47 protein-coding genes are annotated in these 51,278 nt (G+C 72.1%); 22 read left to right on the top strand and 25 right to left on the bottom strand.

All coding sequences use genetic code 11. The features are described from left to right. Window positions 1-484 precede the first annotated feature (484 nt). The 7 genes from ASF20_RS19370 to ASF20_RS19340 form a co-directional block, all read right to left on the bottom strand. Window positions 485-2,038: an FAD-dependent oxidoreductase gene (locus tag ASF20_RS19370; protein WP_056277070.1), complete on the bottom strand. Its 1,554-nt coding sequence runs from the start codon at window positions 2,036-2,038 to the stop codon at window positions 485-487. Between the two features lie 286 nt (window positions 2,039-2,324). Then, window positions 2,325-3,008, bottom strand: a complete 684-nt coding sequence (locus ASF20_RS19365) for a class I SAM-dependent methyltransferase (RefSeq protein WP_056277067.1) — start codon at window positions 3,006-3,008, stop codon at window positions 2,325-2,327. Between the two features lie 57 nt (window positions 3,009-3,065). Next, on the bottom strand, window positions 3,066-4,130 hold the full coding sequence (locus tag ASF20_RS19360) for a glycosyltransferase (protein ID WP_056277065.1): 1,065 nt from the start codon (window positions 4,128-4,130) through the stop codon (window positions 3,066-3,068). Further along, window positions 4,127-5,047, bottom strand: coding sequence for a galactosyltransferase-related protein (locus ASF20_RS19355; RefSeq protein ID WP_056277062.1), 921 nt, complete (start codon window positions 5,045-5,047; stop codon window positions 4,127-4,129). The genes ASF20_RS19360 and ASF20_RS19355 overlap by 4 nt, the downstream gene beginning before the upstream one ends. Window positions 5,048-5,093: 46 nt before the next feature. Then, entirely contained in the window at window positions 5,094-6,245 is a 1,152-nt protein-coding gene (locus ASF20_RS19350; RefSeq protein WP_056277059.1) for a glycosyltransferase, read from the bottom strand. 21 nt (window positions 6,246-6,266) lie between these two features. Continuing rightward, on the bottom strand, window positions 6,267-7,178 hold the full coding sequence (locus ASF20_RS19345; protein ID WP_056277056.1) for a galactosyltransferase-related protein: 912 nt from the start codon (window positions 7,176-7,178) through the stop codon (window positions 6,267-6,269). Beyond that, a complete protein-coding gene (locus tag ASF20_RS19340) occupies window positions 7,168-9,222 on the bottom strand; it encodes an HAD-IIB family hydrolase (RefSeq protein ID WP_056277053.1) in 2,055 nt (684 codons plus the stop codon). The genes ASF20_RS19345 and ASF20_RS19340 overlap by 11 nt, the downstream gene beginning before the upstream one ends. Before the next feature lie 75 nt (window positions 9,223-9,297). On the opposite strand from ASF20_RS19340, the gene ASF20_RS19335 reads away from it, so the two are divergent. Both ASF20_RS19335 and ASF20_RS19330 read left to right on the top strand, forming a co-directional pair. Next, a complete protein-coding gene (locus tag ASF20_RS19335; protein ID WP_056277051.1) occupies window positions 9,298-10,338 on the top strand; it encodes a glycosyltransferase family 4 protein in 1,041 nt (346 codons plus the stop codon). Then, window positions 10,338-11,555, top strand: coding sequence for a glycosyltransferase family 4 protein (locus tag ASF20_RS19330; protein ID WP_056277048.1), 1,218 nt, complete (start codon window positions 10,338-10,340; stop codon window positions 11,553-11,555). The genes ASF20_RS19335 and ASF20_RS19330 overlap by 1 nt, the downstream gene beginning before the upstream one ends. Here the strand turns inward: ASF20_RS19330 and ASF20_RS19325 are convergent. Continuing rightward, window positions 11,543-12,550: a hypothetical protein gene (locus ASF20_RS19325; RefSeq protein WP_056277085.1), complete on the bottom strand. Its 1,008-nt coding sequence runs from the start codon at window positions 12,548-12,550 to the stop codon at window positions 11,543-11,545. The two genes, ASF20_RS19330 and ASF20_RS19325, sit on opposite strands and share 13 nt — an antisense overlap. A 150-nt stretch (window positions 12,551-12,700) precedes the next feature. Between ASF20_RS19325 and ASF20_RS19320 the strand changes: the two genes are divergently transcribed. Continuing rightward, the gene (locus ASF20_RS19320) at window positions 12,701-13,351 is read left to right on the top strand and encodes a hypothetical protein (protein ID WP_156648137.1); all 651 of its coding nucleotides are present in this window, start codon (window positions 12,701-12,703) and stop codon (window positions 13,349-13,351) included. A gap of 28 nt (window positions 13,352-13,379) precedes the next feature. Further along, a complete protein-coding gene (locus ASF20_RS19315; RefSeq protein ID WP_056277046.1) occupies window positions 13,380-14,057 on the top strand; it encodes a hypothetical protein in 678 nt (225 codons plus the stop codon). A 102-nt stretch (window positions 14,058-14,159) separates the two neighbouring features. Here ASF20_RS19315 and ASF20_RS19310 read toward each other — a convergent pair whose 3' ends face one another. Genes ASF20_RS19310 through ASF20_RS19300 form a run of 3 tightly spaced genes read right to left on the bottom strand, consistent with a single transcriptional unit; the run spans window position 14,160 to window position 16,850 of the window. After that, on the bottom strand, window positions 14,160-15,053 hold the full coding sequence (locus ASF20_RS19310; RefSeq protein WP_056277043.1) for an NAD(+)/NADH kinase: 894 nt from the start codon (window positions 15,051-15,053) through the stop codon (window positions 14,160-14,162). Window positions 15,054-15,062: 9 nt separating this feature from the next. Further along, window positions 15,063-16,058, bottom strand: coding sequence for an SPFH domain-containing protein (locus tag ASF20_RS19305; RefSeq protein WP_056277039.1), 996 nt, complete (start codon window positions 16,056-16,058; stop codon window positions 15,063-15,065). Window positions 16,059-16,088: 30 nt separating this feature from the next. Then, complete coding sequence (locus tag ASF20_RS19300; RefSeq protein WP_056277036.1) at window positions 16,089-16,850, bottom strand: NUDIX domain-containing protein; 762 nt, start codon at window positions 16,848-16,850, stop codon at window positions 16,089-16,091. A gap of 441 nt (window positions 16,851-17,291) precedes the next feature. Between ASF20_RS19300 and ASF20_RS19295 the strand changes: the two genes are divergently transcribed. Both ASF20_RS19295 and ASF20_RS24690 read left to right on the top strand, forming a co-directional pair. After that, window positions 17,292-18,308, top strand: coding sequence for an NAD(P)H-binding protein (locus tag ASF20_RS19295; protein ID WP_056277034.1), 1,017 nt, complete (start codon window positions 17,292-17,294; stop codon window positions 18,306-18,308). A gap of 367 nt (window positions 18,309-18,675) precedes the next feature. After that, a complete protein-coding gene (locus ASF20_RS24690) occupies window positions 18,676-18,843 on the top strand; it encodes a hypothetical protein (protein ID WP_200917676.1) in 168 nt (55 codons plus the stop codon). A gap of 100 nt (window positions 18,844-18,943) precedes the next feature. On the opposite strand, the gene ASF20_RS19290 is transcribed toward ASF20_RS24690, so the two are convergent. The 4 genes from ASF20_RS19290 to ASF20_RS19275 form a co-directional block, all read right to left on the bottom strand. Beyond that, on the bottom strand, window positions 18,944-19,696 hold the full coding sequence (locus tag ASF20_RS19290) for a TerC family protein (protein ID WP_056216287.1): 753 nt from the start codon (window positions 19,694-19,696) through the stop codon (window positions 18,944-18,946). 114 nt (window positions 19,697-19,810) lie between these two features. Then, complete coding sequence (locus ASF20_RS19285; protein ID WP_082501458.1) at window positions 19,811-20,782, bottom strand: tripartite tricarboxylate transporter substrate-binding protein; 972 nt, start codon at window positions 20,780-20,782, stop codon at window positions 19,811-19,813. 66 nt (window positions 20,783-20,848) lie between these two features. After that, window positions 20,849-22,354 carry a tripartite tricarboxylate transporter permease gene (locus ASF20_RS19280; protein WP_056277031.1) on the bottom strand — a complete coding sequence of 502 codons (1,506 nt, stop codon included), beginning with the start codon at window positions 22,352-22,354 and terminating at the stop codon, window positions 20,849-20,851. A 14-nt stretch (window positions 22,355-22,368) separates the two neighbouring features. Beyond that, a complete protein-coding gene (locus ASF20_RS19275; protein WP_056277028.1) occupies window positions 22,369-23,034 on the bottom strand; it encodes a tripartite tricarboxylate transporter TctB family protein in 666 nt (221 codons plus the stop codon). Window positions 23,035-23,689: 655 nt separating this feature from the next. Between ASF20_RS19275 and ASF20_RS19270 the strand changes: the two genes are divergently transcribed. After that, on the top strand, window positions 23,690-24,484 hold the full coding sequence (locus tag ASF20_RS19270) for an ABC transporter ATP-binding protein (protein WP_056216294.1): 795 nt from the start codon (window positions 23,690-23,692) through the stop codon (window positions 24,482-24,484). Then, window positions 24,477-25,376: an ABC transporter permease gene (locus tag ASF20_RS19265; protein WP_056216296.1), complete on the top strand. Its 900-nt coding sequence runs from the start codon at window positions 24,477-24,479 to the stop codon at window positions 25,374-25,376. Before ASF20_RS19270 ends, ASF20_RS19265 begins: the two co-directional genes overlap by 8 nt. Window positions 25,377-25,406: 30 nt before the next feature. Here the strand turns inward: ASF20_RS19265 and ASF20_RS19260 are convergent, their stop codons facing one another. Beyond that, on the bottom strand, window positions 25,407-26,126 hold the full coding sequence (locus ASF20_RS19260; protein WP_210166849.1) for a GntR family transcriptional regulator: 720 nt from the start codon (window positions 26,124-26,126) through the stop codon (window positions 25,407-25,409). Window positions 26,127-26,361: 235 nt separating this feature from the next. Here ASF20_RS19260 and ASF20_RS19255 point away from each other — a divergent pair, with 235 nt between their 5' ends. The 9 genes from ASF20_RS19255 to ASF20_RS19215 are packed head-to-tail and all read left to right on the top strand — an operon-like array spanning window position 26,362 to window position 34,910. Next, window positions 26,362-27,393 carry an ABC transporter substrate-binding protein gene (locus tag ASF20_RS19255; RefSeq protein ID WP_056277022.1) on the top strand — a complete coding sequence of 344 codons (1,032 nt, stop codon included), beginning with the start codon at window positions 26,362-26,364 and terminating at the stop codon, window positions 27,391-27,393. A 3-nt stretch (window positions 27,394-27,396) separates the two neighbouring features. Further along, window positions 27,397-28,182 (top strand): succinate dehydrogenase/fumarate reductase iron-sulfur subunit, encoded by a 786-nt coding sequence (locus ASF20_RS19250; RefSeq protein WP_082501456.1) that lies wholly within the window; start codon window positions 27,397-27,399, stop codon window positions 28,180-28,182. Further along, a complete protein-coding gene (locus tag ASF20_RS19245) occupies window positions 28,179-28,508 on the top strand; it encodes a succinate dehydrogenase (RefSeq protein WP_056216303.1) in 330 nt (109 codons plus the stop codon). Before ASF20_RS19250 ends, ASF20_RS19245 begins: the two co-directional genes overlap by 4 nt. Next, a complete protein-coding gene (gene sdhC, locus ASF20_RS19240; protein ID WP_056277019.1) occupies window positions 28,505-28,885 on the top strand; it encodes a succinate dehydrogenase, cytochrome b556 subunit in 381 nt (126 codons plus the stop codon). The genes ASF20_RS19245 and sdhC overlap by 4 nt, the downstream gene beginning before the upstream one ends. A 24-nt stretch (window positions 28,886-28,909) precedes the next feature. Next, window positions 28,910-29,782, top strand: a complete 873-nt coding sequence (locus ASF20_RS19235) for a fumarate hydratase (protein ID WP_056277015.1) — start codon at window positions 28,910-28,912, stop codon at window positions 29,780-29,782. Window positions 29,783-29,810: 28 nt separating this feature from the next. Then, window positions 29,811-30,416, top strand: a complete 606-nt coding sequence (locus ASF20_RS19230; RefSeq protein ID WP_056216309.1) for a fumarate hydratase C-terminal domain-containing protein — start codon at window positions 29,811-29,813, stop codon at window positions 30,414-30,416. Next, on the top strand, window positions 30,416-32,146 hold the full coding sequence (locus ASF20_RS19225) for an FAD-binding protein (protein WP_056216312.1): 1,731 nt from the start codon (window positions 30,416-30,418) through the stop codon (window positions 32,144-32,146). The genes ASF20_RS19230 and ASF20_RS19225 overlap by 1 nt, the downstream gene beginning before the upstream one ends. A gap of 39 nt (window positions 32,147-32,185) precedes the next feature. After that, window positions 32,186-33,844 carry a thiamine pyrophosphate-binding protein gene (locus tag ASF20_RS19220; protein ID WP_056277014.1) on the top strand — a complete coding sequence of 553 codons (1,659 nt, stop codon included), beginning with the start codon at window positions 32,186-32,188 and terminating at the stop codon, window positions 33,842-33,844. A 49-nt stretch (window positions 33,845-33,893) separates the two neighbouring features. Beyond that, the gene (locus tag ASF20_RS19215) at window positions 33,894-34,910 is read left to right on the top strand and encodes an ABC transporter substrate-binding protein (RefSeq protein WP_056277011.1); all 1,017 of its coding nucleotides are present in this window, start codon (window positions 33,894-33,896) and stop codon (window positions 34,908-34,910) included. Window positions 34,911-34,946: 36 nt separating this feature from the next. Here ASF20_RS19215 and ASF20_RS19210 read toward each other — a convergent pair whose 3' ends face one another. Together ASF20_RS19210 and soxC are read right to left on the bottom strand one after the other, a co-directional pair. After that, window positions 34,947-35,540 carry a cytochrome c gene (locus ASF20_RS19210; protein ID WP_244476501.1) on the bottom strand — a complete coding sequence of 198 codons (594 nt, stop codon included), beginning with the start codon at window positions 35,538-35,540 and terminating at the stop codon, window positions 34,947-34,949. Continuing rightward, window positions 35,521-36,825: a sulfite dehydrogenase gene (soxC, locus tag ASF20_RS19205; protein ID WP_056277008.1), complete on the bottom strand. Its 1,305-nt coding sequence runs from the start codon at window positions 36,823-36,825 to the stop codon at window positions 35,521-35,523. The genes ASF20_RS19210 and soxC overlap by 20 nt, the downstream gene beginning before the upstream one ends. A 320-nt stretch (window positions 36,826-37,145) precedes the next feature. Here soxC and ASF20_RS19200 point away from each other — a divergent pair, with 320 nt between their 5' ends. Then, the gene (locus tag ASF20_RS19200) at window positions 37,146-37,328 is read left to right on the top strand and encodes a hypothetical protein (protein WP_056216322.1); all 183 of its coding nucleotides are present in this window, start codon (window positions 37,146-37,148) and stop codon (window positions 37,326-37,328) included. Window positions 37,329-37,370: 42 nt separating this feature from the next. On the opposite strand, the gene ASF20_RS19195 is transcribed toward ASF20_RS19200, so the two are convergent. Further along, a complete protein-coding gene (locus ASF20_RS19195; RefSeq protein WP_056277005.1) occupies window positions 37,371-38,456 on the bottom strand; it encodes a PAS domain-containing protein in 1,086 nt (361 codons plus the stop codon). A gap of 505 nt (window positions 38,457-38,961) precedes the next feature. Here ASF20_RS19195 and ASF20_RS19190 point away from each other — a divergent pair. The 4 genes from ASF20_RS19190 to ASF20_RS19175 all read left to right on the top strand — a co-directional run bounded on the left by ASF20_RS19190 (window position 38,962) and on the right by ASF20_RS19175 (window position 44,762). Beyond that, window positions 38,962-39,486, top strand: coding sequence for a methyl-accepting chemotaxis protein (locus ASF20_RS19190; RefSeq protein ID WP_056277003.1), 525 nt, complete (start codon window positions 38,962-38,964; stop codon window positions 39,484-39,486). Between the two features lie 80 nt (window positions 39,487-39,566). Beyond that, window positions 39,567-41,993, top strand: a complete 2,427-nt coding sequence (locus ASF20_RS19185; protein ID WP_244476500.1) for an EAL domain-containing protein — start codon at window positions 39,567-39,569, stop codon at window positions 41,991-41,993. A gap of 581 nt (window positions 41,994-42,574) precedes the next feature. After that, window positions 42,575-44,449 carry a PAS domain-containing methyl-accepting chemotaxis protein gene (locus tag ASF20_RS19180; RefSeq protein WP_244476499.1) on the top strand — a complete coding sequence of 625 codons (1,875 nt, stop codon included), beginning with the start codon at window positions 42,575-42,577 and terminating at the stop codon, window positions 44,447-44,449. A gap of 7 nt (window positions 44,450-44,456) precedes the next feature. After that, a complete protein-coding gene (locus ASF20_RS19175) occupies window positions 44,457-44,762 on the top strand; it encodes a hypothetical protein (protein WP_056277000.1) in 306 nt (101 codons plus the stop codon). Window positions 44,763-44,959: 197 nt separating this feature from the next. Here the strand turns inward: ASF20_RS19175 and mnhG are convergent, their stop codons facing one another. The 6 genes from mnhG to ASF20_RS19145 all read right to left on the bottom strand — a co-directional run bounded on the left by mnhG (window position 44,960) and on the right by ASF20_RS19145 (window position 51,055). Beyond that, complete coding sequence (gene mnhG / locus ASF20_RS19170) at window positions 44,960-45,301, bottom strand: monovalent cation/H(+) antiporter subunit G (RefSeq protein WP_056216333.1); 342 nt, start codon at window positions 45,299-45,301, stop codon at window positions 44,960-44,962. After that, window positions 45,298-45,582, bottom strand: coding sequence for a K+/H+ antiporter subunit F (locus ASF20_RS19165; protein WP_056216335.1), 285 nt, complete (start codon window positions 45,580-45,582; stop codon window positions 45,298-45,300). Before ASF20_RS19165 ends, mnhG begins: the two co-directional genes overlap by 4 nt. After that, entirely contained in the window at window positions 45,579-46,067 is a 489-nt protein-coding gene (locus tag ASF20_RS19160) for a Na+/H+ antiporter subunit E (protein WP_056216337.1), read from the bottom strand. The genes ASF20_RS19165 and ASF20_RS19160 overlap by 4 nt, the downstream gene beginning before the upstream one ends. Beyond that, window positions 46,064-47,671, bottom strand: coding sequence for a monovalent cation/H+ antiporter subunit D (locus ASF20_RS19155; RefSeq protein ID WP_056276997.1), 1,608 nt, complete (start codon window positions 47,669-47,671; stop codon window positions 46,064-46,066). The genes ASF20_RS19160 and ASF20_RS19155 overlap by 4 nt, the downstream gene beginning before the upstream one ends. An 82-nt stretch (window positions 47,672-47,753) precedes the next feature. Next, the gene (locus ASF20_RS19150) at window positions 47,754-48,122 is read right to left on the bottom strand and encodes a Na+/H+ antiporter subunit C (RefSeq protein WP_056276994.1); all 369 of its coding nucleotides are present in this window, start codon (window positions 48,120-48,122) and stop codon (window positions 47,754-47,756) included. Continuing rightward, a complete protein-coding gene (locus tag ASF20_RS19145; protein ID WP_056276991.1) occupies window positions 48,122-51,055 on the bottom strand; it encodes a monovalent cation/H+ antiporter subunit A in 2,934 nt (977 codons plus the stop codon). Before ASF20_RS19145 ends, ASF20_RS19150 begins: the two co-directional genes overlap by 1 nt. Between the last annotated feature and the right edge of the window lie 223 nt (window positions 51,056-51,278).

Below are 51,278 nucleotides of genomic sequence, written 5' to 3'. Positions count from 1 at the left end.
GGCGTTGAAACCGGCGTAGAAGCCGGTCCAGGTGAACACCGGCACCGGCACGAACACCGGGGGGGCCGCGCGGCGCGGAAGGTCGGCGGCAGAGGCGGCACCGGCGAGAAGGGCCGTGGCGGCGCTGGCGAGGATGAGGGTCTTGATCATGTCTGGTCTACCGGGGGAAAGCTGCCGCGCACTCTCGGTGCGGTGTGAAGAGACCTTACCGACAGGGCAGGTCTGGCCACTAGTGCAGACGCGCAACACCTAGATCAGAATGATGAAGCTCGGATTGGTCAAAGAATGCGTTAGGGTTTTACTTACCATAATATTGGCGGCGGCTTTAACGCCCGGCCCGGCTCTTGGTTCCCGGAAAAACGGCCCGCGGGCCGTTAAGCCGCGGGCCGTGCGTGGGCGTCGTGCGATCCGAGGATCCCTCGGGGCGGATCTGCCGTTCGGGGAACGGCGCAGACCCGCCGTCCTCGCGGACGGAGTCCCGCGCCTAGGGGCTCGATGTCGCGAGGGCGGGCAGGTCCGCCCCGGCCTCGATCTCGGCCGCCGAGGGCAGGCGCCCGAGGCCGAGCAGATGCAGGAAGGCGGTGAAGGCCTTGTTGCGGCCGATGCTGCAGGCGGCGGTCACCCGATCGCCCTTGACGTAGTAGGCAATGAAATCGAGGGCGGCGGGGTCGCCCTGCAGGACGATCCGGTCGAAACCCTTGGCATAGCCGCCGTAATCGAGCCGCTTGTCGCCCTGGTTGCTCCAGAAGAACGGCACGCCCGTGAACGCGCCACCCCGGCCGAGGATGGCATGGGCCACATGCGTGCCGTGTTGCTGCGCGAGGCGCCAATGCTCGATCCGCGCGGTCTCGCCGCTCGCCGTCTCCGGGAACGCGGCGATGTCGCCCGCGATCCAGACGCCCTCCGCGAGCTTGAGGTCGCCGCCGACCGTGAGGCCGCCATCCTCGTCGGGGGTGACGCCCCCGATCAGGCCGGTCTCCGGCCTGGCGCCCGCGCCGACGAGGACGATGTCGGCCGGAAGGCGTCGTCCGTCCTCCGTCTCGACCGCTTCGACGCGGTCGGTGCCGGTGATCCTGGCGACGGAGCCGGTCTCGAAGGTGACGCCGTTGCCGGCATGGTACCGCTTCAGCGCCGCGCCCACCGCCTCGCCGAAGCGCTTGGCGAAGGGGATGTCCTCGCGCGCCAGCACGGTGACGGACAGCCCGCGCTTGGTGAGAAACGCGGCGGCCTCCAGGCCGATGAACCCGGCGCCCACGACGACGACGGATTTGGCCTCGCCCGCCGCCTCGCTCACCCGGACCGCGTCGTCGAGGCTGCGCAGGGTGAAGACCCCGCCGAGGTCCTTGCCGGGGAAGTCCGGCATCACCGCCCGGCTCCCGGTAGCGACCAGGATCGCGTCGGCCTCAAAGGTCCGGCCATCCGCCAGGGTGACGGCGCGCCGGGCGGGATCGACCCCGGTGACGTCCCCGGTGACACGCTCGACCCTGTTGGCCTGCGCGAAGTCGGGCTCGATCAGCACCTTCTCCGGCGGGGTCGGCTTGGCCAGGAACTGCTTCGAGAGCTTGGTCCGGTCGTAGGGCGGGTGGGCCTCGCGGCCGACCAGGGTGATGTGGCCGTCATAGCCTTCGCGGCGCAGGGTCTTCACGCAGGCGACGGCCGCCGCGCCCGCGCCCACGATGAGCACGCGCGCCACGGGCGTGTGCGCCGTCTGCATCGGCGCCGGCTCCGGCGTCAGGGTCGCGACAGCGTCGGACCCCTCGATGCGGACGGGGTAGCGCGTCAGGGACTCGAGGGCCGGCGGCTCCTCCAGGCTCCCGTCGGCCAGCGCGAAGGCGGCCTTGTGCCAGGGGCAGTAGAGGTGTCCGCCGCAGATCTCGCCCTTGGCGAGCGGCGCCCCGAGATGCGGGCACTTGGCCTGGAACGCCCGCACGCCGGAGGCGTCGCGCACGAACAGCACCTTCTCGTCCCCGGCCGCGCCCTCCGTCATGCCTCCCATCGGGATCGCGTCGAGGGCGAGGCGGATCTCGGTTCCGGGCATGGCTGGCGTCTCTCCTGGCAGGCGTCGTCGCGCCCGGCCGGACAAGTCGCCGAACCCGTTCCGGTTGCAGCGTGCGACATCGCGGGCTTGGGCTGCGTCGGCCGGCGCGTCGCCCGTCACGCCGCGCGGGGCCGGACCGGGCGTGGACCCCGCGAAGAGATCGCGGCCAGGGGATCGCGGCCAGGGGATCGCGGCCATCGGGGCGAACGCGATCCGGCCGATCTGTCCGGGTCTCCGACCGGCGCGTCCCGCCGAGCGGCGCTTCCGGACGCCGCTCGGCGGGGCCTCAGATCGGCTTGAGAAACTTGCACTTCCCCCCTTGGGCCCAGGGACCCTGCACCCGTGCCTCGGCGCAGAACGCGTCGACCGCGCGGGTCACACCGGGGAAGCGGCCTCCCAGGCTGTCGTAATCGTCGGCGATGAGGAGGCCGCCCGGGCGCAGGACCGGCCACCAGGCCCGGAGATCCGCCGCCACGGAGGCCTCCTCGTGACCCGCGTCGAGATGGATGACATCCGCGGTCACGCCGCGCAGGCGCAACAGTTCGGCGGCGTTCACCGAGTCCAGCGGAAGGGGCAGGACCCGGTCCGCGAGCCCCTCGCGCAGCACGTTGGCCAGGAAGGTGCGGTACAGGCTCGGGTAGCCGTGCTCGGTGGCGAGTTCGGCGAACAGGTCCGCGTCGGCCCAGTGGTCGACGGCACCGAGCCAGGTATCGACCGCGATGACGGTCCCGTCGACGCCGTGCGCCGCCAGGGATCGGGCCAGGTGCAGGGTGCTGGCGCCCTTCCAGGCGCCGATCTCCACGACCACCTCGGGGCGGAACGCCCTGACGGCGTCGTCGAGATAGGGGTGGACGCTGCGCCAGCCCTGGAGATCCAGGGGACGCAGGGTGGCCGGCGGGTTCGCGAAGGGATCGCGGCCGTGCCAGAGGGCCTCGAGGAGGGCGCGGCGGGTCGTCGGGGGACGGCTCATGGTGTCGGCTCGCGCTGCGGGTCGCGCCCGCCCGGGGATCGGGTGCGTCTGGGGACGTCAGTCATGGGCGGCGCGGTGCGCATGCGCGTAGAGCTCCTCGCAGCGCGTCAGCCAGCGATCGCGGGTGAACAGGCGCAGGACCCGCGCGTGCGGGACCGTGCGCGGAATCGCGAGGGCCTCGCCGATCGCCCGGGCGAGGGCCGGCCCGTCGTCCGGCGGCGCGAGATGTCCGGCCTCGCCGACCACCTCCGCGGCCGCCCCCCTGGCAAGGCCCGCCACCGGCACGCCGCAGGCCATCGCCTCGATGGCCACGAGGCCGAAGGGCTCGTCCCAGCAGGGCGTGAACAGGAAGACGGAGGCGCGGCCGATCTCGTCCGCCAGGGCCTCGCCGGAGAGATGGCCGCCGTAGCGGATCGCCCCGCCGAGCTGCGGGGCGATCTGCGCCTCCCAGTAGGCCCGGTCCTCGATCGGGCCGAAGAGGGTGAGGGGAAGACCGGCCTGCCGGGCTGCCGCGACGGCGCAATGCGTGCCCTTGATGGGTGCGATGCGCCCGGACCAGACGGCGCCGCCGTCGCCCCGGTCCCGAAAGGGCCAGGCCGCGGGATCGACGCCGTTGTGGAGCACGGACACCTCCGGCGGCGCGCCCTCGGGCCACCAGGTTCCGCGCTGGGCCTCCGAGGTCACGGTGATCCGGTGCCCGGGCACGAGGCTGTCCGCCACGAACCAGCGCAGGGCGTCGTAGGGCGGCACGTGCAGCGACGTGACGGTGGGCACCTCCGCGAGACGCCGGCGCTCCAGGGGCAGGCGGCTCAGGGAATTGTTGTGCAGCACGTCGAAGCCCCCGGCCGCGATCCGGTCGCAGGCGGCGGCGTATCCGCCATCCACGTGGGCCTTGAGCCCGGCATCGCCCCGATGTTCCAGGCCCGGGAAGCTGCGCTCGTGGTGGACCGGGATCACCGGATCGACGGGGAAGCGCGGGTCGCTGTCCCCGGCGGCGAAGAGGACGACCTCGTGTCCCCGCGCCGTCAACCCGTCGGCCAGCGCCCAGCACTGGGCCTCCATGCCGCCCGCGAAGGGCCGCGCCACCGGATGGCGCAGATGGGCGAGGAGCGCGATCCTCACGCCGTCGCCGCCGCGGCGGCCGCCTGGGCCTCGAGGTGGCGGATGACGGAGGCCGAATTGCTGTAGGGCTGGTGGCTCTGCTGGCCGGTGAGCGCGAAGTCGCCGGCCTCCGGGCGACGCAGGATGCGGATCGGCCGGTCGGGGGTGTCGTCGATCAGCCCCATCACCTTGAAGGCGTAGAGCCAGTGGCCCATCGTGCGGTAGCCCCACTTGGCCTCGAACAGCTCGGCGTTGCGCACCACGCTGTCGAGGTGGTGGACCGGCGGCATGTGATGGGGATGGTACTGGTGATAGGCCAGCCCGCCCTTCATCCAGGCGATGGGGATGCCGGCCTGGTCGAGGACCTTGCCGAAATCGGTGTCCTCGCCGCCATAGCCGGTGTAGCGCTCGTCGAAGCCGCCCGTGGCCAGGAAGGTGGCGCGCCGGATGGCGAAGTTCAGGGACCAGAAGCAGCGGTAATCCGGGCAGATCTCGAGACCGGAGGCCGGGGGACCGCGGCGGTCGGAATGGCGCTCGGCGACCTTCGCGAAGTCCTCGCAGGTCCAGTCCCCCGCGGTGGCGCGCTCGGGCAGGTGGAGGACCTCGCCCATCAGCAGGCCGTCGAGTGCGTCGAGGCCGCGCGCGTAGTCGGCCACGAGGTCGGGGGCCGGGATGCAGTCGACGTCGAGGAAGACGACGGCGTCGCCGCCGGCCGCCGCCACCCCGCGGTTCCGCGCCGCCGCCAGCGGCAAGTCGGTGCCCGGCACCCGGATCTGGCGGACCGGGAAGGCGACCTCGGGCAGGTCGTAGGGCGCGTCCTGCATCACCGCCACGATGAACTCGGCGGGGACCTGCGTCTGGCGCTCCAGGCCGAGGAGCACGTTGCGCAGGTGCGCCGGCCGTCCCTTGGCCAGGGTCACGACGGAAACGGTGGACATGGGGCGGTCTGGCTCCGGGGGGTTCGAGCGCGGGGGAAGCGGGTGGTCAGCCGGCGGCGGCGACCGTGCGGGCGGCGGGCGTGAGGGGGACGGGCTCCGCCGCGCCGTGCCAGAGTTCGTCGGTCAGGCCCTCGAGCCAGCCCGCGGCGCGGGCGGCGGCGTCCGGCGCGTAGAGGCTGCGCAGGGGGGCGGTGTCGAGGGCGCGGGCCCGGGCGAGGAGGTCGCGCCAGCCCTGGAGATCGCCGGGCCAGACGGGGGCCTGGACGGCGGCGCCGAGGCGGACCAGGGCCTCGGCCTTGCGGGTCTGCTCGCCGAAATAGCGCCATTCGGGCATCACGATCAGGCGTCCGCCCACGCGGGCGACCTCGTGGACGGTGTTGTCGCCGGCGGAGGCCACCACGATGTCGGCGGCGGCGAGGTAGTCGGTCACCGAGGGCACCCAGCCGAGTTCGCGCAGGTTGGAAAAATCGGTCTCGTGGCCCTCGCGATGGGTCGGCCCCAGGGTCAGCCACAGGGCCTCGGGGGCGGCCCGGGCGGCCACCGTCAGGGGCGCGTAGGGCGTGCCGCTGCCCCCGCCCCCGGTCACCGCGACGACGATCTCGCGGTCCGGGTCGAGGCCGAGCCGCTCACGGGCCTCGGCCCGATCCGGCACCCGGTCGACGCTGGTGCAGAGGCCGCCGCTGTAGAAGGTCTTGGCCCGCAGGGCGGCCGGGTAGTCGTCCTGCTCCAGGCGGGCGTCGAAGGGGGCCAGCATGCCGACGCAGGCCTCGTAGGCGCCCACATGGCCGATGTCGGCGCGGTCGCCATGCATCCGGATCTGCACCGCCGGCACGCTGGCGATGCGCGCCAGCAGCGCGATCTCCGCCGAGACGTCGACCACGAACAGGCCGACGTCGCGCTCGTCGAGATGGTCGAGGATGCGCCGCATGGTCCGGCGCATCGGGGTGAGGCCCAGCGGCACGCAGTGCATGACCTGGGGCGTCGGCTCCGCGTAGAGGCGCGGCGTCGGCACCTCGGCGCCGATCATGTCGGGCAGCGGCACGATCTCGATGTCGCGGGAGAACCCGTCGAAGAGCTGCGGGCCCGCGGTGAGCACGGAGACGGGCCGGTCCCGGGCGAACGCGGCGGCCACCGCCATCGTGCGGTTGGCGTGGCCCCGTCCCTGGTGATGGACGAAGAACGCAATGGGTTTCGTCATGGCTGTCGGGTTCGCGATCCGTCAGGAGAACAGGGCGTCGGGCTTCAGGGCGGCGGCGATCTCGGGAACCCCCGGCCGGCGCAGGACCCGGATCGCGGGGGCGTCGTCGGCCCAGTCGATCAGCCCGGCGTCCCGGAACTGGCCGAGCCAGTAGGTCATGCACCAGCGCCCGTGCGTGTTCCGGAAGCGGGCGGCGTTGGCCAGGATGGCGTCGAAGTGCTGCAGCGGCGGCACGTGGACGGGATGATGCTGGTGGTAGGCCCGGGCGCCCCCGACCCAGTAGGTCGGCAGCCCGGAGGCGGCCAGGCGCGCGGCGAGGTCCGTCTCCTCGCCGCCATAGCCGCGATAGGCCTCGTCCATGCCGCCGACGGCGCGCCAGGACCGGGCCGGGAGCGCGAAGGACAGCCCCCAGAGCTGGCCGGGATCGGCCTCCCGGCGCAAGGCGTCCGGCGGGATCGCGGGGCGGGCCGGATGGGCCCGGCCGAGCCGGGCGAGGGCCGCTTCGTCGGCGGCCGCCTCCGGGCTCAGCCCCGTGGGCAGGTACAGGACCTCGCCGAGGAACAGGCCGTCGGTTTCCCGGGCCGCATGCCGGTAGGCCTCCACGACGGTGGGGGAGGGGATGCAGTCCACGTCGAGGAAGATCAGGAGATTGCCCGTGGCGGCCTCGGCCGCGCGGTTGCGGGCGGCGGCGAGGGGCATCGGTTCCCCCGCCACGTGGCGGTGGCGCACGGGACAGCCCGGATCCGGCAGGTCAGGCGCGCGGTCCGGCTGCATCCAGGCGATCACCAGTTCGCGCGGGCGCACGGACTGACGCGCCAGCCCGGCCATGAGGTTGCGCAGGCGGTCGGCCCGGCCGCGCACCAGGGTGAGGACGCTGGCGCCAGGATCGGCGGAGGGTCCGGCGGAGGACCCGGCGGACGGATCAGCCGGCATCGGCCAGCATCCGGCGGAAATGGCCGACGCCCTCGATGATGCCGCGGGCGTGCGAGGCCCGGGCCACGTAGGAGTGCTGCAGGGCGGCGTTGCTGGCGAGATCGTCGGAGTAGTTGGCCACGATGATCGCCTGCGCCTGGGCGCGCAGCATCTCGACGTCGTTGCCCGAATCGCCGGCCACGAACACGGCCCGCTCCGGCAGGCCGTAGAGGGCCCGGACATGGCCCACCGCCGTGCCCTTCGAGGCCGCCTCCGGCAGGACGTCGAGGTAGAGGCCGTGGCTGTGGATCACGTTCGCGGCGAGTCCCGCCCGCGCGAGGGCCGCGCGGACCCTCTGGGCGGTCGCCGCATCCCCGAAATAGCTGAGCTTGTGCCCGCGCTGCTCCAGGGGCCCCTGGGGCACCAGGCCGTCGAGATCGGAGAGCGCTGCGTGCACGCCCGCCCGGTCCCAGCCCGCCGACACGGTGGCGCGCCAGGCGGCATCGGCCGTGTAGGTCACGCCGTTGGGGTCGAGGTGGTAGATTTCCGATCCCACCGAGGTGATCATCACCTGCGGGCGCGGGCTGGCCTGCTGCTCCAGGATCGCCATGGCGCTGTGGAACGAGCGGCCGGTGGCGACTCCGAAGGCGAGGCCCGCCTGCCGGCTGCGCCAGCGCCGGAAGATGCCGAGGGCCGCCTCGCAGCCCACCAGCGTGTTGTCGATGTCGCAGACGAGGAGTTGCCGCGCATCCGCCAGCGGCGGGGTCGGGACGCACAGCGCCCGCAACAGGTCGTGGTAGCGCGCGGCGTGCCGGTCCCAGTCATAGGCGGCGGCCGCGCGGGCGCCCCCCGCCACGCAGCGGGCATAGAGGGTGGGATCGTCCAGGATGCGCAGGCACGCCGCCGCGATGGCGTCGGGGGTGCGCGGATCGACGAGGAGCCCGTTGCCGCAGGTCTCGACGATGTCGTTGGGGCCGCCGCTGTCGGTGGCCACCAGCGGCAGGCCCGCGGCCGAGGCCTCCAGGAGGGTCAGGCCGAAGGGCTCGTTGAGGGCGGGATTGACGAAGAGGCCGCCCCGCGTGCGGGCATAGGCGTAGAGGGCCGGAACGTCCTCCGGCCCGTGGGTCTTGGGGTAGGCCACCCGCCCGTAGAGGTCGTAGCGGTCGATCAGCACCAGGATCTCCCGCATGGTGCCGGCCATGTCGCCGTCGAGGGCGTCGATGTCCTCGCGGGTCCCGGCCATCAGGACGAGGTTGGCCCGCGCCTGCAGGGCGGGGCTCTCGCCGTAGGCCCGCACCAGGGCGCCGAGGTTCTTGCGCGCCACCGGGCGGGCGAGGGCCAGCAGCGCCGGCTTGCCCGGCTCGTGCAGGAAGCGGTCGATGGTGGCGTCCACGCGCGGCAGGGGTTCGGCCGCCGCGAACCGGGCCAGGTCGCTGCCCGGCGGCAGGACGCGGATGCGTCCCGGATCGTAGGCCGCATACCCGGCATACTGCACCTCCGCCTCGTCGCGGGAGGAGGCGACGACGAGACGCGCGCGCGCGAGTGCGCCCTCCTCGGCGGCGATGCGGCGGGCGAGATCAGGGCAGGCTTCGGCGCCGTGGCCGAGCATCGCGGCCTTGACCCGCCCGAGGGAATGGGCCGTGAACACGAAGGGAATGCCGAGGGCATCCTCAATGAGCGTCGCCACCGAAGCGGCATCGGCGTAGTGGGCGTGGATGAGGTCGGGCGGCTGAGGCTGCGCCGCGATCCAGCCCATGAGGTTGCGCGCGAAGCTGTCGACCTCCGCGTGCATCGCCTCCTTCACGCGGTAATCCGGTGACGCGCTCGGGAGCCGCACGAGCGTGACCTTGTCGGAGATGCGCTCTTCGGGCACGGCGTAATCCGGGCCGAGCGCGCCGTGAAACAGGCGCGTCGCGATCACGATCCGCGCGATCCCGGCATCCTGGGACGAGGCAGCCACCAGATCGAGCAGGTAGCGGATGTGGCCACCCGTATCGGCGGTGAGCCCGAACACGACCCCGCCGCCGCGCAGGCAGCCTTGCAGGGCGACATGCAAGACGAACATCAGGCCGCTTGCAGCTCAAGCGTCTTCCGACAAACAGAATTCAGGCAAAGAAACGTTACCAGGGAGGTACATACCGTGATTCGTGTCGCCCAAATCGCCCCCAACATATTCCCCGTTCCCCCTGAGCACCACGGCGGTACGGAGAGGGTCATACATGACCTCAGCACGGCACTGGTTAACCTAGGTGTGGAGGTAACGCTCTTCGCGCCTTCGGACAGTGCGACAGACTTGCCGCGCATCGGCGACCAGCCGAGTCTCGCGGCCCTGGAGCGGCGCCACGGGCGGGTCGCGCCGGGGGTCCCGGCAGCCCTGGACGCCCTGCAGCTGGAAGCGCTGCGCTGCCGGCTGGACCAGTTCGACATCGTGCATGGCCACGGGGAGTTCGCCCATGCGGCGCTCCTCGGCGCGCGCCGGCGCCACAGCCTCACGACGGTGCACTGGCGGGTGGACGAACTCGACCGGGCGCTCTTCTTCGCGGGCTTCCCCGACCTGCCGGTGGCGGCGATCTCGGCGGCGCAGGCGGCCGGCATCCCGCCGGCGAACCGGGCCGGGATCGTGCATCACGGCCTCGCGCGGGACCGCTACGCCCTGAGCCCGCAGCCCGGCCCGCACGTCGCCTTCGTGGGCCGGATGACCGACCAGAAGCGGCCGGACACCGCGATCCGGGTCGCGCGCGCCGCCGGCCTGCCGATCCGCCTCGGCGGCACGATCGATGTCGGCAATCCCGATTATTTCGAGCACCGGGTGCGCCCGCTCCTGGGGGCGGACGCCGTCTATCTCGGCCCCGTGGACGATGCCCGCAAGGCCGAGCTCCTGGGGAGCGCGCGGGCGCTCCTCTTCCCCATCGACTGGCCGGAGCCCTTCGGCCTGGTGATGATCGAGGCGATGGCCTGCGGCACGCCCGTGGTGGCCTGGAACCGCGGCTCCGTGCCGGAGATCGTCGAGGAGGGCGTGACCGGCTTCATCGTCGCCTCCGAGGCCGACGCGGTGGCGGCCCTGGCACGGATCGATCAGCTCGACCGGGCCCTGATCCGCCGGCGCTTCGAGGCGCGCTTCACCGCCGCGCGCATGGCGGCCGACTACCTCGCCCTCTACCAGCGCCTGCTGGCCGCCTGATGCGCGTCGCCCTCCTCGCCTGGGACTACCCGCCGGCCCCGAGCGGCCTCTCGACGGCGGCCCGCGAGATCGCCGAGAGCCTCGCCGAGGGCGGCGCCGACGTCACGGTCTTCAGCCTCGACCGGACGGGGCGCGAGCGCCGCGGCGGCGTCACGGTGGCGGGCTTCGCCCTGCCGCCCGGCGGTGGGCTGGCGCGCCTGCGCCGCTGGGGGGCGGCGGGGCACCTCGCCGCGCCGCTCGCCTTCCGGCGCGCCGTCCTGGCGGCCCATGCCCGCCAGCCCTTCGACGTCGCGGAAGCCACGAACTGGTACGCCCCCGGCGCCCTGCTGGCCGGGCGCCGGGATCTCCCGCTGGTCACGCGCAGCTCGACGCCCGCGGCCTTCACCCGGGACGCCCCCGAAACCCTGCGCGACCGCCTCGACGGGTGGGCCGCCGACGCCCTGGAGCGCGCCCAGGCCCGGGGCAGCGCCGGGCTCATCGCCAACACCGCCGCGCACGGGGCGGTGATCGCCCGGGCCTACGGCCTGTCCGGCCGGCAGCCGGAGGCGGTGATCGGCCTCAGCCTTCCGCCGGAGATCACGGCGGCGGCCCGCGGCGCCGCCTACCCGGACGCGACCGGGCCGGTGCGCCTGCTCTTCGTGGGCCGGGCGGAGGCGCGCAAGGGCTTCGACGCGCTCCTCGGCGCGGTCGCGATCCTGGCCGACGCGGCGGAGCGGGGCGCCGGTCCCGCCTTCCGCCTGGACCTGATCGGCGTGCCCCCGGAGGACCTGCCGGGGGACCTGCCCGAGGCGGCCCGCGCCCGCATCCACGCCCGCGGCCGGGTGCCGGCCGAGGCCCTGGCGCAGGCCTACGGGTCGTCCCACGCGGTGCTCGCCCCCTCGCGCTACGAGAGCTTCGGGCTCGTCTACCAGGAGGCCCTCGCCTATGGCCGGCCGGTGGTGGCCTGCGCCGAGGACGCCAGCGCCCGCGCCTTCGTGGGGGCGCCGGATGCGGGGCCCCTGGCGCGGGAGGCCACCGGCGCGGCCCTGGCAGAGGCCCTGCGCCCGCTGCTGGCCGATCCGGCGCTGCGCGGAGCCTACCGGAGCCGGGCGCTGGCGGCGTCCGGCCGCTTCACCCGGGCGGTCCTGGGGCGCGAGACGCTCGCCCTCTACGCCCGGGCCATCGCGGCGGCCCGGACCCGTCCGAAGCGGCGCGCGTCCGCGCCTCAGTCCCGGTAGGGGCGCAGCAAAGCGGCCTCTTCCTCGGGTCGCCCGTGCCCGGGCGCGAGGCGCTCGTAGTGCCGGGAGCGCGCCAGGACGTGGGCGCGGTCGAGATGGTGCTCGATCGCCCCGTGCAGGGCGATGAGGCTGCGCGGCCAGCCGCCGTCGAGCACCGGCCGCTCGTGCACGCGGCCGGCATAGCGCACGGACCGGCGGTTCAGGCGGTACTGGACGTCCGGGTAGACGTCCGAGCGGATGCCGTCGACGTGGTTCCGGCGCGCCAATCCGATCGAGACGACGTCCCCCGCTTCCGCCAGGGCCGCCAGGGCCGGCAGCCGCCGGCCGGCGTCCACGGCCAGGGTCTCGTCGGCGTCGAGCTGCAGCATCCAGGGATGGCGGGCGAGGTCCTGGAGGGCGTTGCGCTGGGCGGCGAAGTCCTGTCCCAGATCCCGCTCGCGATCCTGCCCCAGGGGCCGGGCCCCCACCCGCAGGGTCCCGCGCGGAAAGCCGGCGGCCGGCACCGCAGCGGCCGGTCGTGTCTCGGCATCGAGGAGGATCACGACGTCGTCGGTCCAGTCCGCATGGACCGCGAGCCCCGCCAGGACCGCCTCCAGCGCGGCGGGGCGGCAGAGCAGGCCGAGGGAGACGGGCCGCCCCGCCGCCCCGTCGAGCGCGTAGAGCGTTCCGCGCGCGGCGTGCCGGTCGTGGGGTCGGCGCAGGGCCGTATGCCCCGCCGCGTCGCAGGGCCGGACGCCGAGGGCGTGGCCGGTGGCGGCGCTACGCAGGGTGTAGAGGTCGAGGCCGTAGGGCGCGTCCGGGTCGGGGTCGAAGACCGGGCCGGCGAGCTGTTCGGCCAGGTGCGCCCGGCAGGCCGCCGGATCGGCCCCCGCCTCCAGCAGGAGGCCGCAGGCGCCGCAGGCGATCGGGAACGCCCTGACCCGCCCGTTCGGATAGGCGAGGTGACGGCGGCTCGGCCCAAGCATGTCGGCCGCGCAGACGAAGCATCGGCGCATCATCGGTCCCGGCCCTCGTTTCCCCTCGCCGCAGAAATCCCCCCGGCACCGCAAGGATCCGAACGGACCTTGCCGCGCCGGGCCGGCGCCATACCTCCGCTGCTTCGCGAACCCCTGCCGCAGTTGGACATCGAGGTCGACTCCCCGCGTATGCTCGACCTGTTCCCCTCCGCATCGGGACCCCTCGCCCTCGTCGGCAACGCCCCGGGGCTCGATGCCGCCGCCGCGATCGACGCGGCGCCCTGCGTCGTGCGCTTCAACAACGCGCCGGGCTTCGGCGGCCGCGCCGGCGCGCGGGTCACCCATCTCGCCCTGGTCAATCGGGGCGGGCAGATGCGCGAATGGCTCGCCGACCCCCGCTTCCTCGACCGCCCGGTGGTCCGGTGCGCGCAGGCCTTCATCCTGCCGTTCCCGATGCTGCCGGCGGAGCAGAACCGGCCCGAACCGGTGTGCTGGACCCGCGAGGCGATGGATTTGCTGGCCCCCCTGGGCAAGCCCGTCCACATCCTGCCCGAGGACCTCCACCGGGCGGCGCGGCTCCGTCTCGCCGCCGTCATGGCCGACGCCGGCACGGACGAACCCGGCACGGATGAATCCGGCCCGAGCGGGCGGCCGAACCCGAGCACCGGCTTCCTCGTGACGCTGGCCTTCCTCCTCGGCCGTCCCCTCCGGTGCGGCCCGGTCGAGGCGCACGGCTTCGGCTTCGACGGCTGGCCCGGGCATCCCTGGGCGGCGGAGCGGGCCTGGTTCCGGCAGGCCGAGGCGGCCGGGCAGCTCCGCCTCCATCCGTGCCGCCCGTGACCCTTTCGACCGGAATCAGGCCCCGCCAATGACGACTCTCATCACCGTCCTGAAGAGCGGCGGGCGCTACGATGCGGCCTGGGTCGAGCGCCTCGCCCGGGGCGTGCGCCGCCACGCTCCGGCCTTCGACCGGATCCTCTGCCTCACGGACCTTCCCCTCGCGGTGGCGGGCGTCGAGCGCGTGCCGCTCCGGCACGACTGGCCGGCCTGGTGGTCGAAGATGGAGGCCTTCCGCCCCGGGCTCACCGAGGGACCGACGCTGCTCTGCGACCTCGACACCGTCCTGACCGGGCCGGCGGACGCCCTGGCCGAGCCGGGCCTCGCCGCCATGGAGGATTACTTCCACAAGGGCCGCCTCTCCAGCGCCCTGCTGCGCTGGCAGGGCGGCGAACTGGATGCCCTCTACGCCGCCTTCGCGGCCGAGCCGGAGCGCTGGATGGCGCCCGGCTCCTGCGGGCCCGTGCCGAACGCCGTGCACGGGGACCAGGTCGTCATCGACCACCTGCTGCGCCGGGAGGGCCTGGCTCCGGATGTCCTCCAGCACCGCTATCCCGCCCTGCTCGATTTCTACGACCCCCGGCGGGCCGAGCATGGCCCGGTGGTCGTCTTCATCGGCGCGTCGAAGCCCGACACCGCCACCGGTCCGGTCCGGACGGCGTGGGCGCAGAGGGACGACGATGGCGCGCAGGGACGCGACCGCCGCTGACGGGGGGGCACCGCGCGTCCGCGCGACGGTGCCGGAACCGGGCCGCCGGCCGCGGCCGCGGCGTAGGTCCCGGCCGGCCTCGCCCCCGCCCGGGCCGCAGCCCTAGCCGACCACCAGGGTCAGGGTCCGGTCCGCGGGCCCGAGGTCCACCCGGCGGCCCCAGTCGAAGGCGATGAAGTCCTGCTCGATCCCGTCGGCGAAGACCACGCCGCCCTCGTTCATCCGTGACGTGACCGCCAGGGCGGCCCCGGCGAGCCGGCCCGCCCGAAGGGTCGTGCCGGTGGCCACGCTCGGAAACGGCTCGCGCACCCAGTAGCCCACCGCCGCTTCTTCCGCGCCGATCCCGACGGTGAGATGCGTCGCCTCGCCGATCGAGCGGGCCCAGCCGGTCAGGCCGGTGCCCGAGGCGACGATGAGGCCGCTCGACGACTGGTCCTCAGCGGTGCCGTCGACCGCGATGCGGTAGCGTGCGGATTGATGGCTGCGGTGGCCGACGAAGATCTCGTTCAGGGCCACGAGCCGCTGGCCGCCGTCGAGGGCGGCCTGCACCATGGTGCGCCGCTCCACCGGAGCCGCTCCCGCGGCGCTGGCCGGGAGCAGGGCGCGCAGGCCCGCCACCGCGACCCGCGCGAGGGCGCCGTCGTAGAGGTCGGGGGCCGGATTGACGCCGATCACCGGCTGCGCGCGCAGGTACTTCGCCACGTTGGCGACGAGGCCGTCCGGGCCCACCGTGACGACGACGTCCTCGGGGGCGAACAGGAAGCGGTCGAGGTCGACGCGCCGGGCCAGCGCCTGCCGCCAGTCCCCCGGCACCGCGGCCCGCGCCTGGCCGAGCACGGCGTGGAAGCGGGCGTGCCGGTCCTCGACCTCCGCGAGGCTCTGGCCGCGGCTCTCCAGGAAGAACCGGGCCTGGCCGCGGGTGGCGTGCCGGGCGAGCAGGGCCTCGTAATCGGTCTCTCGGACGACGAACACGGCGCGCGGGGTGATGACCGCCATGGCCCGTCCTCAGCGCAGCGGGCCGGGGGGAGCGACCGGCGGGGCCGCCCCGCGGAACGCGCCGAGGGCACTCGCCAGCAGGTCCGGCGTGACGTTGACGTGCTCGATGGTCTCGAGCTTGCCCGCGAGCTCGCGGGCGGCGAGACCCAGGAGCACGGCCGGCGGAAGGTCGCGGTAGATGGCGGCGCGGCGCTGCTCGGCCTCGGCCTGGGCGCCCTCCACGAGGCGGATGCGCTCGGCCTCCGCCGCCGCCTCCAGCCCGCTCGCCGCGGCGAGGCCCACCGCGCGGTCGCGGGCGTTCTCCGCCTCCCGCGCGATGAGCAGCGCCTCCTGGCGGGCCAGCTCCGTCCGCGTCTCCAGCTCGTTCTCCGCGATGGCCCGCTCCTTCTCCACCGCCAGGGCGCGCCGGGCGAAGGTCGCCGCATCCGCCTTCTGCTGCAGGGCCTCGAAGGTGGGCGTCTGCAGGGCGCGCTCCAGCTCGCTCGACGGCGCGAGGTTGGTGAGTCGCACCGAGACCACCGCGAGGCCGATCTCCGCCAGGGCCGGGGCCGCCCCCAGCGCGGCGTCGAGGCTCAGGCGCAGGGGCTCGGGCCCGGCATCGAGGAGCGCGCCCACCGGGCTGGCGCCGATCACCTCCAGGACGGCCTGGCCGGCGATGCCGCCGAGACGCGCCTCGATCCGCTCGATCGGTTCGCCCTGCGGCCGGCCGGTGCGAAGCCCGAGCGAGAAGTCGACGCGGCTGGCCAGCAGCTCCGGGTCGACGACGCGCCAGCCGATCGTCCCCTGCACCACCACGGTCTGGAAGTCCCGGCTGCGGCCGCGCACGAACAGGGTCATCTCCCGGTCGTCCATCGGCACCTCGCTGATGCTCGCGGTTTCCGGCCGGAACCAGAAGACGAGGCCCCGTCCGCTCTGCCGGATGCGACCGTTGCGGTAGCGGATGACGTGGCTGCTCGCCTCGCTTCTGAGCTGGGCGAGCGGACCGAGGTTGCGGATCGTAGCCATGGGACCCTCCTGTTGGGGGCGCGCTGGGATTCAGAGCGGCTTCTGGAAACGGTAGAGCTCGGCGGGACGGAACGACGTGCCGGCCTCGCGCGCGCCCGTGGGGGCGAGCCAGCCGCGGTCGAGCATCCGGCGGCGGAAGGCGGGCTTGTTGAGGGACGTGCCCAGGATCGCCTCGTGCACGTCCTGCAGCTGGCGCAGGGTGAAGGCCTCGGGCAGCAGCGCGAAGGCGACGTCGGAATAGTCGAGCTTTCCCCGCAGCCGCTGCACCGCCAAGGCGAGGATCGCGGCGTGGTCGAAGGCGAGGCGCAGCGGCGTCCTCCGGTCGGGGTCGCCCGGCGCGAAGGCCGCGACCGGCCCCCCCGCCTCGCCGGACCAGGGCACGTCGAGGAGCGCGGCCGACGGCCCCGCCGCCGCCGCCGCGCGCGCAAGCGCCGCCGCGAAGGCGGCCTCCGGCATCAGCGCGAGGTAGGCCACGGTGACGATGCGCATGCGCGGGTCCCGGTCGAGGGCGCCGAAGGTGTAGAGCTGCTCCCGGTGGGTCTCCGCCACCTCCGCCGGGGCGAAGCCCGCCTTGTCGCGCAGCACGCGCTCGGCCGCGCCGTCCAGGGTTTCGTCGAGGCGCACGAAGCTGCCGGGCAGCGCCCAGCGGCCGGCATGGGGATGCTGGGTCCGCTGCACCAAGAGCACGGCCGGACGGCCCGCGCGCAGCCCCATCAGGACGAGATCGACGGTGAGCGCCGGCCGCGCGAAGGCGGCGGGGTCGTAGGCGCGGAGAAAGTCGTCCTCGGTCACGGCGCAGCCTTATATCCAACTTGCATCTAACTAAGACGCGGGATGGATATAAGTCAAGCGCCCGATGCCGGGGCCGGGCGTGGCCGGCCGCACCGGGTCGCAACGTCGCCCCCGTGGTCGTCGGTCCCCTGGATCGGTTGGTCCCGGGCTGCCCGCGTCCGCTCGTGCCGGCGATCCGTCCGGAGGATCTTGTCTGCGCCCGCACCTTCGGCGGCCGCAGGTCTTGCCGGTTCGTGCTCCTGCCGGCCCGTACTCCTGCCAGCCCGTACTCCTGCCGACCCGTACTCTTGCCAGCCCCCACGGATTCGTGCGGATCTTGGCGGAGACGAGGAACGAGCCCCCGATCGCGCACGGGGCCAAACAGCCCCCAGGCTCCCTCCGACGGGACGGCGCCGGCCGCACCGTCGTCCGAGGAGGTCCGCGCGTCGAAAGGGAACGATCATGAGCCTGGATCGACCGGACGGCGCGGGACCGCGCCGCGTGCTCCTCCTGGGGGCGACCGGCACGATCGGGCGGGCCACCGCGCGGGCACTCGCGGCCCGCGGGCACGCGGTCGTCTGCCTCGTCCGGCGCCCGGCCGGCCCCGCGCCCCCGGCCGGTGCGGGGGACCCGCCCGGAGCGCCCCCGGGCGTCACCGAACGGATCGTGGACTTCACGGATCCCGCGTCGCTGGCGCGCGACGGGATCCGCGGCGAACCGTTCGACGTCCTGGTCTCGTGCCTCGCCTCGCGGACCGGACTGCCCGACGACGCCTGGGCGATCGATTACGGCGTGTCGGTGCGCGCCCTGCAGGCGAGCCGGGCGGCCGGCGTGACCCATGTGGTCCTGCTCTCGGCGATCTGCGTCCAGAAGCCGATCCTCGCCTTCCAGCAGGCCAAGCTGGCCTTCGAAGCGGTCCTGACCGCCTCGGGGCTCGACTACACGATCGTTCGGCCGACGGCCTTCTTCAAATCCCTCTCGGGGCAGGTGGAGCGCCTGAAGCGCGGCAAGCCGTTCCTGGTCTTCGGCGACGGAACCCTGACGGCCTGCAAGCCGATCAGCGACGGGGACCTGGGCCGCTACCTCGCCGATTGCCTCGATGACCCGGCGCGGCGCAATCGCGTGCTGCCGATCGGCGGACCGGGCGAGGCCATCACGCCCCTGGCGCAGGGCGAGCGCCTCTTCGCGCTGCTCGGGCGCGAGCCGCGTTTCCGGCACGTCCCGGTCGTCCTGCTCGACGGGATCGTCGCCGTCCTGGCGACCCTCGGGCGGTGGGTGCCGGGGCTGGCGGCCAAGGCCGAGCTCGCGCGGATCGGCCGCTACTACGCCACCGAGTCGATGCTCGTGCGCGACCCCGCGACCGGCCGATACGAGGCCGCCATGACCCCCTCGACGGGGTCGGAGACGCTGTTCGACTATTACGCCCAGCTGATCCGCGGCGAAGCGGTCGCCGAGCGCGGCGACCACGCGGTGTTCTGAGGCGTCGCGAATCCGCGGAGCGGGCCGACGCGCAGCGCCATCTCCCGCGGGGCAGGGTCCGTGGAGCGTCGGTGAGACGTGCCCGGATGGCCTCCGTGCGCCCGCGAACGACAGGGCGGTGCGGGGTCGCCCGGCGTTGCGGGCGCGCGGCCCGGAACCAGCACAGGCCGGCCCACTCTGTTGAAGAATAGTACCTTATCGTGGCATCGGCGTCGCGCAGCATAATGCAGGGACGCGTGGCGTCAGTCTCGCTAAGGCGGTCATCCATGCAAGACTGGTATATCTGGCATATCGTATCTGGCATACCAAAGGGCGGCGGGACGGGTCATATGCGTTGCAACGCAACAATCACTCGGGACCGCCCCACATGACCGTTCTGCTTCTCGTCGCTCTCGCCGGTGCCGCCAACGTGGCGCTCGTGGCCTTCATGGCCGACCGGCTGACTCCGCAGGACGCGGCCCCCGTCATCTCGGCGGGCGAGCTCGCCATCGTGAACGACAACGCCCCGGCTTCGGCGGTGAAGCTGGCCGCCTGACGGCCCCTCAGCCCCCTCGGACGTCCGAACCCATCGGCCCCGCCTCATCGAGGCGGGGCTTTTCCATGTCCGGGTCCGGCGCTGCCGCGGGCGCCGCGGATCAGCCGCCGAGGACGTCCACCTCGGCCCGGCCCACGGCGGCGGCCTGCTGCTGCGCGATCGCCCGGTCGGACCGGCGCTTGAGCGCGAAGCCCAGGCCGACGACGAGGGCGGCGCCGAGGGCGCCCATCGCGTGCGGGACGGCGCCCTGCAGGGTCGCGGGCAGCACCTCGACCATCTGCTGGTGAACCAGCCGGTCCGTGGCGATCATCTCGCCGGCCACCCAGCCCAGCAGCCCGCCGCCGAACCAGATCAGGATCGGGAACCGGTCGATCAGCCGGGTGATCAGGCTGGCGCCGACCACGAGGAGCGGCACCGACAGGGCGAGGCCGATGATGAAGAGTTCGTCGTGTCCCTTGGCGGCCCCCGCCACCGCCACGACGTTGTCGAAGCTCATGACGGCATCCGCCACCACGATGGTCCAGATCGCCTTGGGCAGGCTGGAATGCTCCTTGATGGCGCTCTCGTCCTCCTCCTCGCCGCAGACGAGCTTGACGGCGATGTGCAGCAGGATGAGGCCGCCGGCGACCTTCAGGAGCGGCACCGCCAGCAGTTGCGAGACGATGACGGCGAAGAGGATCCGCAGCAGGGCCGCCGCGAGGGCGCCCGCGAAGACGCCGATCCGCCGCTGCCGCTCGGGCAGGCCCCGGCAGGCCATGGCGATGACCACCGCGTTGTCGCCCGACAGGATGATGTCGATCCAGACGATCTGGAGGAGCGACAGCAGGAAGGAGGAGGTGAGGTAGGAATCCACGCGGAAGACGCCTCTGCTGCTCCGACACAGCGAAGCGATGGAGTACCCGGCAACGGGTCGGGATGGGGAAGGGACCGGCCCGCCCTCGCGGGACGGGCCGTCCCCGGACAGGACCTAGGGATTGGCTTCGACGGCGGAGCGGAGCACGGGCGTCCACCGTGCGACCTCGCGCTCGACGAGGGCCTGCAGGGCGGCCGGACCGGCTTCGGCCTCCTTGGGCACTGTACCACCCAATTCCAGGATGCGCTTGGTCGTGCCCGGATCCTTGAGCGCCGCGTCGAGGGCGGCCACGAGCCGGGCCCGGACCTCCGGCGGCAGGCCCTTGGGCGCGAACACCGCGTTCCAGGCGCTGACCTCGTAGCCGGGCAGGCCGGCCTCCTTCGTGGTCGGCACGTCGGGCAGGCTCGGGGAGCGCTCGGGCGTCGCGATGGCGTAGGCCTTGATCGTGCCGCCGGCGATCTGTGGCGCCACGTTGACGATCTGGTCCGTCATGAAGTCGACCTGGTCTGCCATCAGGTCGTTCAGCGCAGGCCCCGTGCCGCGATAGACGACGAGCGTCGGCTTGGCGCCGGTCAGCGCATCGAACAGCACGCCGGTGGAATGCGAGACGGAGCCGACGCCCGCATGGGCCTGGTTGATCGCCGGTCCGCGCGCCTTCAGGACCTCGACGAACCCCTTGAGGTCCTGGGCCGGGAAGCCCTTCTTGGCGACGATGACGATCGGCGTGCCGGCGGCGAGGCCGATCGGATCGAAGCTCTTGGCCGGATCGTATTTCAGGCCCTTGAACAGGGCCGGCGCGGCGCCGTGCGTGCCCATGTGGCCCATCATGATGGTGTAGCCGTCGGGCGCGGCCTGGGACGCGCGCGTGATGCCGGTGGTGCCGCCGGCGCCGGTGACGTTCTCGATGACGACCTGCTGGCCGAGCGCCCGCGACATCGGCTCGGCGACGATCCGCGCCACCACGTCGGTGGGCCCGCCGGCCGCGAAGGGCACCACCAGGGTGATCGGGCGCTGGGGGTAGGTGTCGGCCGCGGCGCCGAAGGCAGCGAGCGCCGACAGGAGGCCGATGGCGAGTGCCGTTCTCATGGTCCGCATCCTTCTCGTTGTGGGTTGTCGTGTCCGTCCCCGGAGGGCGCCCGGGCGCCCCCGCCGTCAGGCTTCCGTGAACACCGCGTCGCGGCCGCGCCGCAGCGACGGCAGCAGCGCCGCCGCCAGGATGGTGACGGCGACGAGGAACAGCACCGCGCAGACCGGGCGCTCGAGGAACACCAGGACGTCGCCCCGCGACAGGGTCAGGGCGCGGCGCAGGTATTCCTCCATCAGCTTGCCCAGCACGAAGCCGAGCAGCAGCGGCGCGGGCTCGAAGCCGAACTTGATCAGCCCGTATCCGAACACCCCGAAGGCCGCGATCAGCATGACGTCGGTGGGCAGCGCGTTGATGGAGTAGATGCCGATCGCGCAGAACATCAGGATCGCGGGGAACATCAGCCGGTAGGGCACCTGCAGCAGGCGCACCCAGAGGCCCACGAGCGGCAGGTTGATGACGAGCAGCATCAGGTTGCCGATCCACATCGACGCGATCATGCCCCAGAACAGGTTGGGGTTCTTGGTCATCACGCCGGGGCCCGGAACGATGCCGTGGATCGTCATGGCGCCGACCATCAGCGCCATCACGGCGTTCGGCGGGATGCCGAGGGTGAGGAGCGGGATGAAGGCCGTCTGCGCGCCGGCATTGTTGGCGCTCTCCGGGCCGGCGACCCCCTCGATGGCCCCGCGGCCGAAGCGGCTCGGATCGCGCGCGAGGCGCTTCTCCACCGTGTAGGCGGCGAAGGGGCCGAGCACGGCGCCGTTGCCGGGCAGGATGCCCAGGATCGCCCCGATCGCGGTCCCGCGCAGCGTCGCGGGCGCCGCCTGGCGCAGATCCGCGAGGCTGGGCAGGAGGCGGCCGATCCGGGCCCGGGCGATCTCGCGGGTCTCGGTCTGGTCGAGGTTGCGCAGGATCTCGGCCACCCCGAACAGGCCCATCGCCAGGACGGAGAAGTCGACGCCGTCGGTGAGGAACGCAAGGCCGAAGGTCATCCGCTCCTGGCCGGTCTCGAGGTCCGTGCCCACCGCGGCGAGCAGGACGCCCACGAGGATCATCGCCACGGCCTTGAGCACCGAGCCGTGCGCGAGGACGACCGCGAAGGCGAGCCCCATCACCATCAGGGCGAAGTACTCCGCCGGTCCGAAGATCAGCGCGAGGCGGGTCAGCGGCGCGCCGAGGGCCGCGATCAGCAGGGTGGCGACGGTGCCGGCGAAGAAGGAGCCGATGGCCGCGATGCCGAGCGCGACCCCGGCCCGGCCCTGGCGCGCCATCTGGTGGCCGTCGAGGGTGGTGACGACCGAGGTCGCCTCGCCGGGGATGTTCACCAGGATGGCGGTGGTGGAGCCGCCGTACTGCGCCCCGTAATAGATCCCCGCGAGCATGATGAGGGCGCCCACGGGATCGAGCCCGAAGGTGATCGGCAGGAGCATGGCGATGGTGGCGATCGGCCCGACGCCGGGCAGCACGCCGATCAGGGTGCCGACGAGGCAGCCCAGGAAGCAGAGCGTCACGTTCTGCAGGCTCAGGGCGACGGCGAAGCCGAGGCCGAGATTGGCGAGGAGATCCGTCACGTGCGCGCTCCCGATCAGGTCGTCATGGCGTGCGGGGCGACGTCGGTCCGGGTCCGGCGGGTGGCGCGGCGTTCCAGGGCGAGCAGGCCGAGGCCCGCCAGGGCGAGGGCGCCGGCCGCGAGCCGCAGCAGCATCCGCGACGGAATCCGGCCGCTCGCCGCCTCGATGACGGCGGTGGGGAAGATGGGGATGGGCAGGTTCAGGAGGTCCCCGAACAGCAGCATGCAGCCGGCGGTGAGGAGCAGGGCCAGGATCAGGAGTTCGCGGAAGCGCGCCTCCGGTGTGGCGTAGCCCCCGACGATCACCGCCAGCGGGCCCGCGACGATGAGGCCGAGGCCCGGGCCGGCGACGGGGCCGAGGGCGAAGGGCCGGATCGTGACCGCGAAGGCAAGGATGGCCAGCACGACGACGAGGGGGCCGCGCAGGCCGAAGGTCTGGAGGCCCGCCCCCGCGCGGACCAGGCCCGTCGCGGCGAGCACGCCGCCGCAGAGGGCGACGCCGATCGCCACCCAGTGCGGCAGCATGCCCGGTCCCATGGCGCCGAGGGTGCCCCGCGGCAGGTCGCTCGCGGCCCAGACGCCGAACATCCCGAGCAGGACCAGCACGAGGCCGGCCACGAAGCTCTGCGGCGCGCGGACCACGGACCCCGCCCGCCGCGCACCGTCGGATGCGTCGCTCATCGTTTCTCCCCTACGAGCCCCGCCTTCGTGTCTCGGGCGGGTGGCACGGCGATCGTCGGATGTCCGTTCGTCCCCCGGACCGTGGCCGGGAGGACGCCCGCGGCGGTCGGCGCGTCCCCTGACGCTGGACGCTGCGCCCTGAAGGAGCGGGGTCGCCCGAGATGGTTCCGATAAGAACCTATGCCGTAAATCCAAGTCTCCACAAGAGCCCGTGACGGCGTCATCAACCGATTCGAAGGTCTCGTCGCATGAGACCTGATTACGTTGCCGGCCTCCTTTTAATCCTTCGCCGATGACGGATCCTGTCCGGGTGGGCTGTGCTGCGGGGCGACCGCGTTCCGGCATGAGGATCGGGCCGGTGACGCGCCGAACGTTAAGAGCGCCCTAATGGTTCGGACCGGGACCGAGGCCGCCCCCGGGCCGCTCCCGGCCCAAGCCGAAAAGGCCCGCCAAACAAGAATAAAAACCTGTCTTATAATAGATAGCTATTATATTTACAGGAAGGATCGTGCTTGGTATCCAGGGGTCGGACGAACGATTGTGCCAGGGCCGACGGATCGGGGCTCGGGCGACCGGTCGTCCGAAGGCAAAGCGGCTCCAGACCGCCCCTGAAAACCAGCAGTGCCGCCATGCGCGTGGCCAAAGGGAGGATGCGATGAGCTTGGCGACAGGCTTGCCCTCGAACGTCACGGGGCCGCTGCTCGAGGTCGACGGCGTCACGCTGCAGTACAAGACCCCCGACCACCTCGTCACGGCGACCTACCGGGTCGGCTTCCAGGTCTTCCCGAGCGACCGGTTCGTCCTGCTCGGACCCTCGGGCTGCGGGAAATCCACCCTCCTGAAGTCGGTGGGCGGCTACATGGCGCCGACGGAGGGCCAGATCCGCCTGAAGGGCCAGGCCATCACCGAGCCCGGCCCGGACCGGATGATGGTGTTCCAGGAATTCGACCAGCTGCTGCCCTGGAAGACCGTCCGCCAGAACGTCGCCTTCGCCCTCGAGGCCTCGGGGCGCCTGTCGGGCCGGGCCGCCGACGAACGGGCCATGCACTATATCGACAAGGTCAACCTCTCGGCCTTCGCCGACAGCTATCCGCACATGCTGTCGGGCGGCATGAAGCAGCGGGTGGCCATCGCCCGCGGCATGGCGATGGAGCCCGACATCCTGCTCATGGACGAGCCCTTCGCGGCCCTGGACGCGCTCACCCGCCGGCGGATGCAGGACGAACTCCTGGCCCTGTGGGAGGAGACGCGCTTCACGGTGCTGTTCGTCACGCACTCGATTCCGGAGGCGATCAAGATCGGCTCGCGCATCCTGCTGCTCTCGCCGCATCCCGGCGAGGTCAAGGCCGAGCTCAACACGGCCGGCTCGCCGCAGGAGACCCTGCTCCTGGAGCAGCGCATCCATCGGATGCTGTTTTCCGAAGAGATCAAGGAGGCGGAGAATGTCTAGGACCGCGAAGGCGCTCGTGTCACCCGTCCTCCTCCGGCCCGCCCGTCCCGAGATCGTCCGCGAGACCGGCGGCGCCTATGGGGGCGCCGTCGTCGAGAAGCCGCTCTCGGCCGTCGAGCGCCTCTACAACCAGGGTTGGCTGCGCAAGCTCGTGATCCTGGCGGTGCTGGCCCTGATCTGGGAGGCCTACGGGCGCTACCTCGACAACGACCTCCTGTTCCCGACCTTCTCCGCCACCGTGACGGCCTTCGCCCGGGGCGTGGCGGACGGCACCCTGGTGCTGCGGGCCTGGGGCTCGATCAAGGTCCTGCTGATCGGCTACGGCCTCGGGATCCTGCTGGCGACCCTGCTCACCGGCATCGCGATCAGCTCGCGCATCGGCACCGACTTCCTCGAGACGATGACGTCGATGTTCAATCCCCTGCCGGCCATCGCGCTTCTGCCCCTGGCGCTGATCTGGTTCGGGCTGGGCAACGGCAGCCTGATCTTCGTGCTGGTCCATTCGGTGACCTGGGCCATCGCCCTCAACACCCATTCGGGCTTCCTCTCGGTCAGCCGGACCCTGAAGATGGTCGGGCGCAACTACGGCCTGCGCGGCAGCCGGCTGATCACCAAGATCCTGATCCCGGCGGCCTTCCCCAGCATCCTCACCGGCCTCAAGGTCGGCTGGGCCTTCGCCTGGCGCACCCTGATCGCGGCGGAGCTCGTCTTCGGCGTCAGCTCGGGCTCGGGGGGGCTGGGCTGGTTCATCTTCGAGAACAAGAACATGCTCGACATCCCCAACGTCTTCGCGGGGCTCTTGACGGTGATCCTCATCGGCCTCTGCGTCGAGAACCTGATCTTCCAGACCATCGAGCGCCACACCCTGCAGCGTTGGGGCATGCAGGCCTGAGGTGGGTCAGCCCGAAGGGCCTCCGCTCCGTCAGTCGAGGTCGGAGCGGTAGTGAAGCATGGCCGTCCAGCTCTGGCGATACTCGATGGGGTCGCCCGTGAGGGCGACGGCGACCCGGCGCACCAGCAGCAGGGGCGCCCCCGGCGCACAGCCGAGGGCGTCCGCCATGGCCGGGCTCGCCCGGTCGGTGGCGATCGTGTCCCGGGCCCGCGCCACGGTCTGGCCGCAGCGCGCCTGGTAGAGCACGTAGATCTCCTCCAGCATCTCGGCGCCGGGCTCCGGCTTCAGCGCGGCGAAGGGCTCGGCCGGCAGCGCGATGCGCTCGTAGATCAGCGGCACGCCGTCCTCGCTGCGGGTCCGCAGCAGGACCAGCACCTTGGCGCCCGCCCCCAGCCCGAGGGCGGCCCGGTCCTGCGCGTCGGCCCGCGCGGTCCCGGCGGCGAGGACGCGGGCCACCGGGCGGAACGGCCGCCCGTCGCCGTGGACGAAGCGCAGGAAGCGGAAGCGCGACCGGTCGCTCGAATGGGGCACCACCTGCGTGCCGCGCCCGTGCTGGCGCTCCAGCAGGCCCTGCCCGACGAGGTCCTCCATGGCCTTGCGGATCGTCCCGATGGAGACGCCGAGGTCGAGGGCCAGCTGCGGCTCGCTCGGCAGGTAGCCGCCCGGCTTCCAGGTGCCGTCCACGATCCGGCGCAGCAGCAGGTCGCGGGCCTGCAGGTAGAGCGGACGGCTCGCCAAAGGCCCGGTCATGGGGGCGGTCGTGGACGCGGTCGTGGGCGCGTTCATGGGTCCGGTCACGGGCGCGATCTCGGGCGCGGCCGGCGACGGGACTTCGGGATGCGCCTGGGGGGTGGGGGCGCCGCGCATGCGGTTCGACATCGGCAACTCATGTATATGACATATGACCGTTGACAGCGATTGGCACGAGGCTATCGTGGCCCTCGGCACCGGACCAGAGAATTCGGGCTCAAGGCAGGAGGAACACATGGCACTCGGCCGTCTCATCCGGCTCTGCGGCGCCGCGGCCCTGATCTCGGTGGGGCTCTCGGCGAGCCTTCTGGCCGGCGCGGGGTCCGCCCGGGCGGAGGCCTCCGTGGTGCGCCTCGCCAAGCAGTTCGGCATCTCCTACCTGCCCCTCACGGTGATGGAGGAGGAGCACCTCCTCGAGAAGCAGGCCCGTCAGCAGGGCCTGGAGCTCAAGACGGAGTGGCTGCGCTTCACCGGCGGCTCGGGCATGAACGAGGCCCTGCTCTCGGGGAACCTCGACTTCGCCGCCGGCGGCGTCGGGCCGATGCTGACGATCTGGGGCCGCACCCGCGGCAACCTGATGATCAAGGGTGTGGCGGCCCTCAACGCGATGCCGCTCTGGCTGGTGACCGTGAACCCGGCCGTTTCCTCGATCAAGGACTTCACAGAGAAGGACAAGATCGCCCTGCCCACGGTGAAGAGCTCGATCCAGGCGATCACCCTGCAGATGGCCGCCGAGAAGGCCTTCGGGCCGGGCCAGCAGGGCAAGCTCGACCCCCTCACGGTCTCGATGGGCCATCCCGACGCCCAGACGGCGATGCTCGGCGGCCGCTCCGAGATCACGGCGCATTTCGGCGCCCCGCCGTTCCAGGAGGTGGAGCTGAAGGACCCCAAGGCCCGCAAGGTGCTGGACAGCTACGACGTCCTCGGCGGGCCGCACACCTTTAACCTCGTCTGGGCGAGCAGCCGCTTCGTCACCGCCAACCCGAAGATCGTGGCCGCCTTCCGGGCCGCCCTGGAGGAGAGCCTGGCGCTCATCAAGGCCGAGCCCGCCCGGGTCGCCGCGCTCTGGATCAAGGCGGAGAACGCCCGGCTCACCGAGGCGGAGGCGGTGGAGATCATCCGCGCGCCGCAGACCCAGTGGACCAGCGCGCCCCTGAACATGCTGGCCTATCTCGATTACATGAACCGCGCCGGCCTCGTGGCCGCCAAGGCCGCCGACCAGGGCGAGCTGTTCTTTCCCGGCGCCGCCGCCAAGGCGGAGCGCTGAGGCATGAGCGTGTCCGCTCCCACCCCCGCCCAGGCCGATCCCACGGTCGAGGCCGTGCCCGGCGCGACGCTGAGAGTGCGCATCCGGCGGGACGGCGGCTTCCAGGCCTTCACCGTGGCGCGGCGCCCGGCCCAGACCATCCTCGACGTGGTCACCGAGATCCAGCGCGAGCAGGACCCGACGCTCGCCTACCGCTTCGCCTGCCGGGTTGGCATGTGCGGCTCCTGCGCCATGACGGTGAACGGGCGCCCGCGCTGGACCTGCCGCACGCGGGTCGCGGCGGTGGCGGAGGACGACGGCCTGACCCTCGAGCCCCTGCGCAACCTGCCGGTGGTCAAGGACCTGGCCGTCGACATGGAGCCGTTCTTCGAGAAGTGGACGGCCGCCCACGGGGCCTTCGAGCCCGGCGACGCGCCGCCCGCGGACTTCGCCGTGGTGGCGCCGGATTCGCCCGCGCGCCGGGCGGTGGATGCCGGCATCGAGTGCATCAATTGCGGCGTCTGCTACGCCGCCTGCGACGTGGTCACGTGGAACCCGGACTATCTCGGCCCGGCCGCCCTCAACCGGGCCTGGACCCTGGTGAACGACGTGCGCGACCGGGGCCAGGCGGCGCGGCTGGAGGCCGTGTCCGGGGATGCCGGCTGCCAGTCCTGCCACACCCACATGAGCTGCACCGAGCACTGCCCCAAGGCCCTGGCGCCGACCTTCGCCATCGCGGGGCTGAAGCGCGCCACCGCCCGGTCTGCCCTGAAGCGGCTCAGCGCCCGGCATTTCCGGAGGTCGGCATGAGCCCGCTCCTCTACGTGGCGCAGCGCGGCACCGCCGGGATCCTGGCGGTGGCGGTGGCGGTCCATCTCGGCACGATCCTGTACGCCGTGCGCGGCGGGCTCACCGCCGGGGAGATCCTGGGCCGGACGCAGGGCAACCTGGCCTTCCTCGTGTTCTACGGCGTCTTCGTGGTGGCGGCGGCGATCCACGCGCCCATCGGCCTGCGCAGCATCCTGCGGGAGTGGACGCCCTGGCGCGGACGCTCCCTCGACGGGGCGATGCTCGCCGTCGCGGCGCTCCTCGTCGTCCTCGGCCTGCGCGCGGCGCTCGCGGTCTACGTCGCATGAGCGCCGGGACGCAGACCGCCGCCCCGCGGCCAAGGAGCCTCCGCGCCGCCCGTCCGCGCGCGGGCTTCGCCGCCGCCCTGCTGCACCGCCTCTCGGGGATCGCCCTGGCGCTGTTCCTGCCGATGCACTTCATCGCCCTCGGCACCGCCCTGCAGGGGGCCGACCGCCTCGAGAGCTTCCTCGGGCTGACCCACAACGGCTTCGTGCGCGCGGCCGAATGGGGCCTCGTCAGCGCGCTGGCCCTGCACATGGTCCTGGGCCTGCGCGTGCTGGCCCTCGAGTGGTTCGTCACCCGGGAGCGGACGGCGCTCGTCGTCTCCGCCTGCGTGGCGGCGGGGTTCGCGGTGGGGCTCCTGTTCCTGCTCGGCGGCGCCTGAGCCAACCCTTCGAAGGAGACCGGCATGGATCTCGACCTCACCGAAGTCGAAGCGGTGTGCAAGGACCTCTACGTCCGCGCCCTGAAGCTGCTGCCGCCGGACATCAAGGCGGGCTTCGCGGATCTCGCCCGCGAGGAGACCAGCGCCACCGGCCGGGCGATCCTCGGCACCATGGTGGAGAACATCGCGGTGGCCGAGCGCACCAAGAACATCCTCTGCCAGGACACCGGCATCCCGATCTACAACGTGGTGATCGGGCGCGACGTGCGCGTCGAGGGCGCCGACCTCAAGGCCGCGATCCGGCGCGGCTGCGAACGCGCGACCACCGAGCATTCCTTACGCTCCTCCGTGGTCCACCCGATCACCCGCGTGAACGAGCAGACCTCCTGCGGCATCCGCGTGCCGATCATCCATGTGGATTTCGACGATCGGCCCGAGACCGTCTCGGTGGAGATGATCCCGAAGGGCTCGGGCTCGGAGAACGGCTCGTTCCTGCAGATGCTGCTGCCCTCGGACGGCATCAACGCGGTCAAGCGCTTCGTCATCGACCGCGTGATCGAGCTCGGCGGCCGCGTCTGCCCGCCCACCATCGTGGGCGTCGGCATCGGCGGCACCTCGGACCTGTGCATGCATCTGGCCAAGGTGGCGGCCACCCGCAAGCTGCGGACCGCCTGTTCCGATCCCGACGGCGCCCGGATCGAGGCGGAGCTGTCGCGCGCCGTCAACGAACTCGGCATCGGCCCCCAGGGGCTCGGCGGGCGCTCCACCAGCTTCGCCGTGCATGTGGAAATCGCCGCCACCCACATCACCCAGAACCCGGTGGCGGTGAACATCCAGTGCCACTCGGCCCGCCGGGCGAGGGCGACCTTCACGCCGGGCGGCATCGCCTTCGACTGAAATCGCCGCCTCCGGGAGGGCCTGCGCCATGCACCACGTTCTCGACATGCCGGTCGACGCGGCCCAGGTCCGCGCCCTGAAGGTCGGCGACACCGTCACCCTGCGAAAGACCCTGTTCGGCATCCGGGACGCCACCCTGATCCACATGTTCGACCGGGGGCGCCGGACCCATCTCGATCTCACCGGCCACGCGGTGATCCACACCGCGCCCAACGTCCACCGCGTACCGGTCTCCCCCGAGGCGCCGGTGGGCTACGCGCCGTTCTGCATCGGCACCACCACCTCCATGCGGATGGAGCGCTTCACCGACGCCCTGATGCGGCGCGAGGGCGTGCGCCTCATCGTCGGCAAGGGCGGCATGGGCCCCCAGACCCTCGCGGCCTTCGCCGAACACGGCGGCGCCTACCTCGCCATCGTCGGGGGCGCCGCCGCCCTGGAGACGACCTGGATCGAGCGGATCGACGACATCGACCTCGACGACCTCCACCCCGAGAGCCTGTGGAAGTTCGCGATCCGCGACTTCGGCCCCCTCCTGGTCGGCATGGATTCCCACGGCGGCTCGCTCTTCGCCGACGTCCAGCGCGACGTCGCCAGCCGGCGGGATGCCGTCATCGAGAGCCTGGGAGCCGCCTGATGCGCGCCGTGCCGACCACCGTCGAGACCGACATCCTCATCCTGGGCTCGGGGGGCGCCGGCCTGTTCGCCGCCCTCCACGCCAAGAAGGCCGCCCCCGACCTCCAGGTCACCGTCGCGGTGAAGGGCCTGCTCGGCAAGTGCGGCTGCACCCGCATGGTCCAGGGCGGCTACAACGTCGCCCTCGCCCCGGGCGATTCGGTCGAGCGCCACTTCATGGACACGATCGAGGGCGGCAAGTGGCTGAACAACCAGGAGCTGGCCTGGACCCTGGTCACGGAGGCGCAGGTCCGCATCCGCGAACTGGAGACCGAGCTCGGCTGCTTCTTCGACCGCAACCCCGACGGCAGCGTCCACCAGAAGGCCTTCGCCGGTCAGACCTTCGACCGCACCGTGCACAAGGGCGACCTCACCGGCATCGAGATCATCAACCGCCTGTCCGAGCAGGTCTGGCGCCGGGACGTCCGGCGCCTGGAGGATCACCGCGCCCTCGAGCTGATCCCGGCCGCCGACGGCTCCGGCCTCGCCGGCGTGCTGATGCTCGACATGCGGACCGGAATCCCGGTCCTGGTCCGCGCCCGGGCGACCCTGCTCGCCACGGGCGGCGGCCCGACCATGTACAAGTTCCACACGCCCTCCGGCGACAAGACCTGCGACGGCCTCGCCATGGCGCTCCGCGCCGGCCTGCCCTTGCGCGACATGGAGATGGTCCAGTTCCATCCCACCGGCCTGCTGGCGGGCGCGGGCACGCGGATGACCGGCACGGTGCTGGAGGAGGGGCTGCGGGGCGCGGGCGGCTACCTGCTCGACGCCTCCCGCGAGCGCTTCATGCAGCACTACGACCCGCGGGCGGAGCGGGCGACCCGCGACGTCGTCAGCCGCTCGATCATGCGGCGGATCCGCGACGGCCACGCCACCCCCCATGGCGGCGTCTACCTCCAGATGAGCCATCTCGGGCCCGCGGACGTGGCCGCCAAGTTCAAGGGCATGGTGGAGCGCTGCGCCGATTGCGGCTTCGACCTCGCCGGGGGCCTGGTCGAGGTCATCCCCACCGCCCACTACATGATGGGCGGGGTCGCCTTCCGCCCCGGCTGCGGCACCGAGCTGCCGCGCCTCTACGCGGCCGGGGAGGATACCGGCGGGGTGCACGGGGCCAACCGCCTCGGCGGCAACGGCGTCGCCAACTCGACGGTGTTCGGGGGCCTGGCCGGTTCCGCCATGGCCCGCGACGTCCGGGGCGTGCGACGCCTCGCCGAGCCCGATCCTCACGCGATCGAGGCGGGGCTCGCTCGCGCCTACGGCCCTCTCGGGCGCCCGGCCGGCGACCTGGAGGCGATCCGGGAGGCCCTCTACGCCACCATGTGGGACGATGTCGGCATCCTGCGCGACGCGGCCGGGCTGGCCCGGGCCGGGGAGCGCCTCGACGCCCTCGCGGCCGCGGTGGCGGAGGCCGGCATCCCCGACGGCGACCGCCGCTACAACCTGACCTGGATGGACCGGCTCAACCTCGAGAACCTCGTCCGCGTCAGCCAGGCGATCCGGGCCGCGGCCCTGGCCCGCACCGACAGCCGCGGGGCGCACTTTCGCGAGGACTTCCCCGACGCCTCCGATCTCGCCACCTCGCACTACACCGTGGTGCGCCAGGCCGGGGAGGGGCTCGACGTCACCCTGGAGCCCGTCGCCTTCACCCATGTGCGCCCGGGCGCCTCCCTCCTCGACGCGGCGGCCTGAGGCCGCGCCCCCACCCGACGGATCGCCGAGAGAGACGCCATGGACCAGTCCCGGGGCCGGCCGCGCGGAGCCGACATCGTCGTCGAGACGCTGGAGCGCCTCGGCGTCCGCCGCATCTTCACCCTGTCGGGCAACCACATCATGCCGATCTTCGATGCCCTGCTGGGCACGGATATCGCGGTGGTGCATGTCCGCCAGGAGGCCGCCTGCGTGCACATGGCCGATGCCTGGGGCCGCCTGACCGGGGAGGTCGGGGTCGCCCTGGTCACCGGCGGCCAGGGGCAGACCAACGGCGCCGCCGCCCTGTTCACGGCGCTGGCGGCGGAGAGCCCCGTCCTCCTGCTCTCGGGCCATGCCGGCCTGTCGGAGCTTGGGCGCGGCGCCTTCCAGGAACTCGCCCAGGCCGACATCGCCCGGCCGATGACCAAGGCCTCTTGGACGGCGGCTGCCGTCGACACCCTGGCCGACGACGTCGCCCGGGCCCTGCGGATCGCCCGCGCGGGCCGGCCGGGGCCCGTGCATCTCAGCCTGCCGGTCGACCTCCTGGAAGCGCAGGCCCCGGTCGCTCTCTCGGCCGCTCCCCCGGCACCCGCCGAGGCCGCGATCCGGGTCGGCGCGCCCGGCGCCGACCTCGTCGCGGCGGTGGCGGCGGAGCTCGGCCGGGCGCAGCGCCCCCTGATCCTGTGCGGCCCGGTCGCTTGCGGCGCCGAGGGGCGCGCCCGGATGGCGGCGCTGGAGGCGGCCTCGGGCGTGCCCGTCCTCGGGATGGAGAGCCCGCGCGGCCTCAACGATCCGAGTCTGGGCGCCTTCGCCGAGGTGCTGGCCCAGGCCGACTGCCTCGTGCTCGTGGGCAAGCCCCTCGACTTCACCCTGAAGTTCGGCGAGGCGCCCGCGGTGGCGCCGGCCTGCCGCTTCGTCGTCGTCGACCCCGACCCCGCCCTCGTCGCGCGGGTCGATCCGGCCCGCCTCGCCGTCTCGGGCACGGCCGATGCGCTGCCGACCCTCGCGGCCCTGGCCGGCTCCTGCGCCGGGGGGCGCCCGCGCGCGGGGACGGACTGGCCGGCCACCGTGCGGGCGGCTGTGGCGTACCGGCCCCCGGACTGGGATGACCGGCGCGGCCCCGAGGGCCGCCTCCATCCGGTGGAGCTGTGCCGCGGCGTCGCCGCCTTCCTCGACCGGCATCCCGGTGGCACTCTGATCTGCGACGGGGGCGAGATCGGGCAATGGCCCCAGGCCCTGGTGCAGGCCCCCCGGCGCCTCATCAACGGGGTCTCGGGCACCATCGGCGCGTCGCTGCCCTTCGCCCTGGCGGCCCGCCTCCACGACCCGGCGGGGCCCGTGGTGGCGGTCCTGGGGGACGGCACCTTCGGCTTCCACATGGCCGAGTTCGACACCGCCGTGCGCTACGGCCTGCCCTTCATCGCCGTGGTGGGCAACGATGCCCGCTGGAACGCCGAGTACCAGATCCAGCTGCGCCAGTACGGCGCGGCGCGGGCGCGCCACTGCGACCTCCTGAGTTCCCGCTACGACCGCGTCGTGACGGCTCTGGGCGGCCACGGGGCCCTCGTCACCCGGGCCGAGGACCTGTCCGGGGCCCTGGAGGAGGCGCAGGCCAGCGGCCTGCCGGCCTGCCTCAACGTGCTGATCGAGAGCGTGCCCGCCCCGGTGATCCGCAGGCCGAAAATTTCCGTTCCGTAAGGCGGGCCGACCGCATCCCCCATCGCGAGTCCGGTCCAGGGAGGTTCACATGCGCCGACGCGACGTACTGGCCCGGGGACTGCTCGGCGCGGGACTGCCCCTCCTCGGGGGCCTGCGCCCGGCCCGGGCCGAGGTGCGGGCGGTCACCATCGCGCGCCAGCCGAGCCTGGGACACCTGCCGCTGATGCTCATGGAGGAGCAGGGGCTGCTCCAGACCCACGCCGCGGCCCGGGGCCTGTCGGGGCTCGGCGTCCGCTACGTCACCCTGGCGGGCGGGGCCGCGATGAACGACGCGCTCCTGTCCGGCTCGATCCAGTTCGTGGCCGGCGGCGTGCCGCCCCTCGTCCTGCTCTGGTCCAAGACCGAGGGCACCGCCATGGCGGTGAAGGGCGTGGCGGCGATGAACGCCATGCCGCTCCTCATGAACACCAATGCGGAGCGCATCCGCTCGCTCGCCGACTTCACTGACCGGGACAAGATCGCCCTGCCGGCCGTGAAGGTCTCGGTTCAGGCCATGTTCCTGCAGATGGCGGCCGAGAAGGCGCTCGGGGAGGCGCGGCGCAACGACCTCGACCGCCTGACCGTGACTCTGTCGCACCCGGACGGCATGGCCGCCCTCCTGGCCGGCCAGGAGGTGACCGCGCATTTCACCGCCGCGCCGATCCAGGAGCTGGAGCTGCGCAGGCCCGGCATCCGGACGATCCTCAACTCCTTCGACGTGCTCGGCGGACCCTCGACCTTCAACGTGGTCTGGGCCTCCGCCGCCTTCGTGGAGGCCAATCCCACCCTCCACGCCGCGTTCACGGCGGCCCTGGAGGAGGTGGTCGCCTCCATCGCGGGCGACCCCCGGGCCGCCGCCCAGGCCTATGTGCGCCTCGCCCGCGACGGCTCCGACGTCGGCCTCATCGCGTCGATCCTGGCCTCGCCCCAGGTCAGCTTCACGACCACGCCCCAGGCGATCCTGCCCGTCGTCACCTTCATGGCCCGCACGAAAACGATCCGCCGCGGCGCCCGGGACTGGCGGGAGCTGTTCTTCGCCAACGTCCACGCCAAACCCGGCAGCTAAGTCCAGCTTGGCAGCCGAGGCCTCGTCCACCGCGCCTCAGGGCACGTCGGGGCGCGGATCCGGCACGAAGCCGTCGCGGTTGGGCATCCGCACGGCGGCGAGGCTCCTCGCCTCCAGGACGGCGTCGTCCGGGACCAGCCCGTTCAGGTTCAGCAGGTAGCCGACGACGGCGTAGACCTCGTCGTCCGTGAGCGATTGCGGCGCGTTCATCGGCATGGCCCGGCGAACGTAGTCGAACAGCGTCGGGGCATAGGGCCAGAAGCTGCCCACCGTCTTCACCGGCTGGGCCGAGGCGAGGGTGCCCTGGCCGCCCACGAGCCGGTCGCCGAGGCCGCCCTCGCCCTTCGCGCCGTGGCAGGACGCGCAGCGCTCGGCGAAGAGCGCGCCGCCCTGGGCGACGCTGCCTCGGCCGGCGGGAAGCTTCCGGCCGTCCCGGTCGATGTCGATGTTCCAGGCGGCGACCTCCGCCGCGGTGGCGGGGCGCCCGATCCCGTAGCGGGTCTCGGCCGAGGCCGGGCCGGCCGAAGCGATCGCGGCCGAAACGACCGCGGCCAAAGCGGTCGCGGCCAAGCCGATCGCGGCCCTGGGGCCCATCCGGAGGGCGGTGCCGTCACGCCTTGGGATAGCCATTCGACACCTCTCCGCTCTCCGCGATGCGCCAGGGGATGACGGCGTTGTTGTGGTAGAACGAGTTCAGGCCCCGGGCCCCGGCCAGTTCGGAGAAGAGCGGCTGCACGTAGCCGGTCTCGTCGGTGGCCCGGCTCTGGATCACGGCGGGCTCTCCGTTCCAGGTCCAGGCCAGGCGGAACCGGGTCAGCGCCTTGTCGAGGACGGGCGCCTGGAGCTGCGCCGCCTGCCAGCTCCGGCCGTCGTCCACCGAGACCTCGACCCGGGCGATCGTGCCCCGCCCGCTCCAGGCGATCCCGGTGATCTCGTTGAAGCCGGGCACGATCCGCTGCGTCCCCGACGGCCGCGTGATCACCGACTTCGCCTCCATGGTGAAGGTGAACTGCCGCGCGGTCCCGTCCGGCATCAGGTCGGTGTACTTGGCCGTCTCCTCGCGGGAATAGGCCGGCGCGTCCGTCACGTTGAGCCGGCGCAGCCACTTCACGCTCATGTTGCCCTCGTAGCCGGGCAGGAGCACGCGCAGGGGGTAGCCCTGCTGCGGGCGCAGGCGCTCGCCGTTCTGGCTGTAGACGAGCAGCGCGTCGTCGAGGCACTTCCCGATCGGGAGGCTGCGGGTCAGCGCGGCCGCATCCGCGCCCTCGGCGATCACCCACTTGGCGCCCGGCTGGAGGCCGGCCTCCTCCAGCACCGTCCTGAGGCGCACGCCCGTCCATTCGGCGCAGCTCACCAGCCCCACCAGGTCGGAGGCGGTGCGGCCCGCCCGGATCGCCTTGAAGTCGGGGTTGCCCGAGCACTCGATGAAGTGGATCTGCGACACGCTCGGGAAGCGCCGGACGTCGTCCATGGTCAGGACCAGGGGCCGCTCCACCAGGCCGTGGATCATCAGGCGGTGCTGGGCCGGGTCGATCGCGGGGACGCCGCCATGGTGGCGCTCGTAGAACAGCCCGTTGGGCGTGATGATCCCGTCGAGCTCCTGCAGCGGCGTGCGCACCGATGCTGAGGTGTATTGCTTGAGGGTCTTCGGAATGTTCTTGACGACGGTCTTCTCGAACGGCGACGGCGTCCCGTAGGGTTGCGCCCCGGTCTCCGCGCCGGGGGTCGTCATCCAGGGCGGCACGCCCGGCGGACCGCCGGCCGGGGACGCCGCCGCGGCCGGTTCCGCCGCGCGTGCGGCGACGAGGCCGCCGCCGACGAGGGCAGTGCCCCGCGCGAGGAAGGACCGGCGCGACCTCGACGCGACCTCCGTGGTATTCCGGACGCGGTCTTCGTCGGATTCTGGTCCGCTCACGCTGCGTCTCCTTCACCGGGTCGGGGCCGTCGTCGGCAGCGCGGAGTGTAGGACCGCTCACCCGATTCCGTCATCCCCTTTCGGGTCTCCGCCAGCACAGCGTCGCAACGGGCAGGCCTCGCCGGGAGCGGAAGCGGAATTTTGCATGTAAGACCAAAAGGTATGCATTAAGGTTCTGGACAGGGATCGGGTGCGCGCCGCATGATCTCGCTCCCGGATCTCAGGCGGAGGTGCGCGCCATGGGTGGTTGTTGGCTCTGTGATACGCCTCAGGGAGCATTCCGCATCCAGCGAACGCTCCTGGGGCAGAAGGATTGTTACGTGGTTCTGCTGGACCACGACGTTCTCGGAACCTGCGAGACGGCGGAGCAGGGGCTCCGGATGCTGACCGAGGAGCACGCCTACAAAGCCGCGTGCGGGCTGGACCTGGCGCGCTTGCCGATCCCCCGCTCCCTGAACGGGTGGACCTTCGCGCCGGCCGCGTCGCATCGGACGGCCAACTGAGCGATCCGTCCGGGGCGGCCCGATCCCGTCGCCCCGCGATGCTCACGCCTCGCGAACGCCCGGCTTCTTCCCCGCCTCGAAGATGAACTCGACGCCGACCCCCTCGAGAGCCCGGCGCACGGCCAGGATCGTGTCGGGTCGCGGCTGGATGGCGGAATTGGAATCCTCCAGGCGGTTCAAGGTCGAGACGGAGACGTTGGCCAGCTTGGCCAGTTCCTCCTTCGACAGGCCGGTCAGGCCGCGGGCGGCCCGCACCTGTCCCGAGGTCAGTCCGGCCTCGGCCGAAGCCGTGGCCGTCGCCTGCGGGGAGGGCGGCGGCGACGCCTCGGTGCCGGAGGCGCCGTATCGATTCCGGCCCGGGACGTTGAGGCAGACGCCGACCCACTCCCGCACCGAGCCGTCGCGGTTCAGGACCGGAGCGCCGCGGGCGTTGAACCAGCGGTAGATGCCGTCCGCGCACAGCACCCGGTAGTCGGTGTTGTAGGGCGCCGTGTGCTCGACCGCCGTCATCCAGGCCGCCTGGGTCCGGGCGCGATCATCGGGATGGACGGCGTTCAGCCAGCCCATGCCCTCCATTTCCGCGTGGCTCTGACCGGTCAGGGCCATCCATTGCGGCATCTCGCTGGGTTCGCCGTTCGCCTTGTTGAGCCAGAAGACCGCGGCGGTCGCGGCGATCAGGGCGTTGAGGCGGTCGTGGCGCTGCATGACCGCATTCATGGCATCGTGACGCGCCGTCACGTCGAACACCACGCCCATGCCCTGGTTCGGCTTGCCGTCCTGCCCCAGGATCACCTCGGCATGGTGCAACAGCCAGCGCTGGGTGCGGTCCGGGCGGATGATCCGGAACTCGCGGCTGATCGGTTGGCCATTCCGCAGCACCGCGATCTGATCCGCGTGGGCGGCCTTGTCGTCGGGGTGGATCATGTCCAGGCCGAACCCGAAGGTTACGCGGGAGGCCGGGTCCAGGCCGAGAATACGGTAGAGTCCCGGCGACGCGTCGACCTCTTCTCTGCAAAGGTCCGCGGACCAGAAGCCCACCTTGCCGGTGTCTTCGATGAGCTTGAGGAAGTGCCGGGAGGAGAACGCCCGCAGGGTTCCGTTGCCATCGGATGCCGTCTGGGGGCGCATGAGAACTCTCGTGGGCACAGGCTTCCCCTTTGGCTCCAGCGATTCGACCTGCCTGCTGTCCTTATAGCTCCGAAGCGACTTGCCAATGGGTGAAAAGACACCTGGCTTGGCATTCGTACCGTGATGCCCCCCGGGATGCGCTGCGGGGAGGGGCGCACGGCTCATCCGACGGCATGCGCGTCTTCGTCTCCGCGTGGACGAAAACAGGCGCGAAAACAAACGATTGAAACGCGCCTCGACGGTGAAGGGCCCGCCTTCCCACCCGAAGACCGGCTTCAACGCCTCGGTCATCAGTTCCGGCTCGTTGGCCACATGCGAGGATGGGGCATGACAGATTTCGTTTCAGCCGGGTGCGAGCCTTGGACGTTGCATCCCGGATGACAGAAAATGCGACGCGAAAATTTGGAGATACCCCCGAGTTTCGGGGATTTGCCTGTGTTTGCGTTATGTCCGCATGCCTAGCTTGCACCAGTAACGGCAGCCTGTCCGTTGCATGGGGATGGCGATGTTCTGGGGTGGCGATGAACTGAAATCGAAGCTCAGTGCGCTCGATGCCTCCCAAAAGTCGATCGAGTTCGACCTCGACGGCATCGCTGCCTTCGTCGGCGAGATCGCCCGCCGGACCAGCCGCCTGGCACGGAACGCCACCATCGAGGTGGCGCCGGCCCGGGAGCCGGGGCAGCACTTCGCCATCGGCGCCGCTGAGGTGAAGAGCCTAGCCGCCCAGACGGCGAAGGCGACCCCGAGCGTCGGAAGCCAGATCACCGGCATCCAATCCGCCGCCTGGGGGGCCGCCACCGCCATCGCCCGCATCGGGGAGACCATCGGGCCGACGAACGACATCGCGGCCTCCTCGACCGCCGTCCAGCAGCAGGCTGCGGTGGCCCAGGAGATGTCGGCCAGCATGCAGGTGATGACGGTCGCCGTCACCGAGTTCAGCCAGAACGGGGGTCTGATCAAGGTCTCCACCCGCGAGGTCGACGCCTCGACCTGGCAAGGCCGCGCAGCCTCTCGCAGCATGGCCGCCTGATGCCGCCCGTCTCCGCACACCCTGGCCTATCCGGTCGACGGGACGGATCCCCGGACGGATCCTGGGATCGCTTCGCGGTCTTGGACGATGGGCGCACCACCGGTGCGATCGGCGATGCCGGCCCGGAAGGGGTCGAGACCGCTCCGGAGCAGGCCGATACCCCGGCCTCCCCCTCCCAAGACGAAGCACGGCTGGGTGCGGCGGTCCGCGCGGCGATGCTCGGCGAGACGCTGCAACTCGGCCGCTATTCCGCTTTCACCCAGGCGACCGTGGCGCTTTCGCTCGCCGCCATCTTCTGGGACATCGCCGCGAAGACCTACCTCGCCGTGCTGGCCGCGGCGGTGACGACGCTCTGCGGTGCCGCGATCGTCGCCACGCACCGTTACCGGGGTGTCATCGGCGGGGGCGCGTCCTGCCCCTCCACCCGCGGGGCCTTCCGGGTCCTGCACCTGCTCGCGTTCGGGCGCGGCCTCGTCTGGGCGACGATGCCGGCCGTCCTGCTCCCGACCCTCGACAATGCCTATCGGGTCGTCGTCGGCGCCGTCTGCGCCGCCCTGATCTCGCACGCCTACGTCGCCGGCCCCGTCTTCTCCCTCGCCCTTCTGGCGGTGGTCCCGGTGGTCGCCGGCATCTTCATCGGCCTGGCGGGGTGCGAGGGACCGGTCGGCCACTCCGTTGCCCTGCTGCTGACCCTCTACGCGACCTTCGTCTTCGTCAGCGCGCGTCGCTTGTGCGGGCACGCCTACCAGCGCATCCGGGACCGCGTCGTGGTGCAGGCCCAGAGCGAGACGATCGAGCTCCTGCTCAAGGACTTCGCCGAGGGGACGAGCGACTGGCTGTGGGAGATCGACACCATCGGCCGCCTGAGGCCCTCCCTCGAGCCGATCGCCGGCCTGCTGGGCGTCGATCCGGTTGCCCTTCGCCACCGCACGCTCCAAGCTGTCCTGAGGGACTTCGCCGACGAGGCCGGGGGCGCGACCGGGATCGATGCCGTCCTGACCGCCATCGCGGCGCGGAGTCCGTTCCGCGATCACACCGTGCGGCTCCGGACGCGGGACGGCAGGCGCTGGCTGACCCTCAACGGCCGGCCCATCTTCGATGCCCTCGGGACCTTCGTCGGATATCGCGGCGTGGGATCGGACGTGACGGCCAGCCGGGAGGCGCAGGCGCGCATCGCCTTTCTCGCCGGCCACGACAATCTGACCGGCTTGCCCAACCGGGCGGCGCTCCAGGCGGCCCTTCAGGATCTCTGCGGCGAGGCGTCCTCGAGAGCGGGCCGGGGCGTACTGCTCTACCTCGATCTCGACGGGTTCAAGGCGGTGAACGACGGCCGCGGGCATCTCATCGGCGACCGTCTTCTCGGGCAGGTCGCCCAGCGCCTGACGGACCTCTGCGGGTCGGAGGCCACGGCGTACCGCCTCGGCGGCGACGAGTTCGCCGTGGTCGCCCCACAGGCCGGCAAGGCTGCGGCCGAGATTCTGGCCAAAGGCATCGTATCCACCCTTCGACAGTCCTTCCGGATCGATGAGGCGCATGTGGAGATCGGCGTGAGCGTCGGCATCGCCTGCGTGCCGGACGACGCCATCGATCCGTCGAGCCTCCTGTCCCGTGCAGACCTCGCGCTCTACAGCGCCAAATCGGCCGGGAAGGGGCGCTGGCACAGCTTCGACCCGTCCCTCGAGGAGCGCGCTCATCGTCAGCGTCAGCTGGACACGGACATGCGCGAAGCGCTCGCCGCCGACGCGATGGAACTGCACTACCAACCGCTGGTCGACATGCGCAGCGGGCGGGTCACGGGCTTCGAGGCGCTCCTGCGCTGGAACAAGCCCGGGCACGGCTGGGTCTCGCCGGGCGAGATCATCCCCATCGCGGAAGCCACCGGCTTCATCGTCGAGATCGGCGGCTGGGCCCTGCGCCGCGCCTGCACCGACGCGCGCCGATGGCCGGACCTGTGCGTCGCGGTGAATATCTCCTCCATCCACATGCGCAGGCCGAGCTTCCACGAGGAGGTCGCCGCCATCCTGCGGGAGACGGGGCTGGCGCCCGAACGCCTGGAGATCGAGATCACCGAATCGGTCCTGCTCGACCACGGCGACGAGGTCCTGGAGAACCTGAAGCGGCTGCGTGCCCAGGGGGTGCGTATCGCCCTCGACGATTTCGGCACGGGCTATTCCAGCCTGAGCTACCTCACGGAATTTCCCTTCGACAAGGTGAAGGTCGACCGCTCCTTCGTGCGCGACCTTCAGGGGCGGCCCGAGAAGGTCGCCGTCGTCGAGGCGATCGCCCGGATGGCGCGCGCCCTCTCGATGAACGTGACGGTGGAGGGCGTGGAGACCCAGGCGCAACTCGACGTCCTCCGCGCCAAGCGCTGCGACGTCGCACAGGGCTTCCTCTACAGCCCCGCGCGGCCCGCTTCCGAGGTGATGGCCTTGATCGATCGCATCGAGGCGACGTCCTCGCCGGTGCCGGATCAGGCACGGATGCGGACCGCGCTGGCAATCGTCTGAGGCTCGCGGCGGATCACCGCGGTCGCCCCGTGGGCCGCCCATGATGGGTGGGCGCCGACCGACCCGGAACGCGGCCGCTGCGCGCCCTGAGCGACCTGACCTGGTGCGGATGAGGGATGCTTCGGTCCCGAACCTTCTTCGGTCGTCCCGCCGGACCCAGCCAGGCCGGGCCGGAGCGGGTCGGACCACCCTTCTGCCGGGGTGACGGCGGCTCGCAGACGCCCTTCGCACAGGCCTGATCCAAGAGCCAAGAATGGCAGAGAATTTGTCACGATCGTCGGTCTCATGTCGAAAGGATGGTTTTTTTAGCCGTCTGGGCCGCGGAAAGACATTTTTCCAGTGCCGGGCTGAATATCTGATTCAGATATCGTCAAGTGATGTGGTCTCACAATGATGTGATGATCTTGATCGGTCATCGCGAAGATTCGAACAACAAGTCAAACTAAGGGGAGAAATATCCGATGTTCGATTTCATAGGAGCGTCACGTAAGTCGAGGTCCGGCGCCGCAGTTTTTGGCGGCTTGCGTATGCCGGTTCTTGGGCTCGACGCATTGTCGGTCGTCACGACGATGAATCCTGCCATGGAAGACTTGCTCGGGCCGGGCGGAGCCGACCATAAGGGTCGCCGCCTCGACGACCTCTGCCGCGACCTGTCCGGCCAGTCCATCGTCGCCCTCGGGCTGCGCCATCGGCACGACGCCCTGGTCCGCCTGGGCGGCAGACCCTTCGACGTCGCCGTCACGCCGCTGATGGAGGGTCACAGGATCTCGGGCTACGTCCTGGAATGGACCGACGCCACCCCCCGCCTGGAGCGGGAGGACCAAGCGCGCCGCCTCGCCGCGATCGAGGCGTCCCAGGCCGTCATCGAGTTCACCCCGGATGGCACCATCGTGTCGGCCAACGCGGCCTTCCTCGCGGTCATGGGCTACACCCTCGACGAGGTTCGGGGACGCCATCACAGCCTGTTCGTGGAGGCGGCCTACCGGGACAGCCGCGCCTACGCCGCCTTCTGGGACGGCCTCCGGGCGGGCCACGCGGAGGTTGCCGAATTCAAGCGGGTCGCCAAGGACGGCAAGGCCGTCTGGATCAAGGGCTCGTACAATCCGATCCGCGACGGCGCCGGCCAGGTCGCGCGGGTGGTGAAGTACGCCACCGACATCACGGCGCAGACCGTCGAGACCAACGCGCTTCGCGGGCAGGTCGACGCCATCCGCAGGTCGCAGGCCGTGATCAGCTTCGACCTCGACGGCCGCGTCCTCGAGGCGAATGCCAACTTCCTCGCCGCCGTCGGCTATACGGCGGCCGAGGTCGTCGGCCAGCATCACGGCCTGTTCGTCGACGCTGCCCACCGCGCGAGTGCCGAGTACGCCCGGTTCTGGGAAGCCCTGCGCCGCGGCGAGTCCCAGGCCGGGCAGTTCCGCCGCATCGGCAAGGCGGGGCGCGAGGTCTGGATCGAGGCCAGCTACAACCCGGTGCTCGACGCCGACGGACGACCCATACAGATCACCAAGTTCGCCATCGACGTGACGGCCCAGGTCGAGCAGCGGGAACAGGTCCGGCGCCTCGAGGAGGCCTCCGCGCGCGAGCGGGTCGAGGCCGAGGCCCGCCACCGGGCCGAGCGCGTGCAACTGGCCGACGCCTTCGAGCAGACGGTGGGAGCCGTCCTGGCCTCTGTCGCCTCCGCGGCGACCGAGCTGCAGGCGACCGCCTCCGGCATGTCGGGCATCGCGGCGGAGACCGCACAGCAATCGACCGCCGTAGCTGCCGCCGCGAGCCAGGCGGCCGCCAATGTCGGCACCGTCGCGGCGGCCGCGGAGGAGCTCGGGGCCTCGGTCGACGAGATCAGCCGGCAGGTCGCGGGCTCGGAGGTCCTGGCGGGCCAGGCGGTCGCCGAGGCGGAACAGACGGCGACCCTGGTCCAGGAACTCAGCGAGGCCGTGCGCAGGATCGGCGACGTCGTCGCCATGATCTCGGCCATCGCGAGCCAGACCAACCTCCTGGCCCTGAACGCGACCATCGAGGCGGCCCGGGCCGGCGAGGCCGGACGCGGCTTCGCGGTGGTCGCGGCCGAGGTCAAGGAACTCGCCAACCAGACGGCCCGGGCGACCGATGAGATCACCGGGCAGATCGGGCGGATCCAGGGGGCGACGGGAGGCGCCGTGAGCGCCATCGATGGCATCCGTCGGCGCATCAAGGAGATCGACGCGGTCGCGGGGTCCATCGCGGCCGCCGTGCAGCAGCAGGGGGCGGCGACCCAGGAGATCGTGCGCAACGTGACCGAGGCCGCCACCGGGACCGGCGAGGTCACCAGCAACATGTCCGGTGTCGCCCGGGCGGCCGAGGAGACCGGAAGCGCGGCGACCCAGGTCCTCACCGCCGCCTCGGACCTCTCGCGCCAGTCCGAGCATCTCGACGGCGAGGTCTCCCGCTTCCTCGCCAAGATCCGGACGGCGTGAGGCGGCCATGCGCGAAACCTCCGGCCTTCCGTTCGACCGGTCCGCCCACCGTTTCGGCCCGGCGGAGAACCGCGCCGGCCTGGCGGATCTCGAGGCCGGCGGGTGCCGCCATCGGCTCGCCGGCACCTCCGCGTCGATCACGCGCTCGCTGCAGGGCCTTCAGGACGCACTCGTCCTGCTGGTCGCCGCGCTACCGGCCGACGATCCGATGGTCCCCCGGCTCAACGCGGCCGCGCAGAACATGACGCGCCTCGCACGGGCCGTCCTGACCTACGGGGCGGTCCTCGACCCTCACGCCGTGCCGGAGCTCTGAGCCGGGGCCGCCGATCCTTGTCGACGCGCCCCGCCCCTGGGCGGCAGGATTGTCGCCCGAACCCGGGACGCATCCTCGGGAACACCGATCCGCGGGGCGGTGCGACCCGCATTCCGGCGGGTCGCGTGAGCCTGTCGAGCCAAGGTCCGTCCGGGCCGGTTCGGTTCGTCCCGGCCGGGCGCTGGCCGGCGCGAGCGTCAGATCTCCGGCGGCGCGTCGGGCGTGCCCTCGTGGCGGTCGCGATGTGCCGCGGCCCGCGCGAGGAGCAGGAGCGTGACGGGCGTCGACACGGTGAGGAACACGCCGATCAGGGCGTCGCGCAGGACGAGCCGGCCCTCGAGCAGCGAAAGGAGCAGCATGGAACTGATGAGGATCAGGGCCATGCCCAGCGTCGCCCCGAGGGTCGGGGCGTGGACGCGCTCGTAGAAGGTCCGCAGGCGGATGAGGCCGAGGGCTCCGGTCAGCGAGAAGGCGGCTCCGACGACCGCCAGCGCGACCACCAGCCAGGCGGCCCAGAGCGGCAGCTCTGCGCCGCTCATTGGATCACCTCGCCCTGCATCAGGAACTTGGCCAGCGCCACGGTGGCGGTGAAGCCGATCATGCCGAGGATCAGCGCCGCCTCGAAGTAGAGGCCGCTGCCGGTGCGCATGCCGTGGACCACGATCGCCAGCATGCCGTTGAGGTAGAGGGTGTCGAGGCCGAGGATGCGGTCCTGCGCGCGCGGACCGCGCAGCATCCGCCACGCGGCGAGCGCCATCGCCAGCACGAGCATGCCCTGGGCCAGGCCGAGCCCCCAGTCGAGAACGGCGGTGGCGCTCATGCGAAGACCTCCATCAGGGGGCGCTCGTAGCGGTCCTTCACCCGCCGCACCCATTCGTCCCCGCCCGTATAGTCGAGCACGTGCAGGAGCAGGCAGCCGGTCTGCGAATCGTACTGCACCCAGAGCGTGCCGGGGGTGCCGGTGAGGATGATCGACAGGACCGTGATGCCGAAGGGCTCGCGCAGGTCGAGGGGGATCGTCACGAACCCGGTGCGCCGCTCCCCGCGGCGCAGGCCCAGGATGATCCGGGCGACGTCGACGTTCGACCGGACCATGTCGTAGAGTACGACGACGGCGAGGCGCGCGAGGGTGCCCGGCGCGCGCACGAGGACGGCGCGGGGCTGCAGCGCCCGCATTACGGCGGGAACCGACACCCCGACGAGGAGCGCCAGCGCGGCGCTTCCCGGTGTGATCGGGGCGTTCAGCAGGAGCCAGGTCAGGGCGAGGGCGACCGTCAGCAGCGGGTAGGGCAGGAACCGGCTCATGCGCCCGCCCCTCCATGGGCGGCGCCGAGGACGGCCCGGACGTAATCCTGCGGTTGCGCCAGCCACTGGACAGTGGCGTCCGCGTAGGCGAGGGCCGGGCCGCCCCAGAGGGCGAGGGCCAGGCAGGCCGCGAGCAATCCGGCCAGAGCCAGGAACTCGGGCGGGCGAAGCACCGAGGGCGGGTCGTCGCTCGGAACCCAGAGGTTCTGGATGCCGAGACGGACCAGCGGCGCCAGGGTGCCGAAGCTGGAGAGCGTCAGGGCGGCGATCAGCCACCAGGCCGAGGCCGTGATCGGGCCCGTGGCCAATGCGGTGAACATCGCGAGCTTGCCGACGAACCCGGCCAGCGGCGGAATGCCGGCGAGCATCAGCGTGCAGAGGAGAAAGCCGCTTCCCAGGAGCGCGACCGCCGCCGGAAACGTCCGGCCGATCTCGATCGCGTCGGCGTCGTCGAAGGGGTCGCGGTACTCGTCGGCGAAGACCGCCTGCTGGGCCTGCCCCGGAGCGCGGCCCCGCTGCAGGATCTCGGCGAGGAGGAACAGGGCGCCGGCCGCCAGCGTCGATCCCACGAGGTAGTACAGGGCGCCCGCGAGCGCTGCGGCGCTGCCGGTGCCCAGGACCGCCAGCATCGTGCCGGACGAGATCATCACGGCGTAGCCCGCCGCCCGGGTGAGCTCGCGCGCGGCCAGGATCCCGATGGTGCCGTAGGCCATGGTCGCGAGCCCGGCCGCGAGGATCCAGGTCTGGCCGAAGCCGGCGGACAGGCCCGAACCGAACAGGAGCTGACTGAGGCGGATCACCACGTAGATGCCGACCTTGCTCAGGATGGCGAGGATCGCCGCCGCGGGCGCGCTCGCCGCCGCGTAGGTCGTCGGCAGCCAGAAGCCGAGGGGCCAGGCACTGCACTTGATCAGGAAGGCGATGCCGAGCACGGCGCAGCCGATCTCGAACAGGGCCGGTTCGGCGGCCGCCGGCGCCGCGAGCCGCCGCGCGAGGTCCGCCATGTTGAGCGTCCCCATGGTTCCGTAGATCAGGCTGACGCCGACGAGGAAGAACAGCGAGGCGACCAGGTTCACGGCGATGTAGCCGAGGCCGGCCCGGATCCGCATCTCGCCCGAGCCGTGCAGGACGAGGCCGTAGGAGGCGGCCAGCATCACCTCGAAGAAGACGAACAGGTTGAACAGGTCGCCGGTGAGGAAGGCCCCGTTCACGCCCATCAGGAGCAGTAGGAACAGGCCGTGGAAGCGGGGTCCCGCCCGGCCCCAGCGGGCGAAGGAGAAGACGAGGGCGCACAGGCCGAGCACGCTCGCCAGCACCAGCATCAGCGCCGAGAGCCGGTCGGCCACCAGGACGATGCCGTAGGGCGCGTCCCAATTGCCGAGGCGATAGACCTGGGCCGCTGCCTCGGCGCGCAGGGCCAGCACCAGGGCGATGCCGAGAAGGAGAAGCACGGTGACGAGGCTGAGCCCCGATTTCAGCCGGCGCCGCCGCTCGTCCAACAGGAACATCACCCCGGCCACGGCGATCGGCAGCACGATCGGCAGCACCACGAGGTGGTCCGACCAGGTGGTCTCGGCGGTGGCAGTCAGGACGGATGGGGTCATCGGCAACGGGTCATCGCGGAGGAACGCCTCATGCTGGGGGAGCGCGTCCGGCCGGGGAAGGGCGTCACGCTAAGGAAGCGTCTCATGGCTGCGGATTCCCGGGTTGCGGTTCGCCCTGGCCAGGCTCGCGGCCATCCACGTGATCGCTGCCGGTGATGCCGCGGGCGGCCAGCAGGACGACGAGGAAGAGCGCCGTCAGCGCGAAGCCGATCACCAGGGCGGTGAGGACCAGGGCCTGCGGGACCGGATCGTCGACGGAGACCACCTCGGCGCCGGCCCCGAGCACCGGCGGCGCCCCGACCGTCAGACGGCCCATGGCGAAGATGAAGAGGTTCACGGCGTAGCTCAGCAGCGAGATGCCGAGGGCGACCTGGAAGGTGCGCGGGCGCAGCATCAGCCAGATGCCCGAGGCGGCGAAGACGCCGATGCCGAGCGACAGGACGAGTTCCATCAGGCCGGCTCCCTCTCGGCGGCGCGCTCCGCCTCGGCTTCGGCCGCCCGCGTCCGGCGCACGGACTGGTGCGCCAGGGCGACGAGCATCAGCGCGCTCGCGCCCACCACCAGGACCATGATCCCGAGATCGAACACCAGTGCGCTCGCGACCGGCACCTTTCCGAGCAGCGGCGGCTCCCAGTAGGCGAAGGAGGCGGTGAGGAACGGGCGCCCGAACAGCCAGGATCCCGCGCCCGCCAGGACGGCGACCAGCAGGCCGACGCCGATCCAGGCGATCGGCCGGATGCGCAGGCGCTCCTCCACCCACTCGGCCCCCTGGGCCATGTATTGCAGCACGAAGGCGATGGTCAGCGCGATGCCGCCCGCGAAGCCCCCGCCGGGCAGGTCGTGTCCCCGCAGGAACAGGTGCAGGGCGAGCAGGACGATGAAGGGGAACAGCCACGTCATCACCACGCGGGGAACCAGCAGGGCATCGGCGGCGGTGTCGCCGGGGCTGCGGCCGGCCCGTGCCGCGTCGTAGGCATCGTGGCTGACCTGCTGCTTGGGACGTCCGAGACTGTCCGAGGCCGGGCGGAAGCGGCGCAGCAGCGCGAACACCGTGAGCCCGACGATGCCGAGCACGCAGATCTCGCCCAGGGTGTCGAACGCACGGAAATCGACCAGCAGGACGTTGACCACGTTGCGCCCGCCCGCCTGCGGGTAGGCCTCCTCGACGAACCAGCGCGCGATGCCGTCGACCGCCGGCCGCGTCATCACCGCGTAGGCCAGGCCGGCGAGGCCGAGGCCCGCGAAGGCCGCGATGCAGAGGTCGACGATGCGCCGCCGCCGGGCCCGCGCCGCCTCGGAGGCCGGAGCCGGAATCGCGGCGTCGCGCTTGGGCAGCCAGCGCAAGCCCAGCAGTAGCATCACCGTGGTGACGATCTCCACGAGGATCTGCGTGACCGCGAGGTCGGGCGCCGAGAGCCAGAGGAAGGTCAGGCTGCTGACGAGTCCGGCTCCGCCGACGAAGATGGCGGCCGAGAGGCGATGATACTTCGCCCGTTCGGCCGCCCCCACGGCGCAGGCCGCACCGACCAGCCACATCAGGGCGAAGGCGGGGTCGAACGTCGTGGCGCGTCCCGGTGCGAAGAGGTCGAGCCCCCGCACGGCTCCGGCCAGCATGGCGGCCAGGAGCACGGTCAGGAAGAGGATGCGCAACTGCACCTGGAGGCGCTCGCTGCCCAGGTGCCCCTCCAACCGGCGGGCACCGGTCACGAGCCCGGTCATCGCCCGTTCGAACAGCCGGCCGCCGTCGAGCCGGTCCATCAGCCAGGGGCCGCCGCGGGGATTGGCGTTGATCCGCCGCCCGAACACGCCGTAGAGCGCGACGCCCCCTACCAGCGCCACGACGCTCAGGGCCAGCGGCGCGTTGAAGCCGTGCCAGATCGCGAGGTCGTAGTCCGGCGTCCGTGCCCCGAGGACCGACCGGACCGCGCCCGCGAGGGCGGGCCCGATGGTGAGATTCGGCACGAGGCCGATGGCGATGCAGACCAGGACGAACAGTTCGATCGGGATGCGCATCCAGCGGACCGGCTCATGGGGTACCTGCGGCAGGTCGTGGGGGGCGGGCCCGAAGAAGGTCTGGCGGATGAAGCGCACCGAGTAGAGCATGGTGAAGGCGCTCGCGAGCGTCGCCAGGATCGGCAGGGCGAGGTTCAGCCCGTGCTCGCCCGCATTGTCGACCGCCTCGGCCAGGAACATCTCCTTCGAGAGGAAGCCGTTGAGGAGGGGCACGCCCGCCATCGCGGCGGCGGCCACCATCGCCAGCGTCGCCGTGTAGGGCATCGCCCGCCACAGCCCGCTGAGGCGGCGCATGTCCCGCGTGCCCGTCTCGTGGTCGATGATCCCGGCCGCCATGAAGAGCGAGGCCTTGAAGGTCGCGTGGTTCACGGTGTGGAAGATCGCCGCCACGACGGCGAGGGGCGAGTCGAGACCGAGCAGGAGGGTGATCAGCCCGAGATGGCTGATCGTGGAGTAGGCGAGCAGGCCCTTGAGGTCGTGCTGGAAGATCGCGCTCCAGGCGCCCACCAGCATCGTCGCCATGCCGGCGGTGCCGACGATCCAGTACCAGGTCTCGGTGCCGGCCAGCACGGGCCAGAACCGGATCATCAGGAAGATGCCGGCCTTCACCATGGTGGCGGAATGCAGGTACGCGCTGATCGGCGTCGGGGCCGCCATCGCGCGCGGCAGCCAGATATGGAAGGGGAACTGCGCCGACTTGGTGAGGGCACCCGCGAGCACGAGCACCAGGGCCGGGAGGTAGAGCGGGCTGGAGCGGATCGTGTCACCCGAGGCCAGGACCACCGCCAGGTCGTAGCTCCCGACGATCTGCCCGATCAGCACCATGCCGACGAACAGGCAGAGACCGCCGCCCGCCGTGATGGTGAGGGCCATCCGGGCCCCGTCGCGGGCGGACGCATTGTCGGTCCAGTAGCCGATCAGCAGGAAGGACACGATGCTCGTCAGTTCCCAGAATACGACCAGCTGGATCAGGTTGCCCGAGAGCACGATCCCCAGCATCGCGCCGACGAAAGCAAGGAGATAGCTGAACAGGCGCGGGACCGGATCTTCGGCGGCCATGTAGTAGCGCGCGTACAGGACGACGAGCGCGCCGATCCCGAGCACGAGGACTGCGAACAGCCAGGCCAGGCCATCGAGCCGCAGGACGAACTGGACGCCGAGCGTCGGAAGCCAGTCCACCGCCCAGACCAGGCTGCCGCCGGGCGCGGACACCATTGGGTAGAGAAGCCCGATGCAGGCGAGGCACGCCACCAGGGTCGACCCGGCCAGGGTCGCGGCGGCATTGCGCGCATATCCGGGCAGGCTGATCACGGCCGCGCTGCCGAGAAAAGGAAGGATCGCCGCGATGGCAAGGAGAAGTTGAGGCGGCATCAGCTCGGGCGATGAGAGGAACGGGCGGACACGGGCAGCCTCGCGATCGGCCGGAGGCGCCCCTCCGCGAGCGGGGACGCGCCGACGCACGCCACACGGCTATAGCCTCCGGGAGACCGGGTGGCGAGCGCCGCCCGGCGGGAGCTTCCCGAACCCACGACGCGACCCGCCACGGCGGAGGCCGGGCGGGTCGGTGTGAGATCTTGTCGGTCGGGAACGGCTC

The organism is Methylobacterium sp. Leaf88, assembly GCF_001422795.1.
GTDB lineage: Bacteria > Pseudomonadota > Alphaproteobacteria > Rhizobiales > Beijerinckiaceae > Methylobacterium.
This window is presented reverse-complemented; position numbering and strand designations above follow the sequence as displayed.

Coding starts and splice junctions, on each gene's coding strand:
- ASF20_RS19330 (WP_056277048.1), top strand. CDS start 10,338: ATGCGCGTCGCCCTCCTCGCCTGGGACTACCCGCCGGCCCCGAGCGGC.
- ASF20_RS19235 (WP_056277015.1), top strand. CDS start 28,910: ATGGATCTCGACCTCACCGAAGTCGAAGCGGTGTGCAAGGACCTCTAC.
- ASF20_RS19230 (WP_056216309.1), top strand. CDS start 29,811: ATGCACCACGTTCTCGACATGCCGGTCGACGCGGCCCAGGTCCGCGCC.
- ASF20_RS19190 (WP_056277003.1), top strand. CDS start 38,962: ATGTTCTGGGGTGGCGATGAACTGAAATCGAAGCTCAGTGCGCTCGAT.
- ASF20_RS19220 (WP_056277014.1), top strand. CDS start 32,186: ATGGACCAGTCCCGGGGCCGGCCGCGCGGAGCCGACATCGTCGTCGAG.
- ASF20_RS19210 (WP_244476501.1), bottom strand. CDS start 35,540: ATGGCTATCCCAAGGCGTGACGGCACCGCCCTCCGGATGGGCCCCAGG.
- ASF20_RS19370 (WP_056277070.1), bottom strand. CDS start 2,038: ATGCCCGGAACCGAGATCCGCCTCGCCCTCGACGCGATCCCGATGGGA.
- ASF20_RS19145 (WP_056276991.1), bottom strand. CDS start 51,055: ATGCCGCCTCAACTTCTCCTTGCCATCGCGGCGATCCTTCCTTTTCTC.
- ASF20_RS19255 (WP_056277022.1), top strand. CDS start 26,362: ATGGCACTCGGCCGTCTCATCCGGCTCTGCGGCGCCGCGGCCCTGATC.
- ASF20_RS19275 (WP_056277028.1), bottom strand. CDS start 23,034: ATGAGCGACGCATCCGACGGTGCGCGGCGGGCGGGGTCCGTGGTCCGC.
- ASF20_RS19195 (WP_056277005.1), bottom strand. CDS start 38,456: ATGCGCCCCCAGACGGCATCCGATGGCAACGGAACCCTGCGGGCGTTC.
- ASF20_RS19175 (WP_056277000.1), top strand. CDS start 44,457: ATGCGCGAAACCTCCGGCCTTCCGTTCGACCGGTCCGCCCACCGTTTC.
- ASF20_RS19355 (WP_056277062.1), bottom strand. CDS start 5,047: ATGTCCACCGTTTCCGTCGTGACCCTGGCCAAGGGACGGCCGGCGCAC.
- ASF20_RS19305 (WP_056277039.1), bottom strand. CDS start 16,058: ATGGCTACGATCCGCAACCTCGGTCCGCTCGCCCAGCTCAGAAGCGAG.
- ASF20_RS19285 (WP_082501458.1), bottom strand. CDS start 20,782: ATGAGAACGGCACTCGCCATCGGCCTCCTGTCGGCGCTCGCTGCCTTC.
- ASF20_RS19165 (WP_056216335.1), bottom strand. CDS start 45,582: ATGAGCGCCACCGCCGTTCTCGACTGGGGGCTCGGCCTGGCCCAGGGC.
- ASF20_RS19325 (WP_056277085.1), bottom strand. CDS start 12,550: ATGCGCCGATGCTTCGTCTGCGCGGCCGACATGCTTGGGCCGAGCCGC.
- ASF20_RS19155 (WP_056276997.1), bottom strand. CDS start 47,671: ATGACCCCATCCGTCCTGACTGCCACCGCCGAGACCACCTGGTCGGAC.
- ASF20_RS19160 (WP_056216337.1), bottom strand. CDS start 46,067: ATGAGCCGGTTCCTGCCCTACCCGCTGCTGACGGTCGCCCTCGCCCTG.
- ASF20_RS19250 (WP_082501456.1), top strand. CDS start 27,397: ATGAGCGTGTCCGCTCCCACCCCCGCCCAGGCCGATCCCACGGTCGAG.
- ASF20_RS19345 (WP_056277056.1), bottom strand. CDS start 7,178: ATGCCGGCTGATCCGTCCGCCGGGTCCTCCGCCGGACCCTCCGCCGAT.
- ASF20_RS19225 (WP_056216312.1), top strand. CDS start 30,416: ATGCGCGCCGTGCCGACCACCGTCGAGACCGACATCCTCATCCTGGGC.
- ASF20_RS19270 (WP_056216294.1), top strand. CDS start 23,690: ATGAGCTTGGCGACAGGCTTGCCCTCGAACGTCACGGGGCCGCTGCTC.
- ASF20_RS19340 (WP_056277053.1), bottom strand. CDS start 9,222: ATGTTCGTCTTGCATGTCGCCCTGCAAGGCTGCCTGCGCGGCGGCGGG.
- ASF20_RS19315 (WP_056277046.1), top strand. CDS start 13,380: ATGACGACTCTCATCACCGTCCTGAAGAGCGGCGGGCGCTACGATGCG.
- ASF20_RS19365 (WP_056277067.1), bottom strand. CDS start 3,008: ATGAGCCGTCCCCCGACGACCCGCCGCGCCCTCCTCGAGGCCCTCTGG.
- ASF20_RS19215 (WP_056277011.1), top strand. CDS start 33,894: ATGCGCCGACGCGACGTACTGGCCCGGGGACTGCTCGGCGCGGGACTG.
- ASF20_RS24690 (WP_200917676.1), top strand. CDS start 18,676: ATGACCGTTCTGCTTCTCGTCGCTCTCGCCGGTGCCGCCAACGTGGCG.
- ASF20_RS19265 (WP_056216296.1), top strand. CDS start 24,477: ATGTCTAGGACCGCGAAGGCGCTCGTGTCACCCGTCCTCCTCCGGCCC.
- ASF20_RS19245 (WP_056216303.1), top strand. CDS start 28,179: ATGAGCCCGCTCCTCTACGTGGCGCAGCGCGGCACCGCCGGGATCCTG.
- ASF20_RS19150 (WP_056276994.1), bottom strand. CDS start 48,122: ATGGAACTCGTCCTGTCGCTCGGCATCGGCGTCTTCGCCGCCTCGGGC.
- ASF20_RS19350 (WP_056277059.1), bottom strand. CDS start 6,245: ATGACGAAACCCATTGCGTTCTTCGTCCATCACCAGGGACGGGGCCAC.
- ASF20_RS19320 (WP_156648137.1), top strand. CDS start 12,701: ATGCTCGACCTGTTCCCCTCCGCATCGGGACCCCTCGCCCTCGTCGGC.
- ASF20_RS19260 (WP_210166849.1), bottom strand. CDS start 26,126: ATGACCGGGCCTTTGGCGAGCCGTCCGCTCTACCTGCAGGCCCGCGAC.
- ASF20_RS19295 (WP_056277034.1), top strand. CDS start 17,292: ATGAGCCTGGATCGACCGGACGGCGCGGGACCGCGCCGCGTGCTCCTC.
- ASF20_RS19310 (WP_056277043.1), bottom strand. CDS start 15,053: ATGGCGGTCATCACCCCGCGCGCCGTGTTCGTCGTCCGAGAGACCGAT.
- mnhG (WP_056216333.1), bottom strand. CDS start 45,301: ATGAGCGGCGCAGAGCTGCCGCTCTGGGCCGCCTGGCTGGTGGTCGCG.
- ASF20_RS19180 (WP_244476499.1), top strand. CDS start 42,575: ATGGAAGACTTGCTCGGGCCGGGCGGAGCCGACCATAAGGGTCGCCGC.
- sdhC (WP_056277019.1), top strand. CDS start 28,505: ATGAGCGCCGGGACGCAGACCGCCGCCCCGCGGCCAAGGAGCCTCCGC.